Origin of the sequence: Bombella sp. ESL0380 (assembly GCF_009725805.1) — a bacterium.
Classification (GTDB): Bacteria; Pseudomonadota; Alphaproteobacteria; order Acetobacterales; family Acetobacteraceae; genus Bombella; species Bombella apis.
In genome coordinates this window covers 1-56035 of the sequence record NZ_WNIH01000007.1, presented here as the reverse complement: position 1 = coordinate 56035, position 56035 = coordinate 1, and the positions used below count along the sequence as shown (strand labels likewise).

Here is a 56035-nt window from a genome sequence, read left to right as displayed (position 1 = left end):
CCCTGGCACCGGGAAAATCCATCATTTTCCAGCCAGCCATGTTGTGGTTGCCGCCATAGGCAGGGTCGGAGAAGGCTCCTTCCAGTGTATTGGTCCGCAGCTGCTCGAAGAAGGCGGCACCGGGAATGTCATTGAGGTGGAGCCTGTTATCTTCCAGCGCATGCAGCACCTCATCCTGCCATTGTGGCGAGAGGGCTGCAAAAACGGCATCATGCAGCATGAGGCAATGGGTGTTTATGGGCGTGATGGCCCCACGATAGAGGTCCTGTGGGCTGTAGGGCAGCTGGTAGCCCAGCTCTGGCGGCCCATTCACGAAGGGAGCCTTCATGTACCAGAGGTCACCCCGGCCGTAAGGGGTGGTCATCTGCCTGTCGATGAAGCGGGGTACGCCGAGGGCCTGGGCTCCCGGCCCGTTTTCATCCTGCGGAAAGATGCGCTCGCACGCATGGCAGAGAAAGAGATATTCCTCCGCACTGAAAAAGACGGGCCTGTAATGGGCGGGGTCATCATCCGGGGGGGCGGGCTGTTGTTTCCCATCCTTTTCGTCTGCCCGGGCGGCATGGCTGAGCAGGGGAAGGCTGGAGAGGGAGGCTGCCCCTCCCATGAAGCCACGCCGGGACAGCGGGGCAGGAGCATCGTGGGAGGGAGGGGAGGAAGATGATGTCATCGCACAGGGCGGCCCGGTTTGAGAAAGTCCAGAAGAGGGGGCAGAATGGGAAAAAAGGCAGCAGAAGACAAGTTAACCAGCTGTCATGCCTGCTTTCTTCCGCCTTTTTTCCCGCATTGGGCGCCCAGGTCCGTTATTGGGGCAGGGTGAGCATGTGGGGCTGGGGAGAATGGATGCGGCCTGCGGAAGGTGCCTGGCCTGTTTCCGTATCAGCCGGTTTCTGCCAGCTGCCGGCAGTGCTGGCAGCATTGCCAACGGCCCGGTCTGCCGTTGCGGTGGCACCGGTCACGACCGTGCTGGCCGGGGGCTGCGGTGCAGCCGGGGGTGTGCCGGACAGATCCGTGCTGCTCAGCTCCTGGCTCTGGATGGTGGCGGCATTCAGCGGTGTGCCTGTTGCGTCCGTCAGCCATGAGGCCAGATGGCTGCGAACCTGGTATTCCAGCTCGACATTCATGTCATCCATGAGCTGTGTGTTGAGCGTATGGAGGTTGTGCTCCAGCCCGAGCTTGCCCGGGGCATCAATCGTGCGCTGGACATGCGCCGTGATGAAGCCGTGGTGATGGCTGGCGGTGTCATTCAGGTTCAGCTGGACTGTATAACTCCCGCTGAGGGCATGGTGCGGGGCCTTGCTCATCTCCGCTTTCGTGATGGTGAAGCTGGCTGTACCGGATGCCCCCATGGCGTGCAGGCGCTGGCGCCCCATAAGGGCCAGAGCGTCGGCGGGGTTGGTCGGGCTGTGGGAGGACAGGGCGTCACTGTCGGGCTGGACCTGGTTGCTGACATCAACCTGGCTGACATTCAGGTTGAGGGGGGGCAGGTAGCTGTAATCCGGTGACGGGAATGTTTCCTCTCCGGAACCGCCGGAGGCACAGCCTGCCAGCAGAGCCAGCGCACAGCCCATTCCCAGGCTGAAGAGAGAGGAACGCAGCTTCATGCGGCTGACCAGATGAGGCGTTCTGGCACTATGGTTCGTCATGGTTTTCATGTCCGGCGCCTGTTGTTTTTTCGTGGTCCTGCGGGGTGAGCCGGTCCCGGTCGGGCAGGCCTGCTGTCCGACCGGCCTCAAAAAAGAAAGACTGCCCCCAGTGTCTGGAAGAAAATGGAAAAGATGTCCGGTTTTGTCCAGTCTCTTCCTGTGTGGTGGCCTGTGTATCGGTCTGGGAGGACGAAGGTGCCAGGGCGATGTCCTTCCACAGGGCCGAGGCCTTGCCCACGCCATAATCTTCCAGCCGGAAGGGGTGGGCATGTTTCAGTTCCTCAATGCAGTTGGGGTTGCTGATGAACCATGAGAGGAGAAAGATGGGGACCAGTGGCGTAAGCGGCCCATCTCCCAGCAGGAGTTCACCCTGCGGGTGGTAGAAAAGGGGCTGCTGTGTTGTTTGCGGGTCTATCTGTCCTGCCGGGCCGGGCCAGAAGAGGTAGAAGGTTTCTCCGTTTCTTTCGTCACTGAAGCGGCAGGCCACACCTCTGTCTGTCGGCATGGTCAGTTCGGCCCGGATGATGCGGCCACTGAAAGGGGAGCAGGCCAGCGTGTGGGGGCCGGCGGGCCGTGTCTCCAGCATGGCCCGGATGAACCGGGGCGCAAAGGGCTGGCCAGTTGCATCCGCTGCCTCCAGCTCCAGTGAGGTCTCTTCACCATCCAGCAGTGTGGCGGGAGACAGGACAAGAAGCGACCTGCTGACAGAGCGGAACCAGAGGCCGAGCAGCTGGAGGCGGGCCGTGTGCGGCAGGTTGGTGAGTGGGGCCATGGCCTCATGCGGGAAGCAGGCCTCGGCTGGCAGAGGCGTTACCCGGCCCAGCAGCGTCGTGCTGAGTTGCTGTAGGGCGGGGGCAACGGCCTCCCTGATCTTCTGGCTCCAGTGTTTGTCCAGCGCTAGGGCGTGGCAGGCGAGGATATCCCCTTCAGGTGTGAGCCACCAGCAGGCTTCCTGCCCTGTGTGCCTGTGCTGGAGACTCAGGACCTCCATCCCGGCAGGGGCCGGATGACGCCCGTTGCACTGCCAGCCCGGATAGAGCCGTTCGACGGGCTGCCTGTCCCGCTGGAGAGGTACTGGGAGCCCTGCTGTCATGGCGCTCCAGCATCACCGTTTTTCTGGCCATCGGGCAGGCTTTCACGGGTGAAGGTGAAAGCCGTGTTGCAGAAATGGCATTCCATGGAGATCACGCCATCCTGTGCCATGTGGTCGAGGTCCTCCCCGCTGAAACGTTCCAGCACACCCTGGAGGCGGGCCCGGCTGCACCGGCATCCGAAAGAGAGAGGCCTGGCCGGGGCCAGCTCCACATCCAGCGTGCCGAAGAGACGGTTGATGAGCGCCCCGGGGGAGAGCTGTGGGTTGAAGAGCTCCTCTGCCGTCAGGGTCTGGCCAAAGGTGCAGGCCGTTTCCCACAGGTCCTGGATGGTGGCATCGGCTGGTCTGTGGTCATCATTGCCCGCAATCGGGGTGCTGTCTGGCAGGCGTTCCAGTACCAGGGCTCCGGCCTGCCAGCCCGATTCTGTATGGCGGGAGAAGAGGTGGATGGCGCAGTCATGCTGCTCACTGGTCTGGAAATAATGTTCGGCCATGTCAGCCAGAGTGGGGCCTTCGAGCCCGACAATGCCTTGATAACGGTCGGTATCCGGCCCCTGATCCACGGTAAAGGCCATATAGCCCTTGCCCAGTAGTCCGGAAGCATCTTCCGGCAGGGGGAGGGTGTAATCTTCAGCCATGCGGGCGGTAAAGCGCAGTTCGCCTGTATCGGTGCAGTCTGCAAGGAACAGGGAAACAGGTCCGTCTCCTTTGACCTGAAGGGAGAAGGACCCTTTGAATTTGAGGGCCGTCGCCATGGCTGCCACGAGGGCGAGCGCCTGTCCGCCAAGGAGGCGGACCGGTTCTGGCAGTTCATCATGGCGGGAGAGGATGGCCCCGGCCAGCGGGCCAAGTGTGATCAGCCGCCCCCGTACTGGCACATGGCCAAGATGGAACGGTGTGATGGCATGGGCGACCGTGAGGTCGGGGACATCATGCGGGCGGGGCGTTGCTGCGGGCGTGGTGGTTTCTGTCACCGGGGTCACAATCCTCTCTGTCGGGCCTGTCTGGCCTGATGCCGTACCCCCTCCGGGGCAGGCATCAGGCGGAAGGGTCTAGCCCTGATAGGCCGAAAGATCATCCTTCTCCATGCACCAGAGCAGAAGCCCTTTCTGGGCATGCAGGCGGTTTTCGGCTTCATCAAACACGATGGAGGCCGGGCTTTCGAACACGGCCTTGCTGACTTCTTCCCCTATATGGGCAGGCAGGCAGTGCATGAACAGGGCCTGGGGTGAGGCCAGCGCCATGAGGGTTTCATCCACATGGTAAGGGCGGAACAGCCTTAGGCGTTTTTCCGCATCTTCATCCCCCATGCTGACCCATGTGTCCGTGATGACGGCATCCGCTCCTGCTGCGGCCTCCTTGGGGTCATGCGTCAGGCGGATGTCACCGCCATTGTCCCGGGCCCATTGCACTGCGGTTTCGGACGGGGTGAACTCCCCTTCCGGTGTGGCCAGATGCAGGGTGAAGCCCAGTCGGGCTGCTGCCTCGATCATGGAGGTGGCAACATTGTTGCCATCGCCGATCCAGGCCAGTTTTTTGCCGGTGATCGGCCCCCTGTGTTCCTCAAAGGTAAGGATGTCGGCCAGAATCTGTACAGGGTGGGAGATCGGTGTCAGCCCGTTGATGACCGGCACGCTGCTCCAGCGGGCCAGCTCACGCAGGTTGGCATCCTTGCCCGTGCGCAGCACGACGACATCCAGAAAACGGGAGAGGACACGGGCCGTATCGGCAATGCTTTCTCCACGCCCCAGTTGCATGTCGGATGGAGCCAGCACGTTGACGGTCCCGCCAAGCTGTTTCATCCCGACTTCAAAGGAGACACGGGTGCGGGTGGAGGGGCGGGACATCATCAGCCCCAGCGCACGGCCGGCCAGTGGCTGGCCGGGGCAGAGCGGATGTCTGCGCCCCTGCTGGAGAGCCTTGACCCGTGCGGCGAGCGTGAGGATGTGCCGCAGTGTCTCGGTGGAGTGGTCCTTGATGTCCAGGAAGTGACGGGGCGATGAGGCCTTGGTGGTACTCACGCAGGTGTCTCCTTACTTGTTGGCAAGGGCGTGAGCAGCACGCCCGATGCGGGTGCAGGCTTCCTGACAGTCAGCCTCGGTTGCAATGAGGGGCGGAACCAGACGCAGCACGTTGTCCCCTGCGCCTATGGCCAGAAGGCCCTCGGCCATGACAGCGGCCAGAACATCCCCGACAGGGATGCGGCAGCGCAGGCCCCGCATCAGTCCGACACCACGGACTTCCTCGAAAATGGTGGGATATTCCCTCACGCAGGCTTCAAGCATTGTGCCAAAGGCGGCACCGGTCTTGCGGACATGCTCCAGAAAGCCGGGTGACAGAATCTCTTTCAGCACGGCCAGCCCGGCCGAGCAGGCCAGTGGGTTGCCGCCATAAGTGGTGCCATGCGTGCCGGGTGTGAGGTGCTGGGCCAGGTCTTCACGGGCCAGTACAGCCCCGAGCGGTACGCCCCCGCCAATGCCTTTGGCGGAGGACACGACATCCGGTGTGATGCCTGCCTGCTCGAAGGCGAAGAGCGTACCGGTACGGCCCATGCCGCTCTGTACCTCATCAATGCCCAGATAGAGGCCTTTCTCATCGCACAGGGCACGGAGGCCCTGCAGGAATTCATGGTCTGCTGCCCGGATGCCACTTTCCCCCTGCACGGGTTCCAGCAGGATGCCGGCTGTCTGGTCTGTCACGGCGGCCCGGACGGCGTTGAGGTCGTTGAAGGGCACATGGTCGAACCCTTCCACCGGTGTGCCGAACCCTTCCAGATAGGCCGGGTTGCCGGTTGCGGAAATGGTGGCCAGTGTCCGTCCATGAAAGGCATTGTTGAAACAGATGATGCGTGTGCGTTCAGGGTGACCATTTTTGTACTGGGCCCGCCGGATCAGTTTGATGAGGCCCTCATTGGCCTCCGCACCGGAATTGCAGAAGAGGACTGAATCCGCAAAGCTGTTCGCCACCAGCATGTCCGCCAGGGCCCTGGCCTGTGGAACCTGATAGAGGTTTGAGACGTGGATGACTTTGCTGGCCTGTTCGGTGATGGCCTTCACGAGGGCCGGGTGGCTGTGGCCAAGGGAGGACACGGCAATGCCAGCCCCGAAGTCCAGATAGCGTCGTCCATCCGTGCCGGTGAGCCAGAGGCCTTCGCCATGCTCAAAGGCAAGGTCAAAGCGTTTGTAGTTCGGCATGATGGAGGCGATCATGGTGGACGCGTTCCCGGTCTGAAAAATCAACGACATACAGCCCGTATCCGGTGGCGCATCAGTTCCATGCCTCCAACGGAAAATACCCCTGTCCGGTTTTCAGATCAGGGGGAGCTGCCCGACCATACTGCTTGCAGAACGGGGAATCGTCAAACCCTGTTTTGCAGGCAGGCCATGGAGGGCTTTGCAGCCGGACGCATGGCCTTCAGTCCGGCAGCCGCCGATAGATGAGATTCCGTGCCAGCCAGCAGCTGACACGCAGCTGGTGGAGGCGCCCGTTCCGCCGTTCGAAGTGGAGGGTCCAGTCGCCGGGCGGGGTGTGATCCAGAGCCCGGGGGCAGGGGAAGGCCCACAGGTCCGGTCCCAGTCCAGTCAGCCGTTCCATCCGCCCTGTTCCCAGAAAACCGGAGAACCCGCCATGCAGCAGCCCGCTCTGGCTGGTGATGGTGAAACGGGAGCCGTCCAGCTCCTCACATTCATAGTCTCCGGCAAGTTCTTCCGGGTCGGGCTGGGGGCTGGCAGGGTAGGGGCGGAGCAGGGCATGCCGGTTCTCCCCTGGCCGTTCCATGATGATGTGGGGCGTAGGGATTTCCTGTGTGCTGGCCTGCATGTGTTCGCCCTGTATATGCCGCACACGGAGGTTCCCGGCCTCGGCAAGCTGGGGGGAGATGATGTCCAGCGTTTCCGGCAGCATGAGGTAGCGGAGCTGAAGCTTGCCCGGTGCTGCTGCGGTGATGCGGGCGGAGAGGCCGGTTTCCTCATCCAGCCAGAGGCCCTCCAGTGCATGGGGAGCCTGTCTGCCAGAGGGGGCCTGCCGGGCAGCCGGTTTTCCCTCTTCTCCCAGAAAGGCCCGGAACAGGTTGGCGGCGGCCTGCTGGGCCGGGGACATGTGGTTGAAGAGGACCACGACAGAGAGGCGCAAGGCGGCACAGTGCAGCCGGTGGGACCGCCAGCCCCGCAGGGCGCCGCCATGGGCTGTGACCTCATGGCCTGCGATGGTGCCATGCTGCAGCCCGAAGCCGTAAGGCGCCTTGTGCCCGTTATCGAACAGGACGGGGCGGCTCATGCGGTTATAGAGGCCTTCGGGGTCATCACGCTGCTGGTCGATGAAACGTTCCCAGGCGATCATGTCATCGAGCGAGGCTGCCATCCCGGCATCCCCTGTCCAGTAGATGTGATTGCGGGCGGGCCAATAGCCGCCCTCCTGTGTCCCCTCATAGCCGGTTGTGCCATCGGGCAGGGCGCTGGTTTCCGCCGCCAGGATGGCCCGCCTCATGCCGACCCTGTCGAAAACATGCTGCTGGAGCAGCTCGGCAAAGCTCAGCCCGCTTTCTTCTTCCATCGCCTCGGAAATCAGACGGAAATTCTGATTGACGTAGGAATAGGATGTGCCGGGAAGAAACTGGAGGGACCGTGTCCCGGTGATGACCCTGTCGGAATCCGCCGGGCTGAATGTGCCTTCAATGGCGGCACCATGCAGCATGGCCACGGCCCAGTAATCCCGCAGGCCGGACTGGTTGTGAGCCAGCTGTGTGACAGTGGGCGGGTCGGAGCGGAGCCGGGGCAGCCGCCTGTGGATGTATGGGGCCAGGGTTTCCGGGTTTTCGTAACGGTCCAGCAGGGTGGCGCAGGTGAACTGCTTGGTGATGGAACAGATGCGGAACAGGCTTGCGGGCGTGAAAGGCAGGCGGCGTTCCAGCGAGGCATAGCCCCAGCAGTGCCGGGCGATCACTTCCCCCTCATGCAGGACGGCAACAGCTCCACCGGGGCCGGGATAACGGGAGGCCGTGGCGTGCATTTCTTCCTTCAGGCGCCCGGTCCGGGGCAGGATGGAGTGTTGTGCGTGCATGAGAACTCACTGGCGGGTACTATGGAGAGGCCTGTTACCAGTGATGAAGATTTTGGACGGGCAGGGCAAGAGCAAGTTATGGACTGATCGCATGGATGTTATCCCACCTTCACCAGATTATCAGAGCCTGAAAGACGCAGCTCTGGCCCATCTGGCCCGCTTTGCCACGACCCGGCAAAGCTTGCGGCAGATGTTGCAGCGGCGTGTTCGCCGCTGGGGGGTACGGGCTGCCCGGGCTGGCATGTTTGCCGAGGAGGTCGCTGCACATGAGGCCGTCTGCCTGCCGGTTATCGACCAGATCGTGGAGGAGATGGGGCGCCTCGGAGCTGTGGATGATGCGGCCTTTTCCCGTTCCAGGTCCCGCAATCTGGCCCGTGCCGGGCGGTCCCGCCGAGCTGTGCAGGCCCATCTTCAGGCAAGGGGCGTTGATGGTGAGACGGTCCGGCAGGCGGTGGATGAGAGCCTGGGAGAGGCAGGGGAGGAGCAGGCCCATCAGGCCGAACTGGCCGCCGCACTCATCCTGGCTCGCAAAAGGGCGGTCGGGCCATTCCACAGGCCCGACAGGCCGGAGAAGGAACACATGAAGGTACTGGCCATTTTTGCCCGCAACGGTTTTTCGCAGGATGTTGCGGAGAAGGCGCTTGGAATGGACAGGGAGGATGCGGAAGATTTGATTATCGGATTCCGGTCCCTGTGATGTTCCGTTGGGCAGGAACCAGATTCAGCCTCAATGTCCGGTTAGGCTGATGTCTGGCGAGAATGGGCAGAGCGTGAGGTGGACCATGCAGAAAAGCGGGGCTGTCATGCAGGGATGGCAGATGTGGGACCGCCGGAAGGAGGTGCTGGCCCTGTGTGTCTGCCTCACTCTCGGAGCATGCAGCTCGGTCGGATCCTACCATGGGCCGGTGCAGTGTGCGCCTTATGCGCGGCAGGTGAGTGGGGTCAACCTGCGGGGGCGGGCTGCCAGCTGGTGGTGGGAAGCCCGGGGCCATTACCAGCGTAGCCACAGGCCACAGCCGGGGAGTGTGCTGGTGTTCCGGGCAAGCTCCCGTATTCCGGATGGGCATGTGTCGGTCGTGCGGCGCCTGCGGACGAGGCGGCGGATTGAAGTGGATCATGCCAACTGGGTTGGCGGGCGTATTGAGCACAGCGTGCCGGTGGAGGACATCTCCCCAAGGGGGGACTGGTCGCTGGTCCGGGTCTGGTGGGCCCCGGCAGGAAGTATGGGCAGGCGTGCATATCCCACCTATGGTTTTATCCTGCCAATGCGCTAGGATGCCTTCACGACATGGGTGGGCCCATGGGCCGGGGGTTGCACAATCAGTACGCCCCTGCCACATGGGGGACGCCTCAACCTTATCAGGGAGTATGGTCCTATGGGCAGCATGAGTCCGATTCACTGGATAATCCTTGCCGTTATTGTACTGGTGCTGTTCGGGGGTGGCGGCAAGATCAGCAGCCTGATGGGCGATTTCGCCAAGGGGATCAAATCCTTCAAGAAGGGCATGGCCGAGGATGACCGGGAGGGAACCGCCGCCCCGCAGCAGGCTGACGAACGTCTGTCCCCGCCCCAGCCCCAGCAGGGTACGGCAGCGCCCCATCAGCAGCCGGATGCCCGTATGGCTGATGATGAAAGCCACCGTTCCCGCTGATCCCGCTCTGCGGAACAGTTCCGGCACCTGAAGACCCGATGATACCCATATGACTTTCTGCACAGACTGGCGGGCCGTGCCCCGCTCCTGCTGGGGTGCGGCCGTGGCTCTGGGCAATTTTGATGGCGTGCATCGAGGTCATGTCCATTTGCTTCAGAGCCTGAAGATGGCTCGCCCCGGCTGTCGGTTGGGGGTGCTGACCTTCGAGCCACATCCACGGTCTTTTTTCCGTCCGCAGGACCCACCCTTCCGTCTCATGCGGCCGGAGGTGCGTGCCGCCGCCCTGAAGGAACAGGGCGTAAGCTGCATCGTGCAGGCAGAGTTTGATGAGGCTTTTTCCCATCTGGGTGCCGAGGCCTTCGTGCGGGATGTGCTGATCGAGGGGCTGCATGTGGCTCATGTGGCCTGTGGGGCGGACTTCGCCTTCGGGCACCGGCGGGAGGGTGATGTCACGTTTCTGGAGCAGCTTCTGGTGGAGCATGGTGTGGGCGTCAGTATCGTCCCGCAGCTGGCGGATGTGGCAGGGCCGGTGTCTTCCAGCCGGATACGCCGTCTCCTTCAGGAGGGTTATCCCGAGAAGGCAGCGGAGCTTCTGGGGCGCAACTGGGCCATCACGGGAGAGGTGGTCCAGGGGGATCAGCGGGGGCGCCTTCTGGGGTTCCCGACAGCCAACATTGCGCTGAAGGAGCATCTGGAGCCTGCCAGGGGTGTCTATGCCGTGAGGGTGCAGATGCCGGACGGCCGGCTCGTGCCCGGCGTGGCCAATCTTGGCCGCCGCCCGACCATCAATGACGGGCGGGAGAGCCGGCTGGAGGCTCATCTTTTCGATGTGGATGAGGACCTGTACGGCCAGATTCTGGGGGTGGAGCTGGTTGCTCTGCTCCGGGACGAGAAACGCTTTTCCTCCCTTGATGAGCTGAAGGCCCATATTGCGGCAGATGCCGCACAGGCGAAGCAGGTGCTCGGCAAGACAGGGGGTTGACCGGGACGGCAGGCTCTCTCCATAAGTACAGTTATTTTTATCCCGTACTGAGAGCTGGCGCACCTATTCCATGTCTGAGCCTGTAGAAAAGACCGATACCGTTTTCCGTGAGCAGCAGGAGCGTTACCGGGGAACGGTCTTCCTGCCCAAGACGTCTTTCCCCATGCGGGGCAACCTGCCAAAGCGGGAACCGGACATGCTGGCCCACTGGGCGGAGACGGGGCTGGATGGCCAGATAGCGGAGGCCGGACGTCGGGCAGACAGCATCTTCACGCTGCATGATGGCCCGCCCTATGCCAACGGGCATATCCATATCGGCCATGCCCTCAACAAGGTGATGAAGGACGTCATCAACCGTGCCCAGCGCATGAATGGGGCGCAGGTGCGCTACATGCCGGGATGGGACTGCCACGGCCTGCCGATCGAGTGGAAGGTCGAGGAGGAATATCGCCGGAAGGGCAAGGACAAGGATGCCGTGCCGGTTCTCCAGTTCCGTGCGGAGTGTCGGGAATATGCCGCAAAGTGGGTGGAGGCCCAGCGGGAGGACTTCAAGCGTCTGGGCATCCAGGCGGAGTGGGACAACCGCTACGTGACGATGGACTTCGCCTCCGAGGCGCAGATTGCCGAGGAAATCGGCAAGTTCCTTCTCAATGGCCGTCTCTATCGTGGGTTGCGCCCCGTGATGTGGAGTCCGGTCGAGAAGACGGCCCTGGCCGAGGCGGAAGTCGAATATCACGACATCACCTCCACGACCCTGTTCGTGGCTTTCCCCAATGTGAAGGACCCGACGGAAGGGCAGCTGCTCTCCGGTGCCTCGGCCGTGATCTGGACCACGACCCCGTGGACGATCCCCGTCAACCGGGCACTCGCTGCCGGGCCGGACATCACCTACACGGTCATCCATGTCACCGGCGTGGCCGAGGACAGCCTCGTGCCGGTTGGGGCAAAGCTGATCGTGGCCGTGGACCGTCTGGAAGACTTCCTCTCCGGCGCAGGCGTTACCGGGCATGAGGTCCTTCACACCCTTCCCGGCCGTGCGCTGGAAGGAGCCGTGTTCGCCCATCCGCTGCGGGGGCGTGGGTTTGATTATGACGTGCCGCTGCTGCTTGGTGATTTCGTCACGACGGATGCCGGTACTGGTCTGGTGCACATGGCCCCGGCGCATGGTCATGACGACTTCATGCTCTGCCGTGCCCACGGCGTGGAAGTGACGGAAGAGGTCTGCGACAACGGAACCTATGTGGACTGGATGCCGGAGCTTGGGGGTGTTCATGTCTTCAAGGCCACGCAGCCCGTATGTGATCTGCTGACACAGGTGCGGGATCAGGCCCGGCAGGACGGTGCCCCGGCCCGTGGCCTTATGGCCCGGGCGGAGATCGTCCATTCCTATCCCCATTCGTGGCGGTCCAAGAAGCCGGTGATTTTCCGGGCCACGCCGCAGTGGTTCATCGCCATGGAGCCCCGTGAAGGGGATGAGGGTGGCCCAGGCCTGCGTGAGCGTGCCCTGAAGGCCCTTGATGACATCAGCTTCGTACCGGCCAGCTCCCGCCGCCGCCTGACGAGCATGATCGAGCAGCGGCCGGACTGGTGCATCTCCCGCCAGCGGTCCTGGGGCGTGCCGATCGCCGTGTTCGTGGAGAAACGCACCGGTGAGGTGCTGCGGGATGCCGATGTGATGTCCCGCATCGTGCAGAGCTTCCGGGAGCGTGGGGCGGATGCCTGGTATGACACGGACCCTGCCGTCTATCTCGGTGAAGGCCGCAATCCGGAAGACTATGATCAGGTTTTCGACATTGTTGACGTCTGGTTCGAGAGCGGATGCAGCCATCGTTTCGTCCTGCATCAGGAGGGCGTGAACTACCCGGCTGACCTGTATCTGGAAGGTTCCGACCAGCATCGCGGCTGGTTCCAGTCCTCCCTGCTGGAAAGTGTGGGGGCCGAAGGCGTGGCGTCCTACAGGACGGTCGTGACGAACGGGTTCGTGCTGGACGGGCAGGGGCGCAAGATGTCCAAGTCCCTCGGCAACACCATCGTGCCTGATGACGTGACGAAGACGCTGGGTGCGGACGTGCTGCGCCTGTGGGTCCTGAACTCTGATACCAATGAGGACCTCCGCATCAGTCAGGAGATTCTCAAGCAGCAGGGCGAGCTGTACCGCCGTGTGCGGAACACGCTGCGCTGGCTGCTGGGGGCACTGGATGGCTTCACGCAGGCCGAGGCCCTGCCGCTGGGCTGGGATGACGTGTCCGCCCCGGTGGACGTGATGCTGGACAGGCTGGTCCCGGACGAGGCGGCCCGTGCCCTCCGCCACAAGGCAACGGTGAAGGCCCGCAAGGCCCTGCCGCTGTTGGAGCAGTACATTCTGCACCGTCTGTACGAGCTGTACCAGCGTGTGCAGGAGGCGGTGAAGACCCATCAGTGGAACGGCGTCTATCCGCTGCTGCACAATTTCTGCAACAATGAGCTGTCGGCCTTCTATTTCGACATCCGCAAGGACGTCCTCTACTGCGATCCGACGGACTCCCATGCACGCCGGGCGGCCCGCACCGTGCTGGACGTGCTGCACCGTGCCCTGACGACGTGGCTGGCCCCGGCTCTGGTCTTCACGGCGGAAGAGTCGTGGCAGGCCCGTTTCGGGCAGGAAGGCAGCGTGCATCTGGAGCGCTTCTTCGTGCCGGAAGAAGGCTGGCATGATCCTGAACTGGCCGGACGGTGGGAGACCCTGCGTCAGGTCCGCCGCCGTGTCACCACGGCTCTGGAAGTCGCCCGCCGGGAAGGGTTGATCGGCTCCTCGCTGGAGGCCCAGGTCCATCTGCCCCTGACGGCCGATGAGCAGGTCGTGTCCGAAGGGATCGACTGGGCGGAGCTTTGCCTGGCGTCCGAGGTCCATGTGCAGCCGGGTCAGGCCGAGGATGAGGTGAGGGTCAGCCGTGCGGACGGGCAGAAATGTGCCCGTTGCTGGCGTGTCCTGCCTGATGTCGGGCAGAATGAGGACCACAGCCATCTCTGCCTGCGCTGTTTTGGTGCGGTGAGTGCATGAGGTCGGCCCGGGCTGAAGGTACAGGGAGCGGCGCATCCCCGGCCCCTGTACCGGGGTCGCCACGGTGGCGGCTGGTCGGGTTGGTAACGGCTCTTGCTGTCCTGTTCGTGGACCAGGCGAGCAAGGCATGGATTCTCTACGGGCTGAACCTGCCGGCACGGGGGACCATGGATGTCATGCCCTGCTTCAGCTTCACGATGGTATGGAATCACGCCGTGACGTTCGGCATGTTCGGCGGGCACGGACGCTGGCTGTTCATTGCCATCTCCCTGCTGGCAGTGTTGGGGCTTCTGGTCGTTCTTCTGCGGTCACGCCGTCGGCTGGTCAGTCTTGCCTGCGGCGGGATCATCGGGGGCGCCATTGGCAATGTGATAGACCGTCTTCATTACGGGGCCGTAGTGGATTTCCTGCATTTTCATGTCGGGGGATGGTCCTGGTATGTTTTCAACATTGCGGATTCCGGCATTGTCTGTGGTGTTGGCCTGTGGCTGCTGGACTCCTTTCTGGCGGAGCGGCGGAGCCGGAATGGCTGAAGTGACAACCGGCTTGCCCATTGCAGGCAGGCCCTATAGGATTGGGCGTCTTTTTGTGAGTGCAGTGCGGGAACCTGTCATGCGGCTTTTTGCTCCTTCAGTTATACGTCACGGAGTCCGGTTGGGTGTTCTGGCCACGTTCGGGCTGGCGTTGGCTGGGTGCTCCGGCAGTGATGTGGCGCGTGGCTTCGGCCTTCAGCGCAGCCTGCCGGATGAATACGCCGTGACGACCCGTGCGCCACTCTCCATGCCACCCTCGGAGAAACTGGCCCTTCCGGGGGCAGCCAGTGCCAACCGCCCGGATGAAAGTCCCCGTATGCAGGCGCTGGAGACGCTGGCCCCGGATGTCGCTCTTCACCCCAATGAGGGGACGGAGAGCGTCGGGCAGGAGGCCCTTGTCCAGCGGGCCACATCGGCGGCCCGTGGTCCGAACAATGCCGAACTTGGCGATGCTGATGCTGGATTTGTGGACAGTCTTCTTTTCTGGCGGGGTGGCCGGGCTGGCAATGTCGTGGATGGCGAAGCGGAAAATCGCCGCATCCAGAAGAATGCGGCCCTGGGGCAGAGCTTTGCTGAAGGCGCCACGCCGACCCTGCGGAAGGGTGGCAAATAAGAGCTTCCAGGCTCTCCTTTTGCGGTTGGTGTTCCGTCCTGTTCTGCCTCCTGTCTGAGGAGAAGTCATGATGAGGCCTGTCATCCGCCGTCTTTCCAGCCATGTTGTGGATCTTATTGCCGCTGGTGAGGTGGTGGAGCGCCCGGCGGCGGCGCTCAAGGAACTGGTGGAAAATGCGCTGGATGCCGGGGCGACCCGTCTTGAGGTCACCCTGCGGGGGGGCGGCTGTGAGCTGATTGATGTCCGGGATAATGGCCGGGGGATGGAAGCCGAGGAGCTGCCCTTGGCGGTGGAGCGGCACTGTACCTCCAAATTGCCGGATGATGACCTGACGGCCATAAAAACACTGGGGTTTCGGGGGGAGGCGCTGCCATCCATCGGGGCCAGTGCCCGCCTTTTCCTGACATCACGGACAGAAACGGCTGAAACGGCCTGGGAGCTTTCCGTGCAGGGGGGTGTTGTCAGCGGGCCGGTGCCTTCTGCTGGTTCTGTGGGGACCCGTGTTGTGGTGCGGGACCTGTTCTTTGCGACACCGGCCCGCCGCAAATTTCTCAAGACAGCCAGAGTGGAGGGCAATCACGCTGAAGCCGTCATGCGGCGTGTGGCGTTGAGTGCGCCGGATTGTGCCATCAGTTTCGTCATGGATGGGCGGGAGATCTTCAATCTGCCGCCGCAGGATGTCCGTGCCCGTGTGGCCAGCATTCTTGATGTGCCCGAAGATGGCCTTCTGACGGTTGATGAGCAGCGTGGCCCCATGCGGCTGGGCGGGTATATCTGTGGTCCGGGTGAAACTAGGCGGACAGGCAGCGGCCAGTTCATGCTGGTCAATAATCGCCCTGTGATGGACCCCATCCTGCGGACTGCCATACGGGTGGCCTATCGGCCCGTGATCGAGAAAGGGCGTTTCCCTGTTCTCCTGCTGCATCTGCGCCTTCCGCTTGATCGTGTGGATGTGAATGTCCATCCTGCCAAGACAGAGCTGCGGTTTGCGGATGAGGCCGAGGTGAGAGCTTTTGTCATTGGGGCTGTGGGGCGTGCGTTGGCCCGTAGCGCCGGGGACGGTGGAGGCATACAGGCCGATCTTGGCATCATTGGCCGCCGGGCAGCTTCCATTGGGCAGAATGTGCCGGGTACGTCCTATTCATATGATCATACGGGCGCCCGGGCCGTTCCTCCGGCTGATCTTGGTCTGGGGACGTCCGTTCGCCGTTTTGCTTCGTCTGCCGTGATGGAGCGGCAGTCTGCTCCCGGCCTTGCAGAGCCGCAGCAGGGTTATGTGACGTCGGGCCGGGTTGCGCAGGTGGAAGATGGCGGAGGGGAGGAGGTGCCTCATCCGTCTGTTGGCGGCAGACAGCCGGAGCAGCCACTTGGTATGCCGATCGGGCAGATTCATGCCACCTATATTCTCTCGATTGCCCCGGATGGTGACCTGATTCTGACAGACCAGCATGCTGCCCATGAGCGTCTGACCCATGAGCGCCTGCGTGCCCGTTTTGCTGAAGGGGCCGTGCAGGCGCAGGCCCTTCTGATGCCGGAGGTGGTTGATCTGCCGCATGGGGCGGCCGAGGCGCTGTCACGATGTGCGGAGGAGCTGGCCCGTTTTGGTCTGGAGATAGAATCTTTTGGCAGTGGGAGCGTTCTGGTCCGCAGTCTGCCCGCCCCATTGAGCGGTAGTGACGTGGCGGGCCTTCTGCGGGATGTGGCGGATGAACTCGTGCAGATGCCTGACCTGCCAGCCCGGCAGACAGACAGTCTGGATGGGCGGTTTGAAGCCATCATGGCCCGGATGGCCTGTCATGGCAGCATCCGTGCCGGCCGTATTCTCAAGCAGGAGGAAATGGAGGCTCTGTTGCGGGGCATGGAGCAGCATCCCCGGGCCAATACCTGCCCTCATGGCCGTCCGACATGGTTGAAGCTGGACAAGGACGGGCTGGAGAAACTTTTCGGGCGGACTAGGTAATACTGGTGCCGAAAGGCATTTCACATTTCTTTGACAGGAAAACAGGGCGGCCCAAAGGGCCTTTCTATGGTTTTCATCGCATTGAAAGAGGTAATGTCACATCTTGTTTCATGGATGTGCCCTTTCCTTCCCGGAGTTGATCGTGAAGGAAGGGGGCGGAAAGAGGATGGAATGGTCGATCTTGTTGGCGAGTTGAAATCTGTTGTTGGCACCAGATATGTCCTGACCTCGGAAAGTGCGACCTACGGGTACCGCAAGGGGTTCCGGTTTGGTGATGGCCGGGTGGAAGCCGTCGTTATTCCCGGCTCTCTGGTTGAGCTGTGGCGTGTCTCGAAGCTGGCGGTGGAATCAGGGCGCATCATTCTCATGCAGGCGGCCAATACAGGGCTGACGGGCGGCTCCACACCGGATGGCAACGATTATGACAGGCCGATCATTCTCATCAGCACACGCAGGCTGAAAGGTATCCAGCTTCTGGGAGAAGGCCGACAGGTTGTCTGCCTGCCGGGGGCGGATCTTTACGAGCTGGAAGAAAAACTGGCTCCGCTGGGGCGGGAACCCCATTCGGTCATCGGGTCTTCCTGCATCGGGGCTTCTGTCCTCGGGGGGGTGAGCAACAACTCGGGCGGGGCCCTGGTGCAGCGTGGTCCGGCTTATACGGAAATGGCCCTCTATGGACAGGTGGATGCCGAGGGCAGGCTGAATCTGGTCAATCATCTGGGCATCCGCTTCCCGGATGAAGCTGTGGCAGAATCCGTGCTGGATGCGCTGGAACATGGTCGTTACAGCCCGGATGATGTGGACTGGTCGGGCACGAGAAAGGCCCATGATGATGATTACGTCAACCGTATCCGCCAGGTCGATGAGGCATCCCCGGGGCGTTACAATGCGGACCCGGGCCGTCTGTTCGAGGCATCCGGTAATGCGGGAAAGCTGATCGTCTTTGCCGTGCGGCTGGATACCTTCCCGGCAGCGAAGGATACGGCCGTCTTCTATCTTGGCACCAACCGGACCGATACGTTGGAAAAGGTCCGGCGGCATCTTCTGACGGCGTTTGAGGAGCTGCCCGTTGCGGGTGAATACATGCATCGGGATGCTTTTGCCATTGCGGATGAATACGGGCGGGATACCGTGGCGCTGATCCGCTTTCTGGGAACGAAACATCTGCCGCTCATGTTCCGTCTGAAGGCTCGTGTGGATGCCTTCGCCCGGCGTTTCTCATGGGTACCGGACGGGCTGAGCGACCTGCTCATGCAGTCTGGCAGCCGGTTCCTGCCTTCGCAGGTGCCAGCCCGCATGAGGGCCTATCACGAGAGATATGACCATCACCTCATGCTGCGTGTATCTGGCACGCTGGCCCGGCAGGTCCGCCCATGGCTGGAGAGCTTCTTTACCGAAGGGCAGGAGGTGGAGGGTGCCTTCTTTGAGTGTACGGCGCAGGAGGGGACGCTGGCTTTTCTGCACCGGTTTGCGGCGGCGGGGGCAGCAAACCGGTATGTGGCTGTTCATGGCAGGAAGACGGGTGGCATGATGGCACTGGATGTCGCTCTGCGCCGCAATGACTGGGAGTGGCAGGAGCGTCTTCCGCCGGAGGTGGACGACCAGCTGCTGCTGAAGCTCTATTATGGGCACTTCCTCTGCCATGTCATGCATCAGGATTATGTTGTCAGGCCTGGTGTAGACCCCATGGAAGTTGAGACGACCATGATGTGGCCAATACTGGACAAACGGGGAGCCCGTTATCCGGCCGAGCATAATGTGGGGCACCTCTATCATGCTCCGCAGAGCATGGCCGCCCATTACCGCTCGCTCGATCCTTGCAACTGTTTGAATCCCGGCATTGGCCGTCAGACAAAGAAGAAAAATTGGGTCGCAGAAAGCGTCTGAAGCCAGATGGGCGCGCCTCCCCTTGCGGGAAAGCCCTGTCTGCGTGGTGGGAGGTGGATCAGAAATCGTCTGCCGTCAGGGGGACGGGTGTAAGGTCCGCCGGGAGATAGAGCGGGTGTTCGGGGCGATGGCCTTTGCGGCTCAGCCGCAGGGCCGTGACCCTGTGACCAGCCCGGAGCAGCAGCCGTGCCACCTCAGGTCCCCGGTAGCGCAGCTCCTTGGCCTGCGGGGTGCCGTAGGCCAGCACGATGAGTTCAGCCTGTCCGGCCATGTCCAGCAGGTAGTGGTCGGTCTCCGGGCCGACGGGGTCGGCAACTTTGAGAAGGCGTTTCTGGTCCGTGCAGCGATAGGCGAAGCTGTTGCCCACGAACATGCCGCCATAACCCCATTGCCGACTGTAACGCTGGCATTTGGCCACGGAACGGTCATCTCCATATTCCGTGGCGACAGAGGGATTCATCATGATCCACATGATGAGGGGCCCTGTCGCATTCCAGATACGCCTGAGCGTATAGCGGTAACAGTCACCTGGCCCGGCATAGAGGGCCGTGCTGGTGACATCATCAGCGAGCCGGAGTGGCCTGGCCGTGCCGACATGGTGTGGTGTGTGCGGCATGTCCCGTGTGTTCCTCCGATGATGGTCAGGGAGCGTTGGGGGGAATTGTCAGGCAGTCTATGGTCCCCCGCAGATGCCTGCACGCCCCGGTAGCCTGGCTGTGCGTCAGGTTGATGAGCCGGGCCCGGTAGAGTGTACCTCTGGCCGTACGAACGGGCATGACATGGACGGAGGCCCCGCCGGCAATGGGGGTAATGCGGGGGCGTAGCTGTGTGGCAACCATGAGGGCCTGTTTTTCACCAGCATAGCTCCCCAGCTGGATGGCCCAGTCATGGGTTGATTCGGCCAGCATGTCTGTTGCTCCCCTCCGTCTGGCTGGGGCATCAGCCAGGGGAATGGACTGGATGCGCAGCGTATTTCTCTGTGGTTCTGGCGGAAAGGAGCGTGGTGGAGGCGAATGGGGCCGGGCGATGGGAGCTGCTGGCTGCGGCTGAGGGGAGGAAAAACCGCGGGCGGCCCATGCGGCCCGGATATCCTGTGTTTCGGCTGTTTGGACAGCCTGTCCGGCCGTGGTGGTTTCGTCATAGCTCCCACCACCATCCAGAGGTGTGGCCGTATCCATGCGGGCGGGCCCCTGCGCCGTCCTGTCATGGCGGGCCACGATGAGGTCATTGCGGGAGCGCTGATGCGGCCAGATGCCCATGATCTTGGGGGCAATGGCCGCCACATAATTGCGTGTCTCCCGTGGGAGGGCCCTGTTCTGGCGGAGGTAGTGGTCCAGACTGCCCGGGCCATAATTATAGGCAGCCAGAAAGCCGGGAGAGCCGTATATTTCATACATCTGGCGGATATAGGCTGTTCCGGCGAGAATGTTGTCGTGCGGGTCGTAGGGGTCAGGTCCCAGATTGTACTGGGTCCGCAGGTCGTCATAGGCGGGTGGCATGATCTGCATCAGCCCCATGGCGCCGGGCGTGGAGGTGATGAAGTTGCCATAACGGTCATACAGATGCCCCCCTGATTCCTGATGCATGACGGCCCTGATCCATTCAGCAGGCACATCGAAACGGTTTGATGCTTCATTGATGTAAGGTCCCCAGGGGTCTTCAGGCGGGCCGGGCGGTGTGTAGTGCGAGCGGGCATGGGCCTGATAGTCTGCCTGTTCCTCCAGCACGGGCATGGTCGGGCTGTTGCCGCTGGGACGTGTGGCGCAGGCTGCCAGAAGGGCAGGGAGGAGCAGGGCAAGGCAGAGGCGGACCATACGCAGGGTAGAGGACGGGGCAGTGCGTATCATGGGGGCTTCCTGAACAGGGACATGCGTGAGCTTCCTCTCCCTATCATGGAAATGATGGAGGGCAGAGAGGAGCCTGGTTTTTATAAGTAAAGATCACGTTATAAAAGAGGTTTAATGGAAGGTAGGGGATTGAAAAAAGGAAGGAAACGGGACTACTGTAGAGGGGATTATATTGGCTGGCAGCTGGAGCTGCTCCGTTCTGTACCTGCCCGAGGCGGGGGAATGGTTTTATTGGTAGGAATTGAAGGACGAGATCATGTCTTACGCTGCGCTGGATGCAGGCCGTGTTGCCCGTGCTGCCGAGCTGGCCCTGCAGACGCTGGCCGGGGAGAGGGAGACCTCTGAGGCGCATCAGCGCAAAACGATCCTGATCGAGCGTATACATGCTCTTGCCAGAGCCGCCGCAGATACGGCAGGACAGGGGACGGTGACGCTGACGTCCGAAGAGTTCTGGCTGATTTCCCGGAACTGGTGACGTGTCAGTGGGGCATGGCGAATGAATGATCATATGATTCTGAGAGACTGGGTGTCAGGGAGCGTTGAGGGATGAAGTGGTTTTTTGCGATTACAGAGAAGACACTGTCCAACGACCCTGATCATGGTTTTATTGATTGTATCCGGGCTGCCGTACAGTCGGCCCGTGAGAATACGACGCTGATCCCGCACATGGTGTTTGATGGAAACGAATGTGACTTCACGCGGGAGATGCGGGCTGCCGGGGTGAATGTCATTTTTCACCGTCTGCATTTCTATGACCGCCTGCTGGAGGCCCAGCGTCGCCTCAAACCGGAATGGCCCAATTACATTTTTACGGCGGCTGGTGCCTTCATGCGGCTGGAGCTGCCCCTGCTGGAGCAGGATGACCAGTACGTCCTGTACACCGACTGTGACGTGATGTTCCTGAAGGACCCGCAGGTCGAGTTCTGCACGCCGGAAATCTTTGCGGCTTGCGGGCAGTTCGGCAAGCAGGATTACTACGTGGACATGAACTCGGGGGTCATGGTGATGAACCTCGAGCGTATGCGCCGCGACCTGCCAGCAATGGTGGATTTCCTGTGCGATAATCTGGACCATGTGGCTGGGTATGATCAGGAGCTGCTGCGCATTTTCTACAATGCACAGTGGAGCCCACTTTCCGCCCGCTTCAACTGGAAGCCTTACTGGGGGGTGGATGACAACGCTACCATCGTCCATTTTCATGCGGCCAAGCCACCTGCTGCGCGGCATCTGCTGAATGATCCGGCCTATCGTGAGCATGATCATGTCTTCCATGCCTGGCGTCACTGGTTCTTCCAGAATCCGGCTGGATACGGCTATTACGTTCCGAAGTGGGAAGAGTACCTCGAAAAGGCCCGCCGGTCTTATCAGGCGGATGCAGTCAGTGAGTTTGATGCTCTGAGATAGGATGGGGGCTCAACCCATTCAGGCAGTGCTGGAATATGGAAAAACCCTCCTTCGTGGAGGGTTTTTCTTTGCCGTCATGCCAGCAGGCGGCGTGGCCGTGCCCTCTTCCGGGGTTACTTGCTTGTGGAAGGGGAGCGGGGCAGCTGCTCCATCTGCTCAGGCATGGCGGCCGTGCGGCTGGTATGGCGTTCCAGCCATCGCCCAAGGGGACGGGCAATGGCTGGCCCGAGCGTGATGATAGCGAGCATCCGGGCTGTCTGCATGGCAATGATGAAGGGCAGGGCAATCGGGACGTTGGCGCTGATGACGATGATGGTGTCCAGCCCGCCCGGGCTTGTGGCCAGGTAGGCACTGAGGAGGTCAATCCGGGCGAAATGGGCTACCGGTAGGGCCAGCAGGGCGCAGCTGGCAATGAGTGTCATGGAGGAGAGGGCGACCGCTGGGATGGAGCGGAGTGCGTAACGCAGGACGGGTGCGGTGAAACGCAGCCCGATGGACCAGCCGATGGTCAGATAGGCCGGGATGCGGATCCAGAAAGGGGCGCTGATCTGGAACAGGCCACTCAGCTGGGCTGTGGCACCTGTCAGAATGGTCAGCAGAAGTGTTGCCGCTGGTGAACGCAGCCTGAGGCCGATGACTGTACTGATGGCGACAAGCAGCAGTGTAGGTAGCAGGTTGCCTCGCATTGGTGCGGGCGTGGGAGTGGCGTGGCCCGTGCGTATGACGATCCATGAAATCAGGGACGTGGCAACGGCAACCATGATGACCCTGAAATAGAGCATGAAGGCTGTCAGCCTTGTATCAGCTCCGAAAGACCCGCAGAGCATGACCATGGTGGAGGCTGCGCCCGGTGATGTGCCCCAGAGGGCCGTCGTCCCCGGCATGACCCCGAACCAGGCCAGACAGGCCCCCGTGGAAAAACTGACAAGGATGACGGAGAGGACACTGAAAAGAACCAGTATCCAGTGGGACATGATGTGGTGGAGGACAGAGCCTGTCAGGCTGTTGACGACCACACAGGCCAGTATGGCCTGTGCCATGGTAAAGAAAACGGGTTTGATGGTGACGCCACGGTTCCTGATCGACAGGATGATGCCGGCCGCCATGGGGCCCAGCATCATGCCCGCTGTCAGATGCAGCAGCATGAAGAGGCCGGAAATCACGGCAGAAAAAAAGACCAGCTCTGCCCATCGTGACCCATGGGAGCGCCAGGAGAGGGAGGACAGGGTCACACGCCCGGTCCCTGCTCAGCGGTCCCTGTCATCAGGGGTTCCAGAGGGATCATTGCCTGAGGGTTTCTTGCGGAAGGCTGCCAGACTGACAACCTTCGCCCCCTCATTTTCCTGGTCATGGGAGTCACCGTCATGGCCTGCACTGGTTCCGGCATGTGCCTTCGGTTCGTCTGCCGAGGGGTGGAAGGTGTGGACCTCGGCCAGACCGCCCTTGTCCCCTCCGTGGAGGTCAGGGTCTGTCGGAGTGTCGGCATCTGCCATGTGCTGCTGGGGCGTGAAATGCATGACGAGATGGATGTGAGGGTCCGCAAAGGCCGTGACCGCTCCCAGAGGGATGTGCAGGGTGCTGGGGATGCCACCAAAGGACAGCCCGACAGAGAAGGTCCGGGTGTCATGGTCCACCGTCAGGTTCTGGAACTGGTGTTGCAGGACGATGGTCATTTCTTCCGGGTAGCGATCCTTGAGGCGGGAGGGGATGTCCACTCCCGGCATGTCGGTACGGAATGTCATGTAGAAATGATGGTCACCAGGGAGGCCATGTTCGCTGACATGGTCCAGCGCCTTGATCATGACGATACGCTGGGCATCCTCCATCCAGCGGTCATAAGGGAGGAGGCTGGCTGGCATGGAGGGGCCGAGCCCGTCGGAGCCGTTGGTATCATCACTCATGGAACAGCACCATCACCTGTTGCATCTGGGAAGTTACCTCAGGTGTGCGACAGGCGGCATGAAATCGCAAGGGGCCGGGTTGCATATTTTCCAGCCCGACCTTTTATCGTGGGATGGTGTTTCAGAAAAGAAACAGGTGGGGGGGCTTCTGTTGCCCGGTGCACCCCCCGGACCGCGCTTATCGCTTATGCAGCAACAGCGAGCACCTCAGAGTTATCGTTGGCACTTGTAAAGTCAGCCCGATGACGGCGGAACAATACCGGGCAAAAAGTAGATCTTTACCATGCGTGTCGAGCCTGTTTCGTCCCCATAGCGCCAGCCTGGAAGGCTGATGGTGGAGACGCCGGGCACTGCCCCCGGGTCCACAACACTTATTCCATCTACCGTTTATCGCCATAGCCAAGGCCGAAGCCTCCGGCAGGGACAAATATAGGCAGTTATGTCCGGTATGGCAAGGTGAAACGGGCCTTCCCTTCTGCCATCTGGGCGGTTACATCTGTCACCGTTATGGTTACATTCAGTAGCTGGGGGAGGTGGATGGCCGTGCTGATCCACTTCCGTGGATAATAGCCCGGCACAGCCAGATGAGCGGGAGAGAAGTCATGGCCCTGACAGACGAGCAGCGTTCCGAAATAGAGGCCGTGCGTGCCGCCCCCAACCAGACGGTGCGGCCGACCGTTCCGGCCATGGAGGCACTTCTTTTTGAGCCTTTCCCGCTGCTGGATCATGGTTTCATCCGTGTCGTGGACTATATGGGGGATGATTCGGCTGTCGTGCAGGCGGCCCGTGTGTCCTACGGCAAAGGAACACGGAAGACGTCGGAAGATGCCGGGCTCATCCGCTATCTGATGCGGCATCGTCACTCCACACCGTTTGAAATGTGCGAGATCAAGTTTCACGTGAAACTGCCACTTTTTGTCGCCCGGCAGTGGATTCGTCACCGCATGGCCAGCGTGAATGAATATTCTGCCCGGTATTCCGTACTGGACAGGGAGTTCTATCTGCCCGATGCCACGCAGATTGCTGCGCAGAGCAAGGTCAACAATCAGGGGCGGGGCGAGACCCTCAGCGCAGAGACAGCGGCAGAGGTGCTGTCCATTCTCCAGCGGGATGCCCTGCAATGTTATGGCGACTATGAGCAGCTGCTCGACCCGGAGGGGCTGGGTGTGGCCCGGGAACTGGCCCGCATCAATCTGACACTCAACACCTACACGCAGTGGTACTGGAAGATTGACCTCCATAATCTGATGCATTTTCTGGCGCTGCGGTCCGACCCACATGCCCAGTATGAAATCCGTGTCTATGCCCAGAAGATGATCGAGATTCTCAAGGCATGGGTACCGCATACGGCACAGGCTTTTGAGGATTATCGCCTCGGAGCTTACAGCTTCTCTGCCGGGATGCTGAAGGTGCTGCGCCGCCGCCTTGCCGGGGAGAGTGTCACGCAGGAAACATCCGGCCTGACGAAGCGGGAATGGGCAGAGATGCAGGCTGTTCTGGAGGGCTGAGACGTGTCCGGCTCTGACCTTTTCCCTGAAGAGGAAGACCGGCCTGCTGGTCCTGTCCCGGATTCAGCGGCTTTGCTGGAGGAAGGGCGCCGGTTCCAGCGGGAGACGGGTATCCCGCCTCTTCTGGGTCACAGGCCACGTTTTCTGCCATGGGTGCTGCTGGCAGCCCTGCTCATGCTTGTCTCTCTGGGTATTGAGATTTTCTGGCCCCTGCCGGGGCGGCATGGCCCTCTGCCTGTTTGTGGGCAAGGGGCGGTGGAGACGGTTTCCTGTCAGAAACAGGCTGCGGTTCCATCTGCCCGCTGATGGAGCGGACGGTCAGGGCTGGCGGGCCATGCTGCGCCCCTGAGCCCCGAGTACACGGAAACTGTCTGTCAGCCGTTGGATGAAACTGTCCTCTCCGGCCTTCATCCAGGTACGGATGTCGTACTGTTTTTTCAGCGGCCGCCCCGTTACGGGTGAGACCTGATGGGCGAAGGCTTCTTCATGTTCCTGCATGTAACGGGCCACACCTTGTGCGTAGGCGAACTGGGTGTCTGTATCGATGTTGAATTTGAAGACCCCGAAGCTGACAGCCTGTTTTATGGCGTCTTCATCCGATCCAGACCCGCCATGGAAGACCAGAGGAACAGGATTGGGGCCCGTCTGGAGCCGCTCGGCCACGAGAGCCTGGGACCTGCGGAGTATGTCCGGGCGGAGGCGGACATTGCCGGGGGCGTAGACTCCGTGAACATTCCCGAATGAGGCAGCGATGGAAAGCATCCCCAGAGGGGACAGGGTCTTCCATGCGGTCAGAACATCTTCCGGACTTGTATAGAGGGAGGGATGGTCAGCCGGTCCGGTGCCATGCAGCTCGTTGCCAATGCCGTCTTCTTCTCCCCCCGTGATTCCCAGTTCGATCTCAAGGCCGATTCCCAGAGGGGACAGTTTTTTCATCAGGGTCGCTGCCGTGGCGATGTTGTCGGCGACCGGTTCTGTCGAGAGGTCGAGCATGTGGGAGGAGAACAGGGGTTGGCCTGTCTGTTCGTGGTGGCGGCGGCTTTCCTCCACGAGCCCGTCAATCCAGCCCAGCAGGGGACGGTTGGCGTGGTCCGTATGGAGGATGACAGCTACCCCGTAATGGCGGGCCAGAAGATGGACATGCCGTGCCAGAGCCACAGCCCCCAGAATCCGGGCCTGCTGCTCATCCGGCAGGGACTGGCCAGCGTAGAAGCGGGCCCCTCCGGCGGAAATCTGGATGATGATGTCAGCCCTGTTGGCCCGTGCTGCGGCAAGAGCTGCATTGGCAGTGGATGAACTGCTGACATTGACAGCCGGAAGGGCATAGCCCCCCATCTGGCAGGCCCGGAGCAGGGTACGGTATGCACCGCCAGTGGCCACACCCGGCGGAATGGCCGACATGCTGTTGGCAGGGAGTGCGGTGGAGGGGGGTGTCATGGATCCTCTTGGGTGGAGCTGGAGAAGGGGGAACGTGGCAGAGGTAGCCTGTTCTGCCAGTCTGATATACATACTGTCTGTAAATAGGACTATAAAGGTCCAAAAGTGGTAGAGTTGCGTTAGAGGGTGCTCATTCCATCGGGTATCTGATAAGAGAGGCGTTCATGACACAGAATGATCTTATGATGATTGAAACTGAAGATACTCCCAACCCGGCGACACTGAAATTTTTGCCGGGTCGTGACGTGACGGGCGACCGGTCCCCTGTCGATTTTGCAGAGGCCGGGGTCGTGGCGGGGCGTTCTGCTCTGGCAGATGTTCTTTTTGGTATGGCCGAGGTGAAGCGTGTCTTCCTGGGAAGTGATTTTGTTTCTGTCACGAAGGATGATGGAGCCGACTGGGATGCACTGCGTCCGCAGGTGCTGGTGGCCCTGACAGATTTCTTCAAAAGCGGGAAGCCAGCCCTTGCAGAAGACATCGCTGCCCCGGAGGCTGACATCTTTCCCGAGGACAGCGAGATCGTGGCCCGGGTGAAGGAGCTTCTGGATACACGGGTCCGTCCGGCCGTGGCCAGCGATGGGGGGGACATTGTCTTCCGTGGTTATCGGGAAGGTGTCGTCTATCTAAGCATGCAGGGCGCCTGCTCTGGCTGTCCGTCTTCCAAGGCTACATTGCGGCACGGCGTGGAGAACATGCTCCGTCACTACATCCCGGAGGTGACGGCGGTTGAACCTGTAGAGGAGTAAAAGCTGATGACATCATCACCAGCCCCGGAGGGGCAGCCGGCAGAAGGAGAGGTCTCCAGCCCTGTTCTGGCCGAGGAGCTTTTTACACGCTGCCGCACGGCAGACTGTTTTTCTGACCGGCCAGTGGGTGATGATGTCCTGCATCGTCTTTACGATCTGCTCAGGATGGGGCCAACATCGGGCAACTGCTCACCGGCCCGCTTCGCTTTCCTGAAGACGGAAGAGGCCCGGCAGAAAATCCGGCCTGCCCTGTCTCTGGGCAATGCGGAGATGGCCATGACGGCGCCGGTGCTGGTTGTTGTCGGGTATGATCCCCTGTTTTTCGAGAAATTCGAGACTCTCAACCCCATGCCCGGCCTGCGGGACTGGTATGCGGCTGATGTCGGGCTGAGTGACGAGACGGCGTTTCGCAACGGTACCCTTCAGGGGGCCTATCTTATCATGGCAGCCCGTGCGCTGGGGCTGGCTGTGCGGCCCATGTCCGGCTTTGATGCCGTGATGGTGGAGGAGGAATGTTTCCGCAAGCAGGGCTGGCGGGCCAATTTCCTCGTGGCACTGGGTTATCCCGGGGGGGAAGTATCTTCTCCCCGGGCACCCCGTCTGCCTTATGAGGAAGTCTGCCTGTGGCTGTGATGCCGGGGCGGTGTCTCGTCATGAACGGGGCGGGAGCCGGACGGGGGCAGAGCAATCTGATCGCCCTGCTGGAACATGGCCAGGTGGTGGATGAACAGGTGCTGTCCGGGCGTGGTGCTTCGGAACGTTTTGCTCCGGCCGTGCAGGCCATGTTGGCCCGGACCGGTTGGAAAGAACCACCGGAGATGGTGGTGGCTGTGGTTGGCCCGGGCTCTTTTACGGGGTTGAGAGCGTCTCTTTCCCTTGCAGCAGGGTTGGTCCGGGGATGGTCCTGTCGGGGCGTAGGTGTTCGGCTGGGTGATGCACTGCGGGCGACCATGAAGCATGATGAGGCCACTATCCTGTGCCTTGCCCGTCGGGGGCGGGTTTTTGTGGATGCGCCGGGGCGGGAGGCCTGTGCCCTGCCGGTAGGCGAGATTCAGCCGGGGAGCTGGCCGGTCGTGGCAGGTGATGCCGTCCATGGGGATGATGCCTTGCCGGAGCTGAGTGGCCAGACAGGCTGTGGTGTTCTGGGGAATAACGTGGTCCGCCTGCCTCATGCCGCTCCGACGGCGGAAGGCATTTTCAGGGCCGCCTGCCAGAGTCTGGATGATGGGACGGTCGAGGCCTACCCGCTTGAACCCCTTTATGTGGACCCCCCGGAGGCAAAACCCCCGGCAGGTGGTCTGAGACCGGCACCGCAGTGATGTCTGGCACGGGCTGTCCGGACAGGGCGGATCATGATGGCCAGAGGGAGGTCCGGTCAGACGTGCAGGGGCCTGAGCTGGTGGCTGTGGGGCCAGAGGCAGCCCGTGTCGTGTCGGCCCTGCATCATGCGGCCTTTTCGGGACGTGACCCTTGGGATGAGACAGCCTGCGGGCAGATTCTGGCCCTGCCGGGTGTGGAGGCCTGGCTGGTTTGCGTGAGTGATGTTCCTGTGGGTTTCATCATCAGCCGTCATGTGCTGGATGAAGGTGAGGTCCTGTCTCTGGGGGTGCATCCACAATGGCAGCGGCAGGGTCTGGCGCATCGGTTGCTCTCCCATCTCATCAATCGGGCCCGACAGGAGGCAGCCACCCTGTTTCTGGAAGTGCGGCTCAGTAATGAAGCCGCTTTTGCCTTGTATGGGCGGTGCGGTTTTCAGCAGGTAGCGGTGCGGCGTCGTTATTACGACGATGGTGAGGATGCCCGTCTTTTGAGGTGGTCGCCCTGACAGGTCATACCCTGTTTTCTTTTGCATGGCACGACGTATGGGCCGTGTAATGCTGGAATAGCTGTTGAACAAGGGGCGGTCAGGCTGTGTGGTATGCCTGTAATGGCAGGTCATCATGTATATGATCTTGCAGCTGTTATGTTCTTGTAACGTCTTTCCTTGTCTGCTCTAGGTAACAGCCTTCTATAAGACTTGTCATGTCATTCATGATGAATATTCCTTATAAAACAGCATGATCTTTGTAGGGCGCCTGTATTTCCCTGTGATAAATGGTGTTATTTGAGCGCAGGCGGAAGGGAGAAGTTCTCTTATGTAATGTCGTGATTTTGTAAGAATTTCTGTCTATGTTGTGGATTTTCTTATCTTATCAACAAGTGTTTACTATTACAGAAACGGTTTTTCTTGTTGTCTTTTTCTACAATCCGTTATAGGTCGAACTAAATTTCTTGGGAGATAGGTTTTTTATGTCGTCGTCTGAGACAGAAACACAGGCCCTGCGTCAGCTGACAGCACAGATCGTCACGGCGTATGTGAGTAGTCATGATGTTGCTGCCGAAACTCTGCCGGACCTTGTCCGTTCGGTGCACGGTGCCCTTGCAGGGGCCGGTGTTGCCGTGGAGGCAGAGCCCGAAAAACCGGTACCGGCCGTACCGCCCCGCAAGTCGGTCTTCCCCGATTATATCATTTGCCTGGAAGACGGTAAAAAGCTGAAGCTGCTGCGCCGTCACCTCAAGACAGCCTACAACATGACACCGCAGGAATATCGTGAGCGTTGGGGGCTGCCGCCGGAATATCCGATGGTTGCTCCCAACTATGCCAATCATCGTTCTTCCCTTGCACGGCGCATCGGTCTTGGCCGCCGCCGTGAAGGGAGCGAGGGGTAATCAGGATGGTCTGTCCTGTTTCTCAGGACAGACCTGGTTGAGTCTGCATGATGGAGGAGGTGCGTTTCGTATTATGATGTGGATTGGACAAACCGTATCATAATCGGATAGATCATCAGTATGGTGATGAGCACAAAAAAAATGGGGCGCGAGGGTGCTGCGTCCGGGGATACTGTGGGTGATTCGCCCATTGCACGTCTCTGCGTCAAGCATGGTCTGAAGATGACCGGACAGCGGCGGGTGATTGCCCGTGTCCTTTCGGAGGCGGAGGATCATCCGGATGTGGAGGAGCTGTACCGCCGTGCTTCGGAACTGGACAGCCGCATTTCCGTTGCTACCGTTTACCGGACAGTCCGCCTGCTGGAAGAAAAAGGAATTCTGGAACGCCGGGATTTTGGCGGGGGCCGTGCCCGCTACGAAGCCAGTGAAAATGGGCATCATTATCATTTGATTGATATTGATAGTGGTAACGTCATCGAATTCGAGAATGATGAACTGGTCGGCCTGCTGGCGAAGATTGCTGCGGAACTGGGGTTTGATCTCATGTCTCACCGGGCGGAGCTTTTCGGACGGCGTACGGCACCCGAAAAGAAGAAAGATGCCGCTCCCGAGGATGGGAACAGGTCCAGTCCAACAGGCCGGGCATAAGGAGTGACTGATTTCGTATGACCGGGAAGAGGCCGTCAGATACCATTGGGGATGCATGCATCCCTTCCTGTAATGCAGAGCAGCCGGAGGCGGGGGGATTCATCAGCAGCGAGAAAACGCAGCGGCAGATGGATACCCTGGCGACTCTTGCCCTGAACCGTGAAGGCGGTTTTCAGGAACTGCGTGGCGGCAGCTTGGGTGTCAGGCTTGCCACGACGGAAGAAGAGATCCGTGCGGCACAGGCCCTGCGTTATCGTGTGTTCTTTGACGAGATGGGGGCTCATCCCAGTGAGGAGGCCCTGCGGACCCGTCTGGATTCTGACCGCTTCGACGAGATTGCAGATCACCTTCTTGTGGTGGACCATGCCCGTGGTGGTGGTGCAGACAGCGTGGTGGGGACGTATCGTCTGCTGCGTTCCGATTCGCTGGGGGAAGGTGGCCGTTTCTATACGGCGGATGAGTATGACATCTCCTGTCTGACAGATTTCCCCGGTCGCCTTCTGGAGGTCGGGCGGTCCTGTGTGGCACGGGATTACCGTGGTCGTGCGGCCATGCAGCTGCTCTGGCGGGGCATAGCCTCCTATATCTTCCTGCACAGGATTGACGTGCTGTTTGGCTGTGCCAGCCTGCATGGGACATCACCGGATATGATGAGTGATGAGCTGACATGGCTGTATCACAACCATCTGGCGCCGCCCGCCCTGCGGGTTCGGGCCCTGCCAGAGCGCTATGTCAGCATGTGCCGGACAGACCCTGCCACGCTGGACCGCCGCACCTGCCTCAGCAAGCTGCCACCCCTCATCAAGGGGTATCTGCGTCTTGGTGGGTATGTTGGTGATGGTGCCGTGGTGGATGAACAGTTCAACACCACGGATGTGGCCGTGCTCGTCAAGAGTGAGCTGCTGGCTGACAAATATTACCGTCATTATGAGCGTCGTCTGAAGGACGCGCTGGATTAACAAGGGATTTCCATGGTGGTGAAGGCATTGTGCTCCCTTCCACAGCAGGGAGGGTGGCGCGGCGCCGTCTTCATGTTGGTTCTGGGGGCGGTGGCAGCGTTGGCTCTGCCACCGCTCTGTTTTTTTCCGATTCTGCCTTTGGCATTGGGGCTGTTCTACAAGGCTGTCTGTGCCGCACCGGGGCACAGACAGGCTGCCCTGTGGGGATTCCTTTTCGGGATGGGGTATCATACGGCGGGTCTTTACTGGCTGACCAATGCAATCCTGACCCGGGTGCATGAGTTCTGGTGGGTGGTGCCTTTTGCAGCGCCTGGTGTTGCGCTGCTCATTGCACCTCTCGTGATGGTTCCGGCCCTGCTCTGTCGCTCCGTACCGCCGGGCTGGCCACGTGTGGCGATGTTCGCCGGGAGCTGGACGTTGGCCGACATGGCCCGGGTTTTCTATTTTTCCGGTTTCCCCTGGAATCCTCTGGGCAGTGCGCTGGAAGTCCCAGGATGGCTGGGGGATTGGCTCATTCAGCCAGCGTCCCTGATCGGTGTGGATGGGCTGACGCTTCTGCTGGTGCTGGCTTCACTGGCCGTATGGCAGGGGCGGCGGGGGCTGCTGGCCGTGGTCGCCTGTGCAGGTCTCTGGTGTGGCTGGGGGGCATGGCGTGCTGGGCATGAGGCCGTTCTGCCGGGGCATGTCAATCCGGCTGTCGTGGTTGTGCAGGGCAACGTGACAGAAGATGAGGTGCTGGGGCGGGATGATGCGGTTTCACAGTTCCGGTCTTATCTGGAGCTGACAGCGCAGGGCGTGAGAGATGCGCAGCGCCTGGTGCCGGGACGCCCGGCTGTTGTCGTCTGGCCGGAATCTGCTTTCCCCGGTCTTCTGGAGGAGGAAGGCTGGGCAAGGCAGGCCATTGCCGCCGCTGCCTCCGGGGCACCGGTATTGCTCGGGTCGGACAGGCGTGCCGCCGGTGTGGATCGCTGGTACAATAGCCTGATGGCTCTGGCCCCGGATGGACACATAGAGGCCATTTATGACAAAAGCCGTCTGGTTCCGTTTGGAGAGTATGACCCCTGGATACTGCCCTTCCACCTGCTGCCGGCCGAGGTGGTGCCGGGCCCGGGGTTGATAACCTGGAACCTGCCACAGGTTGGTCGTGTCGGTCCCATGGTCTGTTATGAGATCGTGTTTTCTGGTGGTGTTGTGGCACCGGGGCAGCGGCCAGACTGGCTGCTGACGATCTCCAACGATGCCTGGTATGGCAACAGTGCCGGGCCGAGGCAGCATCTGGCAACAGGGCGGCTGCGTGCCGTGGAAGAAGGGTTGCCGGTTGTTTTTGTCAATAACCGTGGTGTGTCTGCCATTTATGATGCCCGTGGCAGGGAAGTTGGGCGAACGGAATGGGGCAGGGAACAGGTGCTTGTACGCCCTCTTCCGGGACCGGAAGCAAAAACATTTTTTGCTTTGCTGGGGCGCTGGATACCGGCGCTGATGTCTCTGCTGTTTGTGGGGGCCGCTCTCGTCGGGCGGTGGTTTTATGAAAAGGGCAGATCGGTGTAGCCTGAAAAAATTGAAAATATAATTTATTGTTAACCACTTTCGATGAAGAGTAGAAACCTTTTGACCTGATTTTTATTGAGGTTCGTGATTGATGACAGAACTAGCGTCGTTTGTCGATGCACATGTTGGCAAACGTATCCGGCTTCTTCGGGGGCTGCGGAAATTTTCACAGGAAAAACTGGCCAAGGCACTTGGTATCACTTTTCAGCAGGTTCAGAAATATGAGCGTGGGGCAAACCGCGTCGGGGCGGGTCGTCTGTATGAGCTGGCCCAGGTTCTTGAAGTGCCGGTAGGTTTCTTTTTTGACGAGCTGGATGGTTTCGCCAGTCCCGCAGCAGGACCGGGGAATCTTCAGGAAGAACAGGCTCCCTTCCAGAAGGATGATGGGGGCGGGGAGAAAATGGCTGAGGCCCCCCAGGAGAAAAATGGGAGCGGTATAGAGCTGCTCATGTTGCCGGAAACAATGGAACTGGCACAGGCCTATTACAGTATCCGGGAGGAGAAGATCCGTCAGCAGCTCATGAATTTCATCCGGGATGTGGCCAGACGGTCCAGATGAGGGGGGTGGAAGCGGAGAGGGCTACTCTCGCCGCAGGATGGCATCGTTGAGAAAGGCGCTGAAGCGCCCGGCCCTGTAGGCGTTCCGTAGCGCTTCTTCGTCATATTCCTGTTTCACCCAGTCGATGAAAGGCAGACGACCTTCTGCCGTTTTCTGGTAGAGCTGGAAAAAGGCATCCAGAATTCCCGTGCGGGACCGACGGAAATGCAGGAAGCGCCAGTGCAGATGCTTCAGGGCATTTTCGGCCGTTCCACCTTCAAAGAGGATCACCAGTCCGCTGGCAAGCCCGGCCCTGTCCGCTCCGGACTTGCAATGTAGCAGCAGGGGGAACCGGGCTTTTTCATAGAGCTCATGGAAGCGGAGAATACGGTCCTTGTGGGGGGCATTGCGGCTCTCGAAGGCCATGTCGAGATAGGGGAGGTCCAGTCTCTGGCAGGCCTCCCGCCCCAGGGCATCGGCACCACATTGCCGGTGTCCCCGCAGGTTGATGACCATGACAAGCCCCAATGTCCTGCGCCAGCGGTGCAGTCGGCCCGGTGTGGGATGGTTGCTGCGCCAGACACGTCCCGGCACGACAGGGGCCAGATTTGTCCAGACCAACCGGAAGATGGCATGGTCCACAAACAGGGCGTCGTGCCAGGCGCGCAGCCGCCGTGCAGGGGTGGAAAGGGTACCTTTGAACATGTCTGTTCTTTTCACGCCTGTGGGTCTTCGTCAATTGGGCAGAAGTGCTATAGGGTGAAGGTCATGAGGCTGCCTTTTCCCCCTGTCCTGTCTGTCCGTCCGGTATGCCGGGTCCTGTGGCCCTGTCTGCTGGGCTGTACCCTGATGGCAGGCTGTGCGACGGAAGAAGATGATGCCCCTGTCCGGCACCTGCCCAAAGCGGACATGACGGAGGCCTATCCCAGAAAACCGTTCCGGGAGCTTCATCATCCCATGCCGCCTTATTCAGGCGGGATGGTGCCCATGGTGCAGGCCATACAGCCCACGCCAGATGAAATTTCCGGTCGGACTGTTCATACGGCTGAAGGTGGCAGCGCTGGTGGTGATGATCTGCCGCATTTCCCTGCACAGACCCATACCGAGGCGTCTTACGGGGCTCCTGCACCTAGGCAGAAATAGATCGGCGATCCGTCAGGGACGGGTAGGAATCAGTCCTCCAGTTTCGTGGCCTGTTCCGGCAGCATGACGGGGATGCCATCCCGTACGGGAAAGGCCAGTCCGGCCCGGGGACTGATGATGCTGTTGCTGGCCGGGTCGTAATGCACGGGGCCTTTCGTGACGGGGCAGACGAGGCGGGCCAGCAGTTCTGGGGATGGAGATGTGTGGGTCATGATGATTTTTCAGTCCATGCGGTTGGGGGCGAAGGGTACCTGAAAGCACCCTGAGACAGGGAACCAGCCTTACATGATGGCATGCTCATCGCCTAGCGGGACAGTTCGTCCAGAAGGTGGCTGGCCCGTTCCGTCGTGTCCGGGCATTCCAGCAGTTTCTGTTTCACCCCGGCGGAGAAGGGGAGCAGCATGGGCAGCATCGTCAGCAGGGTGTTGTCGTCCAGTTTCTTCAGATTTTCCCAGTTGATGGCCATGGCATGGCGCTCGCCATAGTTTTTCAGGACGATGGAAAGGTCTTCACGGTCGAGATTCAGGGAAGGGTTCTCCAGCAGGTCGTGGGAGAAAGGCATGGCATTGATGCGCCCTTCCCGCCAGCCCCTGTCAGTCAGCCTGTCCTGTAGCAGGCGGAAGCGGCAGACCCCTGTAAGGGTGATGAAGAACTGCCCGCTTTCCTGCTCCATGAAGGAGGTTACCCGCCCTATGGTGCCGACATGTTCCAGTGGAGGGGCCATGTCGCCGTAACGGGCCGTTTCGGAGGGCTGGATGATGCCGATGAGCCGATGCTGGGCGAGGCAGTCTTCCAGAAGGGTCAGGTAGCGGGGTTCAAAGATGGTCAGGGGAAGCTGCCCCTGCGGCAGAAGAATCGTGCTGCCCAGGGGCAGCAGGCCGATTCGGGGGGGCAGGTCCGCCAGTGTCATGTCTGTCAGGACGGGGATCCGGCGTCTGGAGCCGCAGGGTGTGTCATGGGCAGGGTGGTGGGCATCAGGCATGGGGCGTCTCCTCCAGCGGGGCAGGCAGGGACTGCATCATGGATGGACCATTTCCCTGCATATGGTCGTGTCTGTGCCGGATCATCCGGTCATGAGAATAACAGGGAGGACAGTTTGCGCCGTGCCGCCAGGGTGGCGGGGTCTGCCATGCCCCAGGCTTCAAAAAATTTCAGAAGTTCGGCCCTGGCAGCCTGTCCGGCTCCTTCCCTGTCCCGGGCGATGATGTCCAGCAGGCGCTGGGCCGCTTCCTCCCGCTGGCCCGTGCCATTCAGTGCTTTGGCCAGCTCTGTCTGAAGGGCAGCATCGTCAGGGGACTGCTCCAGTTTCTGGCGGATTTCATCGATCCTTCCGGCACTGTCCCGGCCTTCCTGATAGAGTTTCAGGCTGCTCAGGGCGCTGGTGATCAGGGGCTCCCCGCCAATGGATTCGGGAATCTGGGAGGCTGCTTCTTCTGCGCCTTCCGGGTCATCCATGGCGATCATGCAGCGGATCAGCCCAGCCCACCCTGCCGGATGCTCCGGTTCACTTTCCAGCACGGCGGCGTAGAGGTTGGTGGCCTCAGCCAGCTCACCTTCTTTGAGGGCGGAGTCAGCCATTTTCAGCTGTTCGGCAACGGGCATGGCCTGCCCGCTGTCCTTCAGGAGCTGTTCAATGAAGGCCCGGATACCGCTTTCCGGCTGTACACCTTGCAGGAGGTCCCGTACCTGCCCCTGCCAGAAGGCAACCACTACCGGGATGGACTGTATGGGCAGGCCCATCTGCACCAGCTGGCTGACCAGTGGCCGGTTGGCGGTTACATCCAGCCGTACCAGCTTCACCCGGCCTTCCGTGGTCTGGACGAGTTTTTCCAGCACGGGGGAGAGCTTTTTGCAGGAAGCGGATGAGGCCGCCCAGAACTCCACAAGAACCGGCGTGTTCCTGCTGGCCTCGACAACCTGTTCCATGAAGTTTGACTGGTCCACCTCCATGGTTCGGGAGGGGCTGCTGGAGGGGAAAAGGGCTTCTGTCATGGTTGGCAACCTCTGTCAGCTGGCGGGGGAGTCTGTCACAATCGCTCCAGTTAAAATTGTTTCCACAGGGCATGGAGGCAAGGGGGGCAGAACCTTCAAAAAAGGAAAATAAAAATGTGTTGGGGGGGATTGCGTCGGGAGCTTCTTTGAGGCATAAGCCTCCCACCGACAGCATGCGGGCGTAGCTCAGGGGTAGAGCACAACCTTGCCAAGGTTGGGGTCGAGGGTTCGAATCCCTTCGCCCGCTCCAGATTTCAGGGTCTGGGGAGCTGCTGGTGACAATGTGATGCGGGCGTAGCTCAGGGGTAGAGCACAACCTTGCCAAGGTTGGGGTCGAGGGTTCGAATCCCTTCGCCCGCTCCAGAAAGACGGAAGAACCACTTTGCCGGATCGGGTGAGGTGGTTTTTTTGTGTCTGCCGTTTTTCCCGGTCCTACTGAATGGACATAAAAAACGAACAGTCCCCGAAGGGACTGCCCGACTTTCCAGCAGCAGTAAAGATTACTTCTTTGCCGCAGCAATGGCGGCTTCGATGACCTTGCCAGCCTCGGCCTTGTCGCCCCAGCCGGAAACCTTCACCCATTTGTTGGGCTCGAGGTCCTTGTAACGCTCGAAGAAGTGGGCGATGGCCTTCAGCGTGATTTCCGGCAGCTGGTCGAGAGAGTCGATCTTGCTGAACTGCGGATGAATCTTGTCATGCGGTACGCAGATCAGCTTTTCGTCCTGTCCGCTTTCATCTTCCATCTTCAGCACGCCGATCGGGCGGGAGCGGATGACACTGCCGGGGAGGACATCAGCCGGGGTCAGGACCAGCGCATCCACCGGGTCACCATCAGCGGCCAGCGTGTTGGGGATGAAGCCATAGGCTGCCGGATAGGCCATCGGCGTGAAGAGGAAACGGTCCACGAAGATGGCGCCGCTGTCCTTGTCCACTTCGTACTTGACCTGGGACCCCTGTGGAATCTCGATCACGACGTTGATGTCATGCGGCACATCCTTGCCGGGGGAAATCTTGGTAACGTCCATCGTCTGCTCCATCCGTGTCTGTGGGTGATGTGATGGGCGCATTATTAATGAATATGCCCGGTGTTGTATATGTGTATTGCCTGCGGCCTTTCTGCTGCGGTGAAGTCGGGAAAAAGAAAGCGCATTATTTGCCCTGTCAGGCGTGTTTTTGCCCCGCAGGGGCTTGAAAAAAAACTGCGTATGAGCGATGTGGCGAAATGTCTGTGCGCCTGTAGCTCAATTGGTTAGAGCTGGCCGCTCATAACGGCTAGGTTGCGGGTTCGAGTCCTGCCGGGCGCAGGTGACGCCTCCATGCATGTGGAGCCGCCTGTATTTGTTGGGAAACGCCCCGGGCGAGAGGGGGCACAGTCCTGCTTCCTGCCTTTTCGTTCGTGTGTTCTAGAGGAGACCGTTCCATGGCCGCCTATCAGTATGTCTATGTCATGAAGGACGTCACAAAGTCCTATCCGGGCGGCCGTGAGGTGTTCAAGGGGATCACGCTCTCCTTCCTGCCGGGGGTGAAGATCGGTATCCTCGGGGTGAACGGCGCAGGTAAGTCCACCCTGCTGAAGATCATGGCTGGAATCGAGAAAGAATTCGGCGGTGAGGCCTGGGCTGCCGAAGGTGTCCGCATCGGCTATCTGGAGCAGGAGCCGCAGCTGGACCCGAACCTGACCGTGGGCGAGAACGCTGCACAGGGCTTCGGTGCGCTGAAGAAGGCCGTGGAGCGTTTCAATGAAATCTCCATGAAGTTTGCCGAGCCCATGTCCGATGAGGAGATGAACGACCTTCTCGCCGAGCAGGCCGAGCTTCAGGAAAAGATTGATGCCGAGGATGGCTGGGAGCTGGACCGTCATCTGGAGATCGCTCTGGATGCGCTGCGCTGCCCTCCGGCGGACAGCCCGGTGGACAAGCTCTCCGGTGGTGAGAAGCGCCGTGTGGCCCTGTGCCGCCTGCTGCTGGAGAAGCCCGACATCCTGCTGCTCGATGAGCCGACCAACCATCTGGACGCCGAGAGCGTGGCATGGCTCGAAAAGACCCTGCGTGAGTACAAGGGCACCGTGATGGTCATTACCCATGACCGTTACTTCCTCGACAACGTCACCAACTGGATTCTCGAGATCGAGCGTGGCCGTGGCTATCCGTTCGAGGGCAATTACTCGTCCTGGCTGGAGCAGAAGCGCAAGCGGCTGGCTCAGGAAGAGAAAGAGGAAAGCTCCCGCCAGCGTGCCCTCGCAGCGGAACAGCAGTGGATCGCCAGCTCGCCCAAGGCCCGCCAGGCCAAGAGCAAGGCCCGTATCACCCGTTATGAGGAAATGCTGGCTGCCGGGCAGGAAGCTGCTGGAGGCACGGCGGACATCGTCATCACGCCCGGTCCCCGTCTGGGGCAGACGGTCATCGAGGCCGAGAATCTCTGCAAGGGCTTTGGTGATCGTCAGCTGATCGACAATCTCAATTTCAAGCTGCCGCCGGGTGGCATCGTGGGGGTCATCGGGCCGAATGGTGCTGGCAAGTCCACACTCTTCAAGATGATTACCGGGCAGGAACAGCCTGATTCAGGTTCCCTGAAGATCGGCGATACGGTCAAGCTGGGCTATGTTGACCAGTCCCGTAATGATCTGGACGACAGCAAGACCGTCTGGGAAGAAATCTCCGGCGGAACGGACGTCATCCATCTGGGCAAGCGGGCCGTGCCGTCCCGTGCCTATGTCGGGGCTTTCAACTTCAAGGGGCCGGACCAGCAGAAGCGTCTGGGCGTCCTCTCCGGTGGTGAGCGCAACCGTGTCCATCTGGCCAAGATGCTCAAGGAGGACAACAACGTCCTGCTGCTCGACGAACCGACCAACGATCTGGATGTCGATACGCTCCGTGCGCTGGAGGATGCTCTGGAATCCTTCGCAGGCTGCGCCGTGGTCATCAGCCATGACCGCTGGTTCCTCGACCGTCTGGCCACGCATATCCTCGCTTTTGAGGGGGACAGCCACGTGGAGTGGTTCGAAGGCAACTTCCAGCAGTACGAGGAAGACAAACGCCGCCGTCTGGGGCCTGATTCCACGGAGCCGAGCCGCATCCGTTACCGCCCCATCGCCCGCTGATCGCCGTCCGGGCGGCATGTTGTGCTAGGCAATGAGCTGCGGACAGCCCGCCTGATCCTCCGCCCGGTCAACTGGCCGGACATGGAGGACATGGCACGGCTGAAAGCGGATGTCGGGGCGTTCGGGGCCATGCTGGGTGGTGTGCGGACCCGTGTCCGGGCGGAAGCCGAGATGGCTGAGGATGTGGCTTTCTGGGCCGAGCGGGGCATCGGCATCTTTTCCATTTTTGAGGAGGGGCGTTTTGTCGGCATGACGGGCGTGCATGAACGCCCCGATGGCCGGGGAATCGGCCTGCGTTTTGCCCTGTTCCCATGGGCTGCCGGGCGTGGCATCGCCCGTGAGGCCGCTGGTACGGCCCTCACCTTTGTTCTGGATGCGGGGGTGGAGCGTGTCGTTGCCGTCGCCCGTGAGGATAACCGGCCTTCCCGCATCGTGCTGGGTAGCATCGGCATGAGTCTGCTTGACCAGTTCGAGCGGGACGGGCACATCATGCTTCTGTATGAAAAGAGGCGGATGCTGTTCCAGTGGTGAATGGCACCGCCCCGGTCAGGGGCAGGCAACAGGGAAGCCGGGACGATGACGACGCACATATTCATTGATGGTGAGGCAGGCACGACAGGCCTGGGGATTCGTCGCCGTGTCGAGGCCGTGGCTGATCGTCATGACCTGAAGCTGCTGAGCATCGATCCTGCCCAGCGGAAGGATCCGCAGGCCCGTCGTGCCCTCATGGCGCAGGCTGATATCACCGTGTTGTGTCTGCCGGACGATGCCGCCCGTGAGGCCGTGGCCCTTGGCCAGGATACCGGGACACGGTTTCTGGATGCCAGCACGGCCCATCGTGTGCATCCAGACTGGGTCTATGGCCTGCCGGAGCTGGATGCCACCCAGCCGGAACGGATCAGGAAGGCCCGGTTCGTCAGCAATCCCGGCTGTTATGCTACAGGGGCCATTGCCCTGCTTCGCCCGCTGGTTCAGGCGGGGCTGCTGCCGGTGGATGCCCATGTCTCCATCAATGCGGTGTCCGGTTATAGCGGTGGTGGCCGCACGATGATCGAGCAGCAGGAGGAGGCGGGTGGTCCGGCTTTCTTCCTCTACGGCCTGAACCTTCAGCACAAGCACCTGCCGGAAATGACGCAGTATAGCGGCCTGACCCGCAACCCGCTGTTCGTGCCGTCTGTCGGGCATTTCCCGCAGGGGATGATCGTGTCCATTCCGCTGCATCTGGTATCTCTCCCCGGTGTACCGATGATCGAGGACGTCACGGCTGTTCTCAGAGAGTTCTACAGGGATGCGAAAACCATCCGTGTTGTGGGGTCCGAGCCGAAGCTGGTGGCTGAAGCCATGGCGGGCCGGGATGACATGGAGCTGCGTGTGAGTGGCCATAGCGGGCAGGCCCTTCTGACAGCGTCTCTGGACAATCTTGGCAAGGGGGCTTCCGGTGCGGCCATGCGTAACATCCTGTTGATGAGTGGGCAGGACATCACCTGAAGGGTCGGGCAGCCTATCCGATTTTTTTTCGGGCCGCTCTCTGGCCCTTTGTGCCGGGATATCTTATAAGCAGGACGTTTTCTGCGCCCCGTGGGGCGCAGGCAGATCATGGGCGAGAGTGGCGGAACTGGTAGACGCAGTCGGCTCAAAATCGACCGCCGCAAGGCATAGGGGTTCGAGTCCCCTCTTTCGCACCATTTTTACAGGTCATGACAGTAGAGTGATGTGGCGGCTTGGCTTGGATGAGCTGGCTTGACCCCTCCTGGTGCCTGTGACACCTAGGAAAAAAGTAACCGTTTGCCGTGAGGGGCCGCTGTCGCCTGCCTGTGGTGGGGACGTATGGTTTCTTGCGCCTTCTGAATCATGGATGACCTGCCAATCATGACCGCAGCCAAGCCTTCGCACCGTCCTCAGCGGCCCTATTTTTCATCCGGCCCATGTGTCAAACGTCCGGGCTGGACACCAGAGGCCCTGAAGGGGGCCTTCCTCGGGCGGTCCCATCGTGCGGCAGAGGGACGGGCACGGCTCCATGAGGTCATCACCCGGTCGGCGGCCCTGCTGGGCATACCGGAGGACTGGCAGGTCGGCATCGTGCCGGCCTCCGACACGGGGGCCGTGGAGATGATTCTCTGGGCACTGGCAGGCCAGCGTGGCATGGATGTCCTGTCCTTTGAGAGCTTTTCTGGCACGTGGGCGCAGGACCTGAGGGACATCCTGAAGCTGGAAGACCTGCGTGTTCTGGAGGCTCCCTATGGCGAGCTGCCTGACATGGCGCAGATTGACTGGTCCCGTGATGTGGTGCTGACATGGAATGGCACGACATCAGGTGTCTGCATCCCCTCCGTGGAGAGCGTTCCGGCGCAGCATGATGGCCTCGTGATCTGTGATGCCACCTCGGCGGCCTTTGCGATGGACCTGCCGTGGGACCGGCTGGATGTCGTCACATGGTCCTGGCAGAAGGCCCTGGGCGGTGAGGCAGCTCATGGCATGGTGGCCCTCAGCCCGAAGGCGGTCCGGCGGCTGGAAGAAGGCAGCCAGAGGCCGCTGCCCAAGATTTTCCGCCTGACCAATAAAAAAGGGCTGAATGAGGCCATCTTCCGGGGGGACACCATCAACACGCCGTCCATGCTTTGCGTGGAGGATGCGCTGGATGGTCTGCGCTGGGCTGAGTCCGTTGGTGGACTGGAGGCCCTGAAGGCCCGTTCCCGCAAGAATCTGTCCGTCGTGGAACGCTGGGTAGCGGCTCGTGACTGGGTAGCTTTCCTCAGTGAGAAGAAAGAGACACGGTCCTGCACCTCCATCTGCCTGAAGATCATCGCTCCGTGGTTCGAGGCACTGGATGATGCGGCACGGTCCAAGGTCATCAAGACCATGACGGGCCTGCTGGAGGAGGAAAAGGCCGGATACGATCTGGCCGGTTATCGTGATGCGCCCGCCGGTCTGCGCATCTGGGGCGGAGCCACGGTGGAAGCCGAGGATATTGAGGCCCTTCTGCCCTGGCTGGACTGGGCTTTTGCCCGTATTGAAGAGAAGTTTGCTGCGTCATGATCAACGGTCCCGAGACATCCAGTCCCGCCCTGCTGCCGATGGGGTTCGTGGACCTTCTCCCTGCCGAGGCAGAGGCGGAGGCCCGTGGCCTTTCTGAAGTGATGGACGTGTTTTCGTGCCATGGGTATGAGCGTGTCCGTCCGCCTCTGCTGGAGTTTGAAGGCTCCCTGCTGAGCGGGGCCGGTGAAGCCCTGGCGGAGCAGAGTTTCCGTCTGCTGGACCCGTCCTCTCACCGGATGATGGCCCTGCGGCCGGACATGACGACCCAGATTGCCCGCATTGCTGCGGTGCGGATGCAGGATAGTCCCCGCCCGCTGCGTCTCTCCTATGCGGGGGATTGTGTGGTGATCGGCACGCTCGGTCGTGAGGGACAGCGGCAGATATCGCAGGCCGGGATTGAGCTGATTGGCCCGGACAGGGCCGAGGCGGATGCCGAGGTGATCGCCCTCGGAGCAGAGGCTCTGGCCCGTCTGGGTATTGCCAATGTGTCCTTCGACCTTTCCATGCCTGTCATGATCTGGAGCCTGATTGAGGACAGTTTCTCCGGCGTCGAGCGGGACAGCATCATTCATGCTCTGGACAGGCGGGATGCAGCCGCCGTGCGGGACTGTGGCGGCCCGTGGGCGGAGCTTCTTCTGGGCATGATGGCGGCTGTTGGCCCTGCCGCCATCGCTCTGGAAAAGCTGGCGATGCTGGACTTCCCCGACATGCTGAAACCTCATGTCGAACGACTGAAGGCTGATGTGGCGGCGATTCTGGCCCGTCTGCCGGATGCCCGCCTGACAGTGGACCCGGTGGATTTCCGGGGCTGGCGGTACCATACGGGGGTCTGCGTGACGGTTTTTGCCATGCATTCCCGTGAGGAGCTGGGACGTGGCGGCCGCTATCTGGCCGGGGAGGAGCCCGCCTGCGGGCTGACCCTCAACCCCCATGCCTTTTTGCGGGTTGCGGAAAAGCCGAAGCGGCGGCAGCGCTGCCTCGTTCCGCCCGTAATGGCGCAGAAAGACTTGTCCAGCCTGCATGAGGCAGGCTATGCCACGATCGCATCGCTTGGGGAATCAGGCGAGATGGAGCAGGAGGCGCATCATCTGCGGTGCAGCCATATCTGGAAAGATGGAAAACCCGTCGTACTGGCACGCTGAGGTGCAGGCAGGGGCCGCCATCGTGAGACGTTGAGGGAAGACATTCTTATGGCCAATGTTACCGTAATCGGAACCCAGTGGGGCGATGAGGGTAAAGGCAAGATCGTTGACTGGCTGGCCAGCCGGGCCGATATCGTTGTCCGCTTTCAGGGCGGGCACAATGCCGGCCATACGCTGGTCGTGAACGATCAGGTCTACAAGCTTTCCCTGCTTCCTTCCGGTCTGGTTGGCGGGAAGATTGGCGTCATCGGCAATGGCGTGGTGGTGGACCCCAAGGCCCTGATGAGCGAGATCGACCGTGTGACGGAACAGGGACTGACCGTCACGCCGGAAACGCTCTGGATCGCCGAGACGGCCCCTCTCATCCTGCCCCTGCATGGTGCGCTGGACCGTGCCCGTGAGGTTGCCCGTGGCAACCACAAGATCGGCACGACAGGCCGTGGCATTGGTCCGGCCTATGAGGACAAGGTGGCCCGCCGGGCCATCCGCATCTGTGATCTTTCCGAGCCTGAAACGCTGGACTGGAAGATCGACGAGCTGCTGCTCCACCACAACACGCTTCTGGCCGGTCTGGGAGCGGAAACCTTCACCAAGCAGCAGATTCTGGACTTCCTGAAGGAGATCACGCCCCGTCTCCTGCCCTATGCCTGCTGTGCGTGGGACCGTCTGGCCGAGGCGGACCGGGCTGGCAAGCGCATCCTCTTCGAGGGGGCACAGGCTGTCATGCTGGATGTGGACCACGGGACCTATCCTTTCGTGACAAGCTCCAACACGGTGGCGGCCATTGCGGCTTCCGGCAGCGGCATGAGCCCGAAATCCGTCGGGTTCGTGCTGGGCATTGCCAAGGCTTACACAACCCGTGTTGGTGAAGGGCCTTTCCCTTCCGAGCTGTTTGATGAGGTCGGAAAGGGCATGGCCGAACGTGGGCGTGAGTTCGGGACCGTAACGGGCCGTCCCCGCCGCTGTGGCTGGTTCGATGCGGCCATGGTCCGCCGGGCTGTGCGTGTTGGTGGCGTGAGTGGCGTGGCCCTGACGAAGCTGGACATTCTGGATGGCATGAAGGAAGTGTCCATCTGCGTCGGTTATGAGCTGGACGGCCAGAAGATTGACAGTTTCCCCTCCGCACCGGGGGCCCAGGCCCGTGTGAAGCCCATTCTGGAGACCATGCCGGGCTGGAATGAGACAACCGGTGGTGCCCGTTCCTGGGCAGAACTGCCGGCGCAGGCCATCAAGTATGTCCGCCGCATTGAGGAGCTGATCGGCACGCCGGTCACCCTGCTGTCCACCAGCCCGGAACGTGAGGACACCATCCTTGTGACGGACCCTTTCGAGGGCTGATCAGTCGTCAGGTCATGTTGGATGAAGGCCAGCCCTGTAGAGGCTGGCCTTTTTATTTTGGTCGAATGACAGCTTTCTTCAGGCGGGAAGAGATAAAAAAAGGAGTGTCCAGTTTCTGGGCACTCCCTTTTCTGTCTGATGTCCTGTTGAGGAGAGCCTGACTGCCGTTCAGGCCTTGTTGTCGGGAAACAGCCTGTCCAGCAGTTTCTTCAAAACCTTTCCGACAACGACAGTCATGACTGTTTCGACCGCAAATCTCAAAAGTGCTCTGAACATGAGAAAATGCCTCCTTCTGGGCAGATGGTCATATCGTGACGGGGACAGGTTACGCCGTTTTGGCATCGCCGACCAGCCCACGGGCATAATCTTCGGCAGAGAATGGCCGTAAATCCTCGGCCTGTTCGCCAACGCCGACAAGGTGGACAGGCAGTTTGAACTGTTCGGCCAGAGCCACCACGATTCCACCACGGGCGGAACCATCCAGCTTGGTCACGACCAGTCCACTGACATTCACAAGCTCCCGGAAGACCCGCACCTGCTCAATGGCATTCTGCCCGGTTGTGGCATCCAGCACCAGCAGGACGCTATGGGGCGCAGAGGGGTCGAATTTCTGCATCACACGGATGATCTTGGCCAGTTCATCCATCAGGGCCTGTCGGTTATGCAGGCGGCCCGCCGTGTCCACGAGGAGCAGATCGGCCTTTTCCTCCGTGGCCCGTTTCAGTCCGTCATAGGCCAGTCCGGCGGCATCGCCGCCCGGTTTGCCGGAGATTACCGGGGAGCCTGTGCGCTCCCCCCATATCTGGAGCTGTTCGACTGCTGCCGCCCGGAAGGTATCGCCCGCCACCATCATGACGGACCTGCCCTGATGGTGATACTGATGGGCGATCTTGCCGATGGTCGTGGTCTTGCCCACACCATTGACGCCCACCACCAGAACGACATGCGGTTTCTTGCTGTCGTCCAGTTTGAAAGGCTGGGCTACGGGTTCCAGAACCCGGGAAATCTCGGCGGCCAGTGTCTGGCGGATTTCCTCCGGGGTGATGTGCTCCCCGAAGCTCTTCTCACGGAACTGTTCGATGATCCGTCCGGCCACGGCAGGACCGAGATCGGCAGCGATCAGCTCGTCTTCGAGCTCTTCCAGCGTTTCATCATCAAGTTGCCGTTTGACAAACACCGCATTGAGGCGTGCGCTTGAACGGGACAGACCCTGTTTGAGTCGAGAAAAAAATCCAGCCATGACTGTCGAATTGGTGTGAGAAGGGGGGAGCCGTCAAGCCCTGTTCAGGGGATTTCTGCCATGAGCATACCATCCTGCACAGCTGTGATGCGGATGCGCTCCAGCCGTCCCCGGTGGGATGGTTGCGCTTGCGGAAGTGTGAAGGCGGCAAATTCGGGTGTATGGCCGGTTGTCGGGCTTTCCATGAGGACGGTTTTTTCCTGCCCGACAAAGCGGTTCAGGAAACGGTCCCGTATGGTCTGGCCCAGTGCCCGCAGTCTGGCGGCCCGTTCCTGCCTTGTGGCTTTCGGCATGGCGGGCATACGGGCTGCCGGTGTTCCGGGGCGTTCGCTGTAAGGGAAGACATGGAGGAAGGGAATGGCCTGCTCTGCCAGAAAATCGTACGTTTCCTGAAAGAGGGCATCCGTCTCGGTGGGGAAGCCGGCAATCACATCAGCTCCGAAGCCGGTATCAGGTCGCAGATGGCGGACCTGTGCGATCAGTCCGGCTACGTCAGCTGTATTATGGCGGCGTTTCATGCGTTTCAGGATCAGGTCGGAGCCCGCCTGAAGGGAAAGATGCAGATGCGGCATGAAGCGGGGCTCATCAGCGATCAGGTCCCAGAGGGCCTTGTCCCCTGTATCTGGCGTGAGAAGCATGGGGTCGATGGAGGAGAGACGCAGGCGGGCAATTTCCGGCACTTCATCCAGCAGATGGCGGCAGAGCTGGCCCAGCCCCATATCCCTCTGCTGCCATGAGGCAATGTCCACGCCTGTCAGGACAATTTCACAATGTCCCGCTTCTGCAAGAGCCCGGGCCTTGGGGATGATCTCCCCGGGAGGCATGGAGGTGGACTGCCCCCGGCCTGCCGGAATGACGCAGAATGTGCAGTCATTGTCGCAGCCCTGCTGAACCTGGAGAAGGGCCCGGATGTAGCGGGATGGTGGGGGAGCCTGCCCTGCCTCATCAGGCAGGCCCCATGTGGCAGGGAGCGTTTTTTCCGTATTGGGAATCACCCGGCTGACACCGGGTAGGGCAGCCCATGCATCTGCGGCCCGCTCGGAGGCGCAGCCTGTCACGATGATGCGGGCTGCCGGATTTTCCCGGTGTGCACGGCGGATGGTCTGGCGGGCCTGCCGCTCGGCCTCTGCCGTTACCGTGCAGGTATTGACGATGATGGTCTCTTCGTCCCGCATCTGCCCCAGGCGGGCCAGATGCTCCATGGCATCGCTTTCATGGGCGTTCAGGCGGCAGCCGAAGGTGAGAAGGGTGACGCTCATGGTGTGGTGGTCTGTCCTTTTTCCAGCCAGCTCTCATCCAGCGTGCCGGTGAAAACGGTCTGGGCCGGGCCGGTCATCAGGACGGAGCCATCATCCTGCCATGTGATGGTCAGGGAGCCACATTCCATGGTGACACGGCATGTCCGTTCCACAAGGCCACGCCGTGCTGCATTGACGACCGCTGCGCAGGCGCCTGATCCGCAGGCAAGGGTCAACCCGGCACCCCGCTCCCAGACCCGCAGGCGGATGTGGGTGGGGGAGAGAATTTCCGCAAAGCCGATATTGGCCCGTTCCGGGAAGAGGGGATCGGTTTCCAGAACTGGTCCCAGAGCGGCGGCATCTTCAATGGAGCGGAACAGTGTGAGATGGGGATTGCCCATGGAGCAGGCTGCTCCGTCGTGAAGGGGGAGACGGGCCGTGTCGCATTCCCGGGCGAGAGGGATGGTCTGCCAGTCCAGGTGGGGCGTGCCCATGAGGACGGAAATCAGCCCGTTTTTCTGCGATGTGGGGAGCAGGCCATTCTGTGTCTGAAGGGTTGGGCTGCCGCCCAGCAGGGCCGCAACGCAGCGGGAGGCATTGCCGCAGGCACCGGCCTCTGAGCCGTCCGGGTTGAAGAAGCGGACCCGCACGTCCGCACCATCCCGTGTTGGGGCGGAAAGTGTCACAAGCTGGTCGCAGCCGATGCCCGTGCGGCGGTCGCAGAGGCGGCTGATGAGTGTGGTGGAGGGGGATAGTGGTGTCGTTCTGCCATCCAGAATGACAAAATCATTCCCCAACCCATGCATTTTCGTGAAGGAAACGCCCATGATGCCCCTCTGAGACGTGATGAAACCGCCTCTTTCTATAATGTTGCATGGCCGGGGTAAAATGAAGCCTTCCTGCTGCCGGTCTGTTTTTCCTGCCGGGGCAGGCATTGTTCAGGAATCCAGCTGCCCTATATTAAGAGACGACAGCAAGGAACAAGCCGAAAAGGGGAAGGCGTGCAGGGCCTACACGAAAAAGCATTCACACAGGCATCTTCAGAGCCGGATGAGGCTTTCTGGGCCCGGCAGGAGCTGGATTCCTTGATGGATATGGGAGCCCGCACGGCCATTACCGCTCTTTACCGTACCGCCCTGCCCGTGGGGGGGCGGACGCTGGACCTGATGTGCGGGGCCATGAGCCATCTGCCGGAGGATGCCACCTTTCAGGAATTCATCGGGCTGGATGTCAGCAAGGCGGCTCTCAAGGCCAATCAGGCCCTGAGCAGCGCTGTGGAACAGGACCTCAACAGCACGCCTGTCCTGCCGTTTGATGAGGCGAGTTTTGATGGAGCTCTCCTTTGTGATGGGCTGGCCTATCTGACAAAGCCGCAGCAGGTCATCGAAGAGCTGTTCCGTGTTCTGCGGCCCGGTGCGCCGCTGATCATCAGTTTTTCCGACAGATTCGTGCCGGCCAAGGCCGTGGCCATCTGGCAGGCGCTGGAGCCGGAAGACCGGGTCCGTTTCACCAGTGCCCTCATGCAGCGGGCCGGTTTTGCGGAGCTGGATACCGGTGAGGTTGTCCCGCCGGAAGACCTTACAGCATGGCAGGATACGGTTCGGGCTGTCATTGGCCGCCGTCCTGTGGCAGGTTGAGCTGTAATCCAGCTTTTCAATATGGTGGTGGATCGTCTCTGGCCTTGCAGGGCAGAAAGGGGTATTCACCGTTTTTCTGGCTGCCACAAACTGGTTCGTGGCAGCATGTGTATGACCGAGTGTTCGTTGACGATGCCTTTTCCCGATACCCATCCCGCCCTGACCCGTGCTTTGGCTGCACGTGGCTATGAACAGCCAACGCCTGTACAGGAGGCCGTGCTGGAGCCGGGGCTGGAAGGGCGTGATCTGCTCGTCTCTGCGCAGACGGGCTCTGGCAAGACAGTGGCCTTTGGTCTCGCCTTTGCGACCGACCTGCTGACGGAAGGGGACAGGATGGCCCCGACCCGCTCCCCGCTGGCGCTGGTGATTGCCCCGACCCGTGAGCTTGCCATGCAGGTTCAGACAGAACTTTCATGGCTTTATGCCGAGACCGGGGCCCGTATCGCCAGCTGCATCGGTGGGACCGATGCCCGCCGTGAGGCCCGCTCTCTGGAGCGTGGTGCTCATATCGTGGTTGGTACGCCGGGCCGTCTGTGTGACCATCTCTCCCGTGGCAAGCTGGACCTGACGGGCCTGCGTGCCGTTGTGCTGGATGAAGCTGACGAGATGCTGGACATGGGCTTCCGTGAGGAGCTGGAACAGCTGCTGGATGCATCCCCGAAGGAACGCCGCACCCTGCTGTTTTCCGCTACCATCGCTCGGGAAATCGCCTCTCTGGCACGGCGCTATCAGCAGGACGCCAAGCGGATTGATACGGTCTCCGGCCAGAAGCAGCATGCCGACATCACCCATCGCTGCGTGGTGACGGCCCCGCAGGAAGTGGAGCGGTCGCTTGTCAATGTGCTGCGGTATTATGAAAGCCAGACAGCCATGGTGTTCTGCAACACCCGCCTGCTGGTGAATCAGGTTCAGGCAGCCCTGCTGGAGCGGGGCTTTGCCTCCGTCGCCATTTCCGGTGAGATGGGGCAGAATGAGCGGTCTCGTGCCATCGAGAGCCTGCGCTCCGGTGCGGCCCGTGTCTGCGTGGCTACCGATGTGGCGGCCCGTGGCATTGATGTCCCGGCCCTCGGCCTGGTTGTCCATGCCAGTGTGCCGTCTTCTTCCGACACGTTCCTGCATCGTTCCGGCCGGACAGGTCGTGCAGGGCGCAAGGGCGTGAGCGTGCTGATGGTACCATTCAACCAGCGGCGCAAGGCGGAGCGTGTTCTGGCGCAGGCCCGTGTGAAGGCTGAGTGGGAGCCGGTACCAACGGCAGAGGCCATTGCCGGGCAGGATGCACAGCGTCTGCTGGAAGATCCGATCCTGACCGGGGAAGCTTCCGTTGCCGTGCCGGAAGAGATCGTGGCCAAGCTGACAGAACGTTTCGATGCCACGCAGCTGGCCCGGGCTCTGGTAGGGTTCCACAAGGCGCATCTGCCCCGTGTGGAAGATATCCGTCCTGTGTCTGTCGAGCCACCAGCCCGTGGTGCTACCCGTGAAGGGGGACGTGGGTATGAGATGGCTGGTTCGTGGTTCCGCCTTGGCGTAGGGCGTAGTGAAAAGGCCGATCCAAAGTGGCTGATTCCGCTCATCTGCCGTCTTGGTGGCGTGCAGAAGCGGGATATTGGCAATATCTGCATCCAGCAGGATGACACGCTCTTCCAGATTTCTGATGAAAAGCTGGCCCGCTTCAATGCCTGTCGGGCAGGAGCAGAGCAGGACGAGGTGACCATTGAGCCAGCCGAGGCTCCTGCCGGTGGGGCCGGTCCCCGCCGGGGTCGTGGTGGCCCGCCGGGTGGGCGTCGCTTTGGTGCACCGAAAGGGCGTTTTGGTGGCCCCGCTGGCGGGGGACGTCGTGAGGGGCGTGAAGGTCGGGAAGGGGGCCGTGGCCCGTCATCCTTCAAACGTCGTTCCGGCCCGGCCCGCAGCGGCGAGAAATCCACCCGCCGCCGGAGCTGATTCCATCGCCGTTGAAGTGGAGAGGGAGGGGGTTACCCCTCCTTTTTCATGACGGCCAGCCCGCCAGATGCCTGACAGACGGGCATGATCTCCAGATGGTTCACGTTCATGTGGGCCGGCAGGCCAATCAGCCATGAGACGGTTTCTGCAATATCGGCAGGCATCAGTGGTGTGGTGTTTTCATAGACGGCCCGTGCCTTTGCATCATCACGCAGCCGTACGTTGCTGAACTCACTGCCACCCACAAGGCCGGGTTCGATGGTCGTGACACGCAGTGGCGTGCCCAGCAGGTCGGTCCGCAGATTCTTCATGAACTGGGAGACGAAGGCTTTCGTCGCCCCATAGACATTCCCGCCCCGATAGGCGTAATGACCCGCCGTACTGCCGATGGAGAGGATGTAACCGCGCTCCCGTTCTATCATGCCGGGGAGCAGGGCGTGGGTGATCTCCACGAGGCCGGAGATGTTTGTGTCGATCATGGTTTCCCAGTCATCCACGCTGGAGTCCTGTGCGGGTGTGACGCCCAGTGCCAGCCCGGCATTGTTGATGAGAACATCCACATGGCGCCAGCCCTCTGGCAGGGTTTCGGGCAGGGCGCGCAGGGCGTCCCGGTCGCTCATGTCCAGTGTGAGGGGGAGGAGGCTGGTGCCGAGTGTCTCATGCAGGTTGCTCAGCCGTTCACTCCGGCGCCCCGTGGCGATGACACGGTGCCCCTCCCGGACCAGCCGTGTGGCGATGCTTCTGCCGAACCCGGATGTGGCGCCCGTCACGAGGATGGTCTGTGGCTGGGTCATTGTGGGAACTCCGTGTATGAAGAATGAAAAACAGAACTGTCTTCTGTTATGCTGGACGCATCCCCTGTTTGTAAGAGGTGTTCATGCCGATTCTTGAGCCGATCGAGACATTGACGGGCCGTTTGCTGGTTGCCACCCCTGTTCTGGCAGGGACCGAATTTGCCCAGACGGTCATCTATCTCTGCGCCCATTCCGCCGAGGATGGAGCCATGGGGATGATTGTCAATCGTCGGCTGACCCACCCGGACATCAGTGCGTTGCTGCGCCATCTGGATGTATCGCCCAACCCGCCGCAGCGTCTTTTTGGTGTGGGTGTTGGCGGGCCGGTGGAGCCGGGGCGGGGTTTTGTTCTCCATTCGCCGGAAGGTGGAGGCCTTGGGCGTGGCAGGACAGGCAGCCGCATGACCGTCCTGCCGGATGAGCCGCCCGTGGCAGAAGTCAGTGCCAGCATCGAGATGATCCGGGAGCTGGCGGCAGGCCGGGGGCCACGGCAGGCCATGCTGCTGCTTGGCCATGCCGCATGGGCCGCCGGGCAGCTTGAAGAAGAGATTCTCCATGGCAATGCCTGGTATGTTGTTCCGGCTGATGAAGATATTGTCTTTGGAGCGGATCCCTCCACAAAATGGCAGCGTGCGCTGGAGAGTGTAGGGCTGGAACCGTCCTCACTTACGGCTTCAGTGGGGGAGGCATAAGGTTTCTGCGGGGCTGCCTTTCTATTGCCTGCATTCTGTTTTGGTCTCAGACTTTACCAGTCTGAAAGGTCCCGGAATCTCCTTGCAGACAGGCGTTTTTGTGGGTGAATCCAGAAACGCCCTCTTGAAACCGATGTGATCGTGCCTAAATTTTAGGCACGGTCTGTCGCCATATCGGGGCAGGCTGAACAGTCATCGCTGCCAAGGATGGGGCGAGAAGGAGAGGCAAATATCATGGATATTCAGAAATTTACGGAGCGGAGCCAGGGGTTCATTCAGGCTGCCCAGACCATTGCCCTGCGAGACTATCACCAGCAGCTGACGCCGGAGCATCTGCTCAAGGCCCTGCTGGATGACGAGCAGGGAGCGGCGACAGGGCTGATCCGTGCCGCAGGCGGGGACCCGAAGGTCGTCCGGCAGGCCAATGATGCGGCCCTGGCCAAACTGCCGGCTGTGCAGGGCAGCGGAGCATCCCAGCCCCAGCCGACGCCTGATTTCGTGCGGGTGCTGGATGGTGCGGAGGCGGCTGCCAAGGCGGCTGGTGACAGTTTCGTGGCGCAGGACCGTCTGCTGGCAGGCATTGCGGCCAGCAGGACACCGGCCGGTGAGGCCCTGCGGCAGGGCGGGGCGTCTGCTCAGGCTCTGGAAAAGGCGATTGCGACCGTCCGCAAAGGGCGGACCGTGGATTCGGCCTCGGCAGAAAACAATTTTGATGCGCTGAAGAAATATGCCCGTGACGTGACGGCTCAGGCGCAGGAAGGCAAGCTGGACCCGGTCATCGGGCGTGACGAGGAAATCCGCCGGGCCATTCAGGTTCTGGCACGCCGCAGCAAGAACAATCCCGTGCTGATTGGTGAACCCGGTGTTGGCAAGACCGCCATCGTGGAGGGGCTGGCCCTGCGTATCGTCAATGGCGATGTACCGGAGGCTCTGCGCAACAAGAAGCTGCTTTCTCTCGACATGGGGGCACTGATTGCCGGTGCGAAATATCAGGGTGAGTTTGAGGAACGCCTGAAGGCTGTCCTCAAGGAGATTGAGAGTGCCGAGGGGCAGATCATCCTCTTCATCGATGAGATGCATACGCTCGTTGGCGCAGGGCGTTCCAGCGGGGCGATGGATGCGTCCAATCTCATCAAGCCGGAACTGGCCCGGGGTGTGCTGCACTGCCTTGGTGCCACGACTCTGGATGAGTACCGCAAATATATCGAGAAGGACGCCGCGCTGGCCCGCCGCTTCCAGCCGGTCTTTGTGGGTGAGCCGTCCGTTGCGGACACGATCTCCATCCTGCGTGGGATCAAGGAGAAGTACGAGCTGCATCATGGGGTGCGGATCACCGACAATGCACTGGTTTCCGCAGCGACCCTGTCCAACCGGTATATCACGGACCGCTTCCTGCCGGACAAGGCCATCGATCTGATTGACGAAGCCGCCAGCCGCCTGCGGATGCAGATCGACAGCAAGCCTGAGGCTCTGGATGAGCTGGACCGCCGCATCATCCAGCTGAAGATCGAGCGTGAGGCCATCCGCAAGGAGGATGACACGGCCTCCCGTGAGCGTCTGGAAGCTCTGGAAGCTGAACTGGCTGACCTTCAGGAGAAGTCTGATGCGATGAGTGCGGCCTGGCATGCGGAGAAAGACCGCATGAATGCCGTGCAGAAATACAAGGAAGAGCTTGACCACGCCCGGTCCGAGGTTGAGGTGGCGCAGCGCCAGGGAAATCTCCAGCGGGCATCCGAGCTGATGTACAGCCGTATTCCGGAGCTGGAACGTCAGATCGAACAGGCCCAGCAGGCAGAAGCCCAGTCTGATGGCAATACGCTGTTCGCTGATACCGTGACGGATCAGGGAATCGCCGCTGTCGTGTCCCGCTGGACCGGCGTGCCGGTGGACCGGATGCTGGAAGGTGAGCGTTCCAAGCTCATGCGGATGGAGTCCGTGCTGCGGGAGCGTGTCGTGGGGCAGGAATCGGCTCTGGTGGCCGTGTCCAATGCCGTGCGCCGTGCCCGTGCCGGGTTGCAGGACCCCAACCGCCCGATCGGTTCCTTCCTGTTCCTTGGTCCGACCGGTGTGGGCAAGACCGAGCTTGCCAAGACGCTGGCGCAGTTCCTCTTTGATGATGAACGTGCCCTGCTGCGGATCGACATGAGCGAGTTCATGGAGAAGCACTCCGTCTCCCGTCTGATTGGTGCCCCTCCGGGGTATGTCGGTTACGATGAGGGTGGCGTGCTGACCGAGGCCGTGCGGCGTCGTCCCTATCAGGTCATCCTCTTTGATGAGGTGGAGAAGGCGCATGAGGATGTCTTCAACATCCTGCTTCAGGTGCTGGATGATGGCCGCCTGACGGACGGGCAGGGTCGTGTGGTGGATTTCCGCAATACGATCATCGTGCTGACCAGCAATCTTGGTTCCGAGGTTCTGGCGCATCAGAAGGATGGTGAATCAACCGAATCCGTGCGGAATGAGGTGATGGAGGTTGTTCGGGCGCATTTCCGGCCGGAATTCCTGAACCGTCTGGACGAGATCATTCTCTTCTCCCGTCTCCAGCGGGCGGACATGGGCCAGATCGTGGAGATTCAGCTGGGCCGCCTGCGGCATCTTCTGGCTGATCGCAAGATCACCCTGTCTCTGGATGAGAAGGCACGGGAGTGGATGGCCGAGGCTGGGTATGATCCGGTCTATGGTGCCCGTCCGCTGAAGAGGGTGATCCAGCGTGAGTTGCAGAACCCTCTGGCCGGTCTCCTGCTGGAAGGGACCATCCATGACGGAGATGAGGTGACCATCTCGGCCAATGATCAGGGACTGCTCATAAATGGACATTCGGCAGCCCAGAGCTGAATGGCGTGATGGAAGGCCGCCCCGCAGGGGGCGGCCTTTTTTCTGTTGTCGATTCTTTTTGGTGGGGTGATTCGCCAGGGTTGTGTTTTTGGGGTTGGGTGGCGGTTTTCTGGGGTTTTTGGGGTTTATGTGAAGAAACTTTGAGAAAGTTTCGGGAATCGTGTTGACCGTATGGGGGTGGGTGCGTATAAGCCCATTCACCGG

54 protein-coding genes, 4 tRNA genes and 1 other RNA gene (1 of these 59 cut by a window edge) are annotated in these 56035 nt (G+C 61.0%); 37 read left to right on the top strand and 22 right to left on the bottom strand.

Annotated features, from left to right (window positions below; all coding sequences use genetic code 11):
* The 7 genes from GM608_RS07850 to GM608_RS07820 form a co-directional block, all read right to left on the bottom strand.
* A protein-coding gene (locus tag GM608_RS07850) for a gluconate 2-dehydrogenase subunit 3 family protein (RefSeq protein ID WP_249109811.1) crosses the window boundary here: on the bottom strand, positions 1 to 667 show its 5' portion. Its footprint begins 113 nt before the window's first position; 667 of the gene's 780 nt are visible here — the first part of the coding sequence; the start codon lies at positions 665 to 667; its stop codon lies beyond the left edge, outside the window.
* Between the two features lie 133 nt (positions 668 to 800).
* On the bottom strand, positions 801 to 1643 hold the full coding sequence (locus GM608_RS07845) for a hypothetical protein (RefSeq protein ID WP_156878836.1): 843 nt from the start codon (positions 1641 to 1643) through the stop codon (positions 801 to 803).
* Complete coding sequence (locus GM608_RS07840) at positions 1630 to 2736, bottom strand: hypothetical protein (RefSeq protein WP_333645348.1); 1107 nt, start codon at positions 2734 to 2736, stop codon at positions 1630 to 1632. The genes GM608_RS07845 and GM608_RS07840 overlap by 14 nt, the downstream gene beginning before the upstream one ends.
* Positions 2733 to 3710, bottom strand: a complete 978-nt coding sequence (locus tag GM608_RS07835) for an Hsp33 family molecular chaperone HslO (protein WP_248461115.1) — start codon at positions 3708 to 3710, stop codon at positions 2733 to 2735. The genes GM608_RS07840 and GM608_RS07835 overlap by 4 nt, the downstream gene beginning before the upstream one ends.
* A 78-nt stretch (positions 3711 to 3788) precedes the next feature.
* Positions 3789 to 4757 carry an ornithine carbamoyltransferase gene (argF, locus tag GM608_RS07830; protein WP_192848726.1) on the bottom strand — a complete coding sequence of 323 codons (969 nt, stop codon included), beginning with the start codon at positions 4755 to 4757 and terminating at the stop codon, positions 3789 to 3791.
* Between the two features lie 12 nt (positions 4758 to 4769).
* Entirely contained in the window at positions 4770 to 5945 is a 1176-nt protein-coding gene (locus tag GM608_RS07825; protein WP_043559342.1) for an aspartate aminotransferase family protein, read from the bottom strand.
* A 205-nt stretch (positions 5946 to 6150) separates the two neighbouring features.
* Positions 6151 to 7794, bottom strand: a complete 1644-nt coding sequence (locus GM608_RS07820; protein ID WP_333645347.1) for a D-aminopeptidase — start codon at positions 7792 to 7794, stop codon at positions 6151 to 6153.
* Between the two features lie 91 nt (positions 7795 to 7885).
* Here GM608_RS07820 and GM608_RS07815 point away from each other — a divergent pair, with 91 nt between their 5' ends.
* The 9 genes from GM608_RS07815 to dld all read left to right on the top strand — a co-directional run bounded on the left by GM608_RS07815 (position 7886) and on the right by dld (position 18461).
* Positions 7886 to 8491 carry a regulatory protein RecX gene (locus tag GM608_RS07815; protein WP_043558945.1) on the top strand — a complete coding sequence of 202 codons (606 nt, stop codon included), beginning with the start codon at positions 7886 to 7888 and terminating at the stop codon, positions 8489 to 8491.
* A 121-nt stretch (positions 8492 to 8612) separates the two neighbouring features.
* Entirely contained in the window at positions 8613 to 9068 is a 456-nt protein-coding gene (locus tag GM608_RS07810) for a CHAP domain-containing protein (protein WP_043559339.1), read from the top strand.
* A 102-nt stretch (positions 9069 to 9170) separates the two neighbouring features.
* Complete coding sequence (locus GM608_RS07805) at positions 9171 to 9446, top strand: twin-arginine translocase TatA/TatE family subunit (RefSeq protein WP_043558941.1); 276 nt, start codon at positions 9171 to 9173, stop codon at positions 9444 to 9446.
* Positions 9447 to 9495: 49 nt separating this feature from the next.
* Complete coding sequence (locus GM608_RS07800) at positions 9496 to 10428, top strand: bifunctional riboflavin kinase/FAD synthetase (protein WP_043558939.1); 933 nt, start codon at positions 9496 to 9498, stop codon at positions 10426 to 10428.
* Between the two features lie 70 nt (positions 10429 to 10498).
* On the top strand, positions 10499 to 13468 hold the full coding sequence (gene ileS / locus GM608_RS07795) for an isoleucine--tRNA ligase (protein WP_081562908.1): 2970 nt from the start codon (positions 10499 to 10501) through the stop codon (positions 13466 to 13468).
* Entirely contained in the window at positions 13465 to 14001 is a 537-nt protein-coding gene (gene lspA / locus GM608_RS07790) for a signal peptidase II (protein ID WP_154981032.1), read from the top strand. Before ileS ends, lspA begins: the two co-directional genes overlap by 4 nt.
* A gap of 55 nt (positions 14002 to 14056) precedes the next feature.
* Complete coding sequence (locus GM608_RS07785; protein WP_408863044.1) at positions 14057 to 14614, top strand: DUF3035 domain-containing protein; 558 nt, start codon at positions 14057 to 14059, stop codon at positions 14612 to 14614.
* A gap of 67 nt (positions 14615 to 14681) precedes the next feature.
* The gene (mutL, locus tag GM608_RS07780) at positions 14682 to 16574 is read left to right on the top strand and encodes a DNA mismatch repair endonuclease MutL (RefSeq protein ID WP_333645346.1); all 1893 of its coding nucleotides are present in this window, start codon (positions 14682 to 14684) and stop codon (positions 16572 to 16574) included.
* A gap of 171 nt (positions 16575 to 16745) precedes the next feature.
* Complete coding sequence (dld, locus tag GM608_RS07775) at positions 16746 to 18461, top strand: D-lactate dehydrogenase (protein WP_154981031.1); 1716 nt, start codon at positions 16746 to 16748, stop codon at positions 18459 to 18461.
* 58 nt (positions 18462 to 18519) lie between these two features.
* Here the strand turns inward: dld and GM608_RS07770 are convergent, their stop codons facing one another.
* Together GM608_RS07770 and GM608_RS07765 are read right to left on the bottom strand one after the other, a co-directional pair.
* Positions 18520 to 19077: a DUF1643 domain-containing protein gene (locus tag GM608_RS07770; RefSeq protein WP_333645345.1), complete on the bottom strand. Its 558-nt coding sequence runs from the start codon at positions 19075 to 19077 to the stop codon at positions 18520 to 18522.
* Positions 19078 to 19102: 25 nt separating this feature from the next.
* A complete protein-coding gene (locus GM608_RS07765) occupies positions 19103 to 20308 on the bottom strand; it encodes a transglycosylase SLT domain-containing protein (RefSeq protein ID WP_052348959.1) in 1206 nt (401 codons plus the stop codon).
* A 256-nt stretch (positions 20309 to 20564) separates the two neighbouring features.
* On the opposite strand from GM608_RS07765, the gene GM608_RS07760 reads away from it, so the two are divergent.
* Both GM608_RS07760 and GM608_RS07755 read left to right on the top strand, forming a co-directional pair.
* Positions 20565 to 20783: a hypothetical protein gene (locus GM608_RS07760; RefSeq protein ID WP_043558926.1), complete on the top strand. Its 219-nt coding sequence runs from the start codon at positions 20565 to 20567 to the stop codon at positions 20781 to 20783.
* A gap of 71 nt (positions 20784 to 20854) precedes the next feature.
* Entirely contained in the window at positions 20855 to 21712 is an 858-nt protein-coding gene (locus tag GM608_RS07755; RefSeq protein ID WP_043558923.1) for a hypothetical protein, read from the top strand.
* 113 nt (positions 21713 to 21825) lie between these two features.
* Here GM608_RS07755 and GM608_RS07750 read toward each other — a convergent pair whose 3' ends face one another.
* The 3 genes from GM608_RS07750 to ssrA all read right to left on the bottom strand — a co-directional run bounded on the left by GM608_RS07750 (position 21826) and on the right by ssrA (position 24072).
* Positions 21826 to 22944: an AbrB family transcriptional regulator gene (locus GM608_RS07750; RefSeq protein ID WP_081562903.1), complete on the bottom strand. Its 1119-nt coding sequence runs from the start codon at positions 22942 to 22944 to the stop codon at positions 21826 to 21828.
* Positions 22945 to 22959: 15 nt separating this feature from the next.
* Positions 22960 to 23613 (bottom strand): SspB family protein, encoded by a 654-nt coding sequence (locus GM608_RS07745; protein WP_052348957.1) that lies wholly within the window; start codon positions 23611 to 23613, stop codon positions 22960 to 22962.
* Positions 23614 to 23748: 135 nt separating this feature from the next.
* Positions 23749 to 24072, bottom strand: a transfer-messenger RNA (tmRNA) gene (gene ssrA / locus GM608_RS07740).
* A 143-nt stretch (positions 24073 to 24215) separates the two neighbouring features.
* Here ssrA and thyX point away from each other — a divergent pair.
* Together thyX and GM608_RS07730 are read left to right on the top strand one after the other, a co-directional pair.
* Positions 24216 to 25121 carry an FAD-dependent thymidylate synthase gene (gene thyX, locus GM608_RS07735; protein ID WP_333645344.1) on the top strand — a complete coding sequence of 302 codons (906 nt, stop codon included), beginning with the start codon at positions 24216 to 24218 and terminating at the stop codon, positions 25119 to 25121.
* Between the two features lie 3 nt (positions 25122 to 25124).
* Entirely contained in the window at positions 25125 to 25427 is a 303-nt protein-coding gene (locus GM608_RS07730; protein WP_333645343.1) for a hypothetical protein, read from the top strand.
* Positions 25428 to 25439: 12 nt separating this feature from the next.
* On the opposite strand, the gene fbaA is transcribed toward GM608_RS07730, so the two are convergent.
* A complete protein-coding gene (fbaA, locus tag GM608_RS07725; protein ID WP_248630768.1) occupies positions 25440 to 26558 on the bottom strand; it encodes a class II fructose-bisphosphate aldolase in 1119 nt (372 codons plus the stop codon).
* Positions 26559 to 26740: 182 nt separating this feature from the next.
* Here fbaA and GM608_RS07720 point away from each other — a divergent pair, with 182 nt between their 5' ends.
* The 9 genes from GM608_RS07720 (at position 26741) to GM608_RS07680 (ending at position 33727) form a co-directional block, all read left to right on the top strand.
* Positions 26741 to 27304: a NifU family protein gene (locus tag GM608_RS07720; RefSeq protein WP_043559316.1), complete on the top strand. Its 564-nt coding sequence runs from the start codon at positions 26741 to 26743 to the stop codon at positions 27302 to 27304.
* A gap of 6 nt (positions 27305 to 27310) precedes the next feature.
* Complete coding sequence (locus tag GM608_RS07715) at positions 27311 to 27937, top strand: malonic semialdehyde reductase (protein ID WP_086431546.1); 627 nt, start codon at positions 27311 to 27313, stop codon at positions 27935 to 27937.
* Positions 27938 to 27957: 20 nt separating this feature from the next.
* Positions 27958 to 28623: a tRNA (adenosine(37)-N6)-threonylcarbamoyltransferase complex dimerization subunit type 1 TsaB gene (tsaB, locus tag GM608_RS07710; RefSeq protein WP_227656476.1), complete on the top strand. Its 666-nt coding sequence runs from the start codon at positions 27958 to 27960 to the stop codon at positions 28621 to 28623.
* 62 nt (positions 28624 to 28685) lie between these two features.
* Entirely contained in the window at positions 28686 to 29129 is a 444-nt protein-coding gene (rimI, locus tag GM608_RS07705) for a ribosomal protein S18-alanine N-acetyltransferase (protein ID WP_333645342.1), read from the top strand.
* A 464-nt stretch (positions 29130 to 29593) separates the two neighbouring features.
* Positions 29594 to 30013: a MucR family transcriptional regulator gene (locus tag GM608_RS07700; RefSeq protein ID WP_043558914.1), complete on the top strand. Its 420-nt coding sequence runs from the start codon at positions 29594 to 29596 to the stop codon at positions 30011 to 30013.
* Between the two features lie 120 nt (positions 30014 to 30133).
* On the top strand, positions 30134 to 30661 hold the full coding sequence (locus GM608_RS07695; protein ID WP_043558908.1) for a Fur family transcriptional regulator: 528 nt from the start codon (positions 30134 to 30136) through the stop codon (positions 30659 to 30661).
* A gap of 128 nt (positions 30662 to 30789) precedes the next feature.
* Positions 30790 to 31620 carry a GNAT family N-acetyltransferase gene (locus GM608_RS07690; RefSeq protein ID WP_193599755.1) on the top strand — a complete coding sequence of 277 codons (831 nt, stop codon included), beginning with the start codon at positions 30790 to 30792 and terminating at the stop codon, positions 31618 to 31620.
* 12 nt (positions 31621 to 31632) lie between these two features.
* The gene (gene lnt, locus GM608_RS07685; protein WP_081562900.1) at positions 31633 to 33168 is read left to right on the top strand and encodes an apolipoprotein N-acyltransferase; all 1536 of its coding nucleotides are present in this window, start codon (positions 31633 to 31635) and stop codon (positions 33166 to 33168) included.
* A 91-nt stretch (positions 33169 to 33259) separates the two neighbouring features.
* A complete protein-coding gene (locus GM608_RS07680) occupies positions 33260 to 33727 on the top strand; it encodes a helix-turn-helix domain-containing protein (RefSeq protein WP_043558903.1) in 468 nt (155 codons plus the stop codon).
* Between the two features lie 21 nt (positions 33728 to 33748).
* On the opposite strand, the gene GM608_RS07675 is transcribed toward GM608_RS07680, so the two are convergent.
* A complete protein-coding gene (locus tag GM608_RS07675) occupies positions 33749 to 34411 on the bottom strand; it encodes a tyrosine-protein phosphatase (protein WP_043558901.1) in 663 nt (220 codons plus the stop codon).
* 63 nt (positions 34412 to 34474) lie between these two features.
* Between GM608_RS07675 and GM608_RS07670 the strand changes: the two genes are divergently transcribed.
* On the top strand, positions 34475 to 34849 hold the full coding sequence (locus tag GM608_RS07670; RefSeq protein WP_249090248.1) for a hypothetical protein: 375 nt from the start codon (positions 34475 to 34477) through the stop codon (positions 34847 to 34849).
* A 29-nt stretch (positions 34850 to 34878) separates the two neighbouring features.
* Here GM608_RS07670 and GM608_RS07665 read toward each other — a convergent pair whose 3' ends face one another.
* From GM608_RS07665 to GM608_RS07655, 3 genes are all read right to left on the bottom strand, one after another.
* Positions 34879 to 35061, bottom strand: a complete 183-nt coding sequence (locus tag GM608_RS07665) for a Trm112 family protein (protein WP_043558894.1) — start codon at positions 35059 to 35061, stop codon at positions 34879 to 34881.
* A 92-nt stretch (positions 35062 to 35153) separates the two neighbouring features.
* Positions 35154 to 35831 carry an LON peptidase substrate-binding domain-containing protein gene (locus GM608_RS07660; protein ID WP_043558892.1) on the bottom strand — a complete coding sequence of 226 codons (678 nt, stop codon included), beginning with the start codon at positions 35829 to 35831 and terminating at the stop codon, positions 35154 to 35156.
* A gap of 89 nt (positions 35832 to 35920) precedes the next feature.
* Complete coding sequence (locus GM608_RS07655) at positions 35921 to 36841, bottom strand: tetratricopeptide repeat protein (protein WP_081562898.1); 921 nt, start codon at positions 36839 to 36841, stop codon at positions 35921 to 35923.
* Positions 36842 to 37016: 175 nt separating this feature from the next.
* Here GM608_RS07655 and GM608_RS07650 point away from each other — a divergent pair.
* A tRNA-Gly gene (locus tag GM608_RS07650) sits at positions 37017 to 37091 on the top strand.
* Between the two features lie 38 nt (positions 37092 to 37129).
* Positions 37130 to 37204, top strand: a tRNA-Gly gene (locus GM608_RS07645).
* Between the two features lie 137 nt (positions 37205 to 37341).
* Here GM608_RS07645 and ppa read toward each other — a convergent pair.
* Positions 37342 to 37866 carry an inorganic diphosphatase gene (ppa, locus tag GM608_RS07640; RefSeq protein WP_043559301.1) on the bottom strand — a complete coding sequence of 175 codons (525 nt, stop codon included), beginning with the start codon at positions 37864 to 37866 and terminating at the stop codon, positions 37342 to 37344.
* Positions 37867 to 38071: 205 nt separating this feature from the next.
* Here ppa and GM608_RS07635 point away from each other — a divergent pair.
* The 8 genes from GM608_RS07635 (at position 38072) to GM608_RS07600 (ending at position 45457) form a co-directional block, all read left to right on the top strand.
* Positions 38072 to 38145: transfer RNA gene (locus GM608_RS07635), tRNA-Ile, on the top strand.
* Positions 38146 to 38261: 116 nt separating this feature from the next.
* Positions 38262 to 39941, top strand: a complete 1680-nt coding sequence (gene ettA, locus GM608_RS07630) for an energy-dependent translational throttle protein EttA (protein ID WP_043558883.1) — start codon at positions 38262 to 38264, stop codon at positions 39939 to 39941.
* A gap of 21 nt (positions 39942 to 39962) precedes the next feature.
* Positions 39963 to 40472, top strand: a complete 510-nt coding sequence (locus GM608_RS07625; protein ID WP_043558880.1) for a GNAT family N-acetyltransferase — start codon at positions 39963 to 39965, stop codon at positions 40470 to 40472.
* Between the two features lie 45 nt (positions 40473 to 40517).
* Entirely contained in the window at positions 40518 to 41429 is a 912-nt protein-coding gene (argC, locus tag GM608_RS07620; RefSeq protein ID WP_043559298.1) for an N-acetyl-gamma-glutamyl-phosphate reductase, read from the top strand.
* Positions 41430 to 41541: 112 nt separating this feature from the next.
* Positions 41542 to 41626 (top strand) — tRNA-Leu (locus GM608_RS07615).
* A 184-nt stretch (positions 41627 to 41810) separates the two neighbouring features.
* Complete coding sequence (locus GM608_RS07610; RefSeq protein WP_333645341.1) at positions 41811 to 42977, top strand: phosphoserine transaminase; 1167 nt, start codon at positions 41811 to 41813, stop codon at positions 42975 to 42977.
* Positions 42974 to 44119, top strand: a complete 1146-nt coding sequence (locus tag GM608_RS07605; RefSeq protein WP_333645340.1) for an ATP phosphoribosyltransferase regulatory subunit — start codon at positions 42974 to 42976, stop codon at positions 44117 to 44119. Before GM608_RS07610 ends, GM608_RS07605 begins: the two co-directional genes overlap by 4 nt.
* Before the next feature lie 48 nt (positions 44120 to 44167).
* On the top strand, positions 44168 to 45457 hold the full coding sequence (locus GM608_RS07600; RefSeq protein WP_043558873.1) for an adenylosuccinate synthase: 1290 nt from the start codon (positions 44168 to 44170) through the stop codon (positions 45455 to 45457).
* A 325-nt stretch (positions 45458 to 45782) separates the two neighbouring features.
* On the opposite strand, the gene ftsY is transcribed toward GM608_RS07600, so the two are convergent.
* From ftsY to dapF, 3 genes are read right to left on the bottom strand one after another with little or no spacing between them, the layout of a single operon-like run.
* Positions 45783 to 46697 carry a signal recognition particle-docking protein FtsY gene (gene ftsY, locus GM608_RS07595; protein WP_333645339.1) on the bottom strand — a complete coding sequence of 305 codons (915 nt, stop codon included), beginning with the start codon at positions 46695 to 46697 and terminating at the stop codon, positions 45783 to 45785.
* A gap of 44 nt (positions 46698 to 46741) precedes the next feature.
* The gene (locus GM608_RS07590; protein ID WP_333645338.1) at positions 46742 to 47956 is read right to left on the bottom strand and encodes a MiaB/RimO family radical SAM methylthiotransferase; all 1215 of its coding nucleotides are present in this window, start codon (positions 47954 to 47956) and stop codon (positions 46742 to 46744) included.
* Positions 47953 to 48762, bottom strand: coding sequence for a diaminopimelate epimerase (dapF, locus tag GM608_RS07585; RefSeq protein ID WP_043559290.1), 810 nt, complete (start codon positions 48760 to 48762; stop codon positions 47953 to 47955). Before dapF ends, GM608_RS07590 begins: the two co-directional genes overlap by 4 nt.
* Positions 48763 to 48936: 174 nt before the next feature.
* Between dapF and GM608_RS07580 the strand changes: the two genes are divergently transcribed.
* Positions 48937 to 49572, top strand: coding sequence for a class I SAM-dependent methyltransferase (locus tag GM608_RS07580; protein ID WP_227449724.1), 636 nt, complete (start codon positions 48937 to 48939; stop codon positions 49570 to 49572).
* Between the two features lie 132 nt (positions 49573 to 49704).
* Complete coding sequence (locus tag GM608_RS07575) at positions 49705 to 51510, top strand: DEAD/DEAH box helicase (protein ID WP_333645337.1); 1806 nt, start codon at positions 49705 to 49707, stop codon at positions 51508 to 51510.
* A gap of 32 nt (positions 51511 to 51542) precedes the next feature.
* Here GM608_RS07575 and GM608_RS07570 read toward each other — a convergent pair whose 3' ends face one another.
* Entirely contained in the window at positions 51543 to 52304 is a 762-nt protein-coding gene (locus GM608_RS07570) for an SDR family NAD(P)-dependent oxidoreductase (RefSeq protein WP_103765617.1), read from the bottom strand.
* A gap of 83 nt (positions 52305 to 52387) precedes the next feature.
* Between GM608_RS07570 and GM608_RS07565 the strand changes: the two genes are divergently transcribed.
* Positions 52388 to 52996, top strand: a complete 609-nt coding sequence (locus GM608_RS07565) for a YqgE/AlgH family protein (RefSeq protein ID WP_043558854.1) — start codon at positions 52388 to 52390, stop codon at positions 52994 to 52996.
* 234 nt (positions 52997 to 53230) lie between these two features.
* Positions 53231 to 55831, top strand: coding sequence for an ATP-dependent chaperone ClpB (clpB, locus tag GM608_RS07560; RefSeq protein WP_043558851.1), 2601 nt, complete (start codon positions 53231 to 53233; stop codon positions 55829 to 55831).
* Positions 55832 to 56035 lie beyond the last annotated feature (204 nt).

Bases quoted from the DNA above. Each gene is read 5' to 3' on its own strand.
- GM608_RS07845 (WP_156878836.1), bottom strand. From the start codon at position 1,643: ATGACGAACCATAGTGCCAGAACGCCTCATCTGGTCAGCCGCATGAAG.
- GM608_RS07840 (WP_333645348.1), bottom strand. From the start codon at position 2,736: ATGACAGCAGGGCTCCCAGTACCTCTCCAGCGGGACAGGCAGCCCGTC.
- GM608_RS07825 (WP_043559342.1), bottom strand. From the start codon at position 5,945: ATGATCGCCTCCATCATGCCGAACTACAAACGCTTTGACCTTGCCTTT.
- GM608_RS07820 (WP_333645347.1), bottom strand. From the start codon at position 7,794: ATGCACGCACAACACTCCATCCTGCCCCGGACCGGGCGCCTGAAGGAA.
- GM608_RS07815 (WP_043558945.1), top strand. From the start codon at position 7,886: ATGGATGTTATCCCACCTTCACCAGATTATCAGAGCCTGAAAGACGCA.
- GM608_RS07810 (WP_043559339.1), top strand. From the start codon at position 8,613: ATGTGGGACCGCCGGAAGGAGGTGCTGGCCCTGTGTGTCTGCCTCACT.
- GM608_RS07805 (WP_043558941.1), top strand. From the start codon at position 9,171: ATGGGCAGCATGAGTCCGATTCACTGGATAATCCTTGCCGTTATTGTA.
- GM608_RS07800 (WP_043558939.1), top strand. From the start codon at position 9,496: ATGACTTTCTGCACAGACTGGCGGGCCGTGCCCCGCTCCTGCTGGGGT.
- ileS (WP_081562908.1), top strand. From the start codon at position 10,499: ATGTCTGAGCCTGTAGAAAAGACCGATACCGTTTTCCGTGAGCAGCAG.
- lspA (WP_154981032.1), top strand. From the start codon at position 13,465: ATGAGGTCGGCCCGGGCTGAAGGTACAGGGAGCGGCGCATCCCCGGCC.
- mutL (WP_333645346.1), top strand. From the start codon at position 14,682: ATGATGAGGCCTGTCATCCGCCGTCTTTCCAGCCATGTTGTGGATCTT.
- dld (WP_154981031.1), top strand. From the start codon at position 16,746: ATGGTCGATCTTGTTGGCGAGTTGAAATCTGTTGTTGGCACCAGATAT.
- GM608_RS07770 (WP_333645345.1), bottom strand. From the start codon at position 19,077: ATGCCGCACACACCACACCATGTCGGCACGGCCAGGCCACTCCGGCTC.
- GM608_RS07765 (WP_052348959.1), bottom strand. From the start codon at position 20,308: ATGATACGCACTGCCCCGTCCTCTACCCTGCGTATGGTCCGCCTCTGC.
- GM608_RS07760 (WP_043558926.1), top strand. From the start codon at position 20,565: ATGTCTTACGCTGCGCTGGATGCAGGCCGTGTTGCCCGTGCTGCCGAG.
- GM608_RS07755 (WP_043558923.1), top strand. From the start codon at position 20,855: ATGAAGTGGTTTTTTGCGATTACAGAGAAGACACTGTCCAACGACCCT.
- GM608_RS07745 (WP_052348957.1), bottom strand. From the start codon at position 23,613: ATGAGTGATGATACCAACGGCTCCGACGGGCTCGGCCCCTCCATGCCA.
- thyX (WP_333645344.1), top strand. From the start codon at position 24,216: ATGGCCCTGACAGACGAGCAGCGTTCCGAAATAGAGGCCGTGCGTGCC.
- fbaA (WP_248630768.1), bottom strand. From the start codon at position 26,558: ATGACACCCCCCTCCACCGCACTCCCTGCCAACAGCATGTCGGCCATT.
- GM608_RS07720 (WP_043559316.1), top strand. From the start codon at position 26,741: ATGATGATTGAAACTGAAGATACTCCCAACCCGGCGACACTGAAATTT.
- GM608_RS07715 (WP_086431546.1), top strand. From the start codon at position 27,311: ATGACATCATCACCAGCCCCGGAGGGGCAGCCGGCAGAAGGAGAGGTC.
- tsaB (WP_227656476.1), top strand. From the start codon at position 27,958: ATGAACGGGGCGGGAGCCGGACGGGGGCAGAGCAATCTGATCGCCCTG.
- GM608_RS07700 (WP_043558914.1), top strand. From the start codon at position 29,594: ATGTCGTCGTCTGAGACAGAAACACAGGCCCTGCGTCAGCTGACAGCA.
- GM608_RS07695 (WP_043558908.1), top strand. From the start codon at position 30,134: ATGGTGATGAGCACAAAAAAAATGGGGCGCGAGGGTGCTGCGTCCGGG.
- GM608_RS07690 (WP_193599755.1), top strand. From the start codon at position 30,790: ATGGATACCCTGGCGACTCTTGCCCTGAACCGTGAAGGCGGTTTTCAG.
- lnt (WP_081562900.1), top strand. From the start codon at position 31,633: ATGGTGGTGAAGGCATTGTGCTCCCTTCCACAGCAGGGAGGGTGGCGC.
- GM608_RS07680 (WP_043558903.1), top strand. From the start codon at position 33,260: ATGACAGAACTAGCGTCGTTTGTCGATGCACATGTTGGCAAACGTATC.
- GM608_RS07675 (WP_043558901.1), bottom strand. From the start codon at position 34,411: ATGTTCAAAGGTACCCTTTCCACCCCTGCACGGCGGCTGCGCGCCTGG.
- GM608_RS07670 (WP_249090248.1), top strand. From the start codon at position 34,475: ATGAGGCTGCCTTTTCCCCCTGTCCTGTCTGTCCGTCCGGTATGCCGG.
- GM608_RS07665 (WP_043558894.1), bottom strand. From the start codon at position 35,061: ATGACCCACACATCTCCATCCCCAGAACTGCTGGCCCGCCTCGTCTGC.
- GM608_RS07660 (WP_043558892.1), bottom strand. From the start codon at position 35,831: ATGCCTGATGCCCACCACCCTGCCCATGACACACCCTGCGGCTCCAGA.
- GM608_RS07655 (WP_081562898.1), bottom strand. From the start codon at position 36,841: ATGACAGAAGCCCTTTTCCCCTCCAGCAGCCCCTCCCGAACCATGGAG.
- ppa (WP_043559301.1), bottom strand. From the start codon at position 37,866: ATGGACGTTACCAAGATTTCCCCCGGCAAGGATGTGCCGCATGACATC.
- ettA (WP_043558883.1), top strand. From the start codon at position 38,262: ATGGCCGCCTATCAGTATGTCTATGTCATGAAGGACGTCACAAAGTCC.
- argC (WP_043559298.1), top strand. From the start codon at position 40,518: ATGACGACGCACATATTCATTGATGGTGAGGCAGGCACGACAGGCCTG.
- GM608_RS07610 (WP_333645341.1), top strand. From the start codon at position 41,811: ATGACCGCAGCCAAGCCTTCGCACCGTCCTCAGCGGCCCTATTTTTCA.
- GM608_RS07605 (WP_333645340.1), top strand. From the start codon at position 42,974: ATGATCAACGGTCCCGAGACATCCAGTCCCGCCCTGCTGCCGATGGGG.
- GM608_RS07600 (WP_043558873.1), top strand. From the start codon at position 44,168: ATGGCCAATGTTACCGTAATCGGAACCCAGTGGGGCGATGAGGGTAAA.
- ftsY (WP_333645339.1), bottom strand. From the start codon at position 46,697: ATGGCTGGATTTTTTTCTCGACTCAAACAGGGTCTGTCCCGTTCAAGC.
- GM608_RS07590 (WP_333645338.1), bottom strand. From the start codon at position 47,956: ATGAGCGTCACCCTTCTCACCTTCGGCTGCCGCCTGAACGCCCATGAA.
- dapF (WP_043559290.1), bottom strand. From the start codon at position 48,762: ATGGGCGTTTCCTTCACGAAAATGCATGGGTTGGGGAATGATTTTGTC.
- GM608_RS07575 (WP_333645337.1), top strand. From the start codon at position 49,705: ATGCCTTTTCCCGATACCCATCCCGCCCTGACCCGTGCTTTGGCTGCA.
- GM608_RS07570 (WP_103765617.1), bottom strand. From the start codon at position 52,304: ATGACCCAGCCACAGACCATCCTCGTGACGGGCGCCACATCCGGGTTC.
- GM608_RS07565 (WP_043558854.1), top strand. From the start codon at position 52,388: ATGCCGATTCTTGAGCCGATCGAGACATTGACGGGCCGTTTGCTGGTT.
- clpB (WP_043558851.1), top strand. From the start codon at position 53,231: ATGGATATTCAGAAATTTACGGAGCGGAGCCAGGGGTTCATTCAGGCT.